Origin of the sequence: Bacillus sp. FJAT-50079 (assembly GCF_018343515.1) — a bacterium.
Taxonomy (GTDB): domain Bacteria; phylum Bacillota; class Bacilli; order Bacillales; family Bacillaceae_C; genus Lederbergia.
Map to the genome: position 1 here is coordinate 204918 of NZ_JAGYPD010000005.1, position 57671 is coordinate 262588.

The 57671-nt window shown below is 38.2% G+C and carries 51 protein-coding genes and 1 riboswitch (1 of these 52 only partly in view); of the genes, 6 read left to right on the plus strand and 45 right to left on the minus strand.

What is annotated here, in order from left to right; genetic code table 11:
• Positions 1-172: 172 nt before the first annotated feature.
• Genes KHA95_RS14705 through KHA95_RS14740 form a run of 8 tightly spaced genes read right to left on the minus strand, consistent with a single transcriptional unit; the run spans position 173 to position 7299 of the window.
• The gene (locus tag KHA95_RS14705; protein WP_213138278.1) at positions 173-1318 is read right to left on the minus strand and encodes an HAD family hydrolase; all 1146 of its coding nucleotides are present in this window, start codon (positions 1316-1318) and stop codon (positions 173-175) included.
• Between the two features lie 53 nt (positions 1319-1371).
• Entirely contained in the window at positions 1372-1602 is a 231-nt protein-coding gene (locus KHA95_RS14710; RefSeq protein WP_213138279.1) for an excisionase family DNA-binding protein, read from the minus strand.
• Positions 1593-2303 (minus strand): ATP-binding cassette domain-containing protein, encoded by a 711-nt coding sequence (locus KHA95_RS14715; RefSeq protein WP_213138280.1) that lies wholly within the window; start codon positions 2301-2303, stop codon positions 1593-1595. Before KHA95_RS14715 ends, KHA95_RS14710 begins: the two co-directional genes overlap by 10 nt.
• On the minus strand, positions 2300-3070 hold the full coding sequence (locus KHA95_RS14720; protein ID WP_213138281.1) for a hypothetical protein: 771 nt from the start codon (positions 3068-3070) through the stop codon (positions 2300-2302). Before KHA95_RS14720 ends, KHA95_RS14715 begins: the two co-directional genes overlap by 4 nt.
• Positions 3063-3614 carry an RNA polymerase sigma factor gene (locus KHA95_RS14725; protein ID WP_213138282.1) on the minus strand — a complete coding sequence of 184 codons (552 nt, stop codon included), beginning with the start codon at positions 3612-3614 and terminating at the stop codon, positions 3063-3065. Before KHA95_RS14725 ends, KHA95_RS14720 begins: the two co-directional genes overlap by 8 nt.
• A gap of 12 nt (positions 3615-3626) precedes the next feature.
• Positions 3627-4316, minus strand: a complete 690-nt coding sequence (locus KHA95_RS14730) for a hypothetical protein (protein WP_213138283.1) — start codon at positions 4314-4316, stop codon at positions 3627-3629.
• A complete protein-coding gene (locus KHA95_RS14735; RefSeq protein WP_213138284.1) occupies positions 4313-6427 on the minus strand; it encodes an ABC transporter permease in 2115 nt (704 codons plus the stop codon). Before KHA95_RS14735 ends, KHA95_RS14730 begins: the two co-directional genes overlap by 4 nt.
• Positions 6424-7299, minus strand: a complete 876-nt coding sequence (locus KHA95_RS14740) for an ABC transporter ATP-binding protein (RefSeq protein ID WP_213138285.1) — start codon at positions 7297-7299, stop codon at positions 6424-6426. The genes KHA95_RS14735 and KHA95_RS14740 overlap by 4 nt, the downstream gene beginning before the upstream one ends.
• 117 nt (positions 7300-7416) lie before the next feature.
• Between KHA95_RS14740 and KHA95_RS14745 the strand changes: the two genes are divergently transcribed.
• The gene (locus KHA95_RS14745) at positions 7417-7641 is read left to right on the plus strand and encodes a hypothetical protein (RefSeq protein ID WP_213138286.1); all 225 of its coding nucleotides are present in this window, start codon (positions 7417-7419) and stop codon (positions 7639-7641) included.
• Positions 7642-7746: 105 nt separating this feature from the next.
• On the opposite strand, the gene KHA95_RS14750 is transcribed toward KHA95_RS14745, so the two are convergent.
• From KHA95_RS14750 to KHA95_RS14775, 6 genes are all read right to left on the minus strand, one after another.
• Entirely contained in the window at positions 7747-8694 is a 948-nt protein-coding gene (locus KHA95_RS14750; RefSeq protein ID WP_213138287.1) for an iron-hydroxamate ABC transporter substrate-binding protein, read from the minus strand.
• A 29-nt stretch (positions 8695-8723) separates the two neighbouring features.
• Positions 8724-9779: an NAD(P)/FAD-dependent oxidoreductase gene (locus tag KHA95_RS14755; RefSeq protein WP_213138288.1), complete on the minus strand. Its 1056-nt coding sequence runs from the start codon at positions 9777-9779 to the stop codon at positions 8724-8726.
• Positions 9780-9810: 31 nt separating this feature from the next.
• On the minus strand, positions 9811-10842 hold the full coding sequence (locus KHA95_RS14760; RefSeq protein ID WP_213138289.1) for a FecCD family ABC transporter permease: 1032 nt from the start codon (positions 10840-10842) through the stop codon (positions 9811-9813).
• On the minus strand, positions 10839-11885 hold the full coding sequence (locus KHA95_RS14765; protein ID WP_213138290.1) for a FecCD family ABC transporter permease: 1047 nt from the start codon (positions 11883-11885) through the stop codon (positions 10839-10841). The genes KHA95_RS14760 and KHA95_RS14765 overlap by 4 nt, the downstream gene beginning before the upstream one ends.
• An 11-nt stretch (positions 11886-11896) precedes the next feature.
• Positions 11897-12718, minus strand: coding sequence for an ABC transporter ATP-binding protein (locus KHA95_RS14770; RefSeq protein WP_213138564.1), 822 nt, complete (start codon positions 12716-12718; stop codon positions 11897-11899).
• A 132-nt stretch (positions 12719-12850) separates the two neighbouring features.
• Complete coding sequence (locus KHA95_RS14775) at positions 12851-13819, minus strand: ABC transporter substrate-binding protein (protein WP_249316940.1); 969 nt, start codon at positions 13817-13819, stop codon at positions 12851-12853.
• 380 nt (positions 13820-14199) lie between these two features.
• Here KHA95_RS14775 and KHA95_RS14780 point away from each other — a divergent pair, with 380 nt between their 5' ends.
• Together KHA95_RS14780 and KHA95_RS14785 are read left to right on the plus strand one after the other, a co-directional pair.
• Positions 14200-14808 (plus strand): nitroreductase family protein, encoded by a 609-nt coding sequence (locus KHA95_RS14780; RefSeq protein ID WP_213138291.1) that lies wholly within the window; start codon positions 14200-14202, stop codon positions 14806-14808.
• 34 nt (positions 14809-14842) lie between these two features.
• Positions 14843-15358: a nitroreductase family protein gene (locus KHA95_RS14785; protein WP_213138292.1), complete on the plus strand. Its 516-nt coding sequence runs from the start codon at positions 14843-14845 to the stop codon at positions 15356-15358.
• A 259-nt stretch (positions 15359-15617) separates the two neighbouring features.
• Here KHA95_RS14785 and KHA95_RS14790 read toward each other — a convergent pair whose 3' ends face one another.
• Positions 15618-17333 (minus strand): ABC transporter ATP-binding protein, encoded by a 1716-nt coding sequence (locus KHA95_RS14790; protein WP_213138293.1) that lies wholly within the window; start codon positions 17331-17333, stop codon positions 15618-15620.
• A gap of 450 nt (positions 17334-17783) precedes the next feature.
• Positions 17784-17828, plus strand: a riboswitch (PreQ1 riboswitch).
• A gap of 6 nt (positions 17829-17834) precedes the next feature.
• On the opposite strand from KHA95_RS14790, the gene KHA95_RS14795 reads away from it, so the two are divergent.
• Positions 17835-18317 (plus strand): QueT transporter family protein, encoded by a 483-nt coding sequence (locus KHA95_RS14795; protein WP_213138294.1) that lies wholly within the window; start codon positions 17835-17837, stop codon positions 18315-18317.
• Between the two features lie 294 nt (positions 18318-18611).
• Here the strand turns inward: KHA95_RS14795 and KHA95_RS14800 are convergent, their stop codons facing one another.
• The 21 genes from KHA95_RS14800 to KHA95_RS14900 all read right to left on the minus strand — a co-directional run bounded on the left by KHA95_RS14800 (position 18612) and on the right by KHA95_RS14900 (position 45332).
• Positions 18612-19175, minus strand: a complete 564-nt coding sequence (locus KHA95_RS14800; protein WP_213138295.1) for a glutathione peroxidase — start codon at positions 19173-19175, stop codon at positions 18612-18614.
• Positions 19176-19297: 122 nt separating this feature from the next.
• The gene (locus KHA95_RS14805; RefSeq protein WP_213138296.1) at positions 19298-19684 is read right to left on the minus strand and encodes a hypothetical protein; all 387 of its coding nucleotides are present in this window, start codon (positions 19682-19684) and stop codon (positions 19298-19300) included.
• Between the two features lie 337 nt (positions 19685-20021).
• Positions 20022-21173 carry a family 8 glycosyl hydrolase gene (locus tag KHA95_RS14810; RefSeq protein ID WP_213138297.1) on the minus strand — a complete coding sequence of 384 codons (1152 nt, stop codon included), beginning with the start codon at positions 21171-21173 and terminating at the stop codon, positions 20022-20024.
• A gap of 5 nt (positions 21174-21178) precedes the next feature.
• The gene (locus KHA95_RS14815) at positions 21179-22171 is read right to left on the minus strand and encodes an endo-1,4-beta-xylanase (RefSeq protein WP_213138298.1); all 993 of its coding nucleotides are present in this window, start codon (positions 22169-22171) and stop codon (positions 21179-21181) included.
• 90 nt (positions 22172-22261) lie between these two features.
• Entirely contained in the window at positions 22262-23107 is an 846-nt protein-coding gene (locus tag KHA95_RS14820; protein WP_213138299.1) for an SDR family oxidoreductase, read from the minus strand.
• Positions 23083-24189 carry a mannonate dehydratase gene (gene uxuA, locus KHA95_RS14825; RefSeq protein ID WP_213138300.1) on the minus strand — a complete coding sequence of 369 codons (1107 nt, stop codon included), beginning with the start codon at positions 24187-24189 and terminating at the stop codon, positions 23083-23085. The genes KHA95_RS14820 and uxuA overlap by 25 nt, the downstream gene beginning before the upstream one ends.
• Before the next feature lie 404 nt (positions 24190-24593).
• On the minus strand, positions 24594-25694 hold the full coding sequence (locus KHA95_RS14830; RefSeq protein ID WP_213138301.1) for a Gfo/Idh/MocA family protein: 1101 nt from the start codon (positions 25692-25694) through the stop codon (positions 24594-24596).
• A 20-nt stretch (positions 25695-25714) separates the two neighbouring features.
• Positions 25715-26869 (minus strand): Gfo/Idh/MocA family protein, encoded by a 1155-nt coding sequence (locus tag KHA95_RS14835; RefSeq protein ID WP_213138302.1) that lies wholly within the window; start codon positions 26867-26869, stop codon positions 25715-25717.
• Between the two features lie 116 nt (positions 26870-26985).
• A complete protein-coding gene (locus KHA95_RS14840) occupies positions 26986-27861 on the minus strand; it encodes an ABC transporter permease (protein ID WP_213138303.1) in 876 nt (291 codons plus the stop codon).
• A gap of 15 nt (positions 27862-27876) precedes the next feature.
• A complete protein-coding gene (locus KHA95_RS14845; protein ID WP_213138304.1) occupies positions 27877-28740 on the minus strand; it encodes an ABC transporter permease in 864 nt (287 codons plus the stop codon).
• A 5-nt stretch (positions 28741-28745) separates the two neighbouring features.
• The gene (locus tag KHA95_RS14850) at positions 28746-29855 is read right to left on the minus strand and encodes an ABC transporter ATP-binding protein (RefSeq protein ID WP_213138305.1); all 1110 of its coding nucleotides are present in this window, start codon (positions 29853-29855) and stop codon (positions 28746-28748) included.
• 90 nt (positions 29856-29945) lie between these two features.
• On the minus strand, positions 29946-31124 hold the full coding sequence (locus KHA95_RS14855; protein ID WP_213138306.1) for an extracellular solute-binding protein: 1179 nt from the start codon (positions 31122-31124) through the stop codon (positions 29946-29948).
• 1157 nt (positions 31125-32281) lie between these two features.
• Complete coding sequence (locus KHA95_RS14860) at positions 32282-32956, minus strand: GntR family transcriptional regulator (protein ID WP_213138307.1); 675 nt, start codon at positions 32954-32956, stop codon at positions 32282-32284.
• Between the two features lie 131 nt (positions 32957-33087).
• Positions 33088-36498: a glycoside hydrolase family 2 TIM barrel-domain containing protein gene (locus KHA95_RS14865; protein ID WP_213138308.1), complete on the minus strand. Its 3411-nt coding sequence runs from the start codon at positions 36496-36498 to the stop codon at positions 33088-33090.
• 42 nt (positions 36499-36540) lie between these two features.
• Positions 36541-37326 carry a Nif3-like dinuclear metal center hexameric protein gene (locus tag KHA95_RS14870; RefSeq protein WP_213138309.1) on the minus strand — a complete coding sequence of 262 codons (786 nt, stop codon included), beginning with the start codon at positions 37324-37326 and terminating at the stop codon, positions 36541-36543.
• A 195-nt stretch (positions 37327-37521) separates the two neighbouring features.
• Positions 37522-39159 (minus strand): ABC transporter substrate-binding protein, encoded by a 1638-nt coding sequence (locus KHA95_RS14875; RefSeq protein WP_213138310.1) that lies wholly within the window; start codon positions 39157-39159, stop codon positions 37522-37524.
• A 105-nt stretch (positions 39160-39264) separates the two neighbouring features.
• Positions 39265-40137 carry a carbohydrate ABC transporter permease gene (locus KHA95_RS14880; RefSeq protein ID WP_213138311.1) on the minus strand — a complete coding sequence of 291 codons (873 nt, stop codon included), beginning with the start codon at positions 40135-40137 and terminating at the stop codon, positions 39265-39267.
• Between the two features lie 15 nt (positions 40138-40152).
• Positions 40153-41118 carry an ABC transporter permease gene (locus tag KHA95_RS14885; RefSeq protein ID WP_349305485.1) on the minus strand — a complete coding sequence of 322 codons (966 nt, stop codon included), beginning with the start codon at positions 41116-41118 and terminating at the stop codon, positions 40153-40155.
• A 24-nt stretch (positions 41119-41142) separates the two neighbouring features.
• Entirely contained in the window at positions 41143-43167 is a 2025-nt protein-coding gene (locus tag KHA95_RS14890; RefSeq protein ID WP_213138312.1) for an alpha-glucuronidase family glycosyl hydrolase, read from the minus strand.
• Between the two features lie 208 nt (positions 43168-43375).
• Entirely contained in the window at positions 43376-43756 is a 381-nt protein-coding gene (locus tag KHA95_RS14895; protein WP_213138313.1) for a VOC family protein, read from the minus strand.
• A 664-nt stretch (positions 43757-44420) separates the two neighbouring features.
• Entirely contained in the window at positions 44421-45332 is a 912-nt protein-coding gene (locus KHA95_RS14900; RefSeq protein ID WP_249316942.1) for a nuclease-related domain-containing protein, read from the minus strand.
• 85 nt (positions 45333-45417) lie between these two features.
• On the opposite strand from KHA95_RS14900, the gene KHA95_RS14905 reads away from it, so the two are divergent.
• Complete coding sequence (locus KHA95_RS14905) at positions 45418-46626, plus strand: RtcB family protein (protein ID WP_213138314.1); 1209 nt, start codon at positions 45418-45420, stop codon at positions 46624-46626.
• A 42-nt stretch (positions 46627-46668) separates the two neighbouring features.
• Here the strand turns inward: KHA95_RS14905 and KHA95_RS14910 are convergent, their stop codons facing one another.
• Positions 46669-47007, minus strand: a complete 339-nt coding sequence (locus tag KHA95_RS14910) for a hypothetical protein (protein ID WP_213138315.1) — start codon at positions 47005-47007, stop codon at positions 46669-46671.
• A 168-nt stretch (positions 47008-47175) separates the two neighbouring features.
• On the opposite strand from KHA95_RS14910, the gene KHA95_RS14915 reads away from it, so the two are divergent.
• On the plus strand, positions 47176-48057 hold the full coding sequence (locus KHA95_RS14915; protein ID WP_213138316.1) for a DMT family transporter: 882 nt from the start codon (positions 47176-47178) through the stop codon (positions 48055-48057).
• A gap of 44 nt (positions 48058-48101) precedes the next feature.
• Here the strand turns inward: KHA95_RS14915 and KHA95_RS14920 are convergent, their stop codons facing one another.
• The 8 genes from KHA95_RS14920 to KHA95_RS14955 form a co-directional block, all read right to left on the minus strand.
• On the minus strand, positions 48102-49496 hold the full coding sequence (locus tag KHA95_RS14920; protein WP_213138317.1) for an MBL fold metallo-hydrolase: 1395 nt from the start codon (positions 49494-49496) through the stop codon (positions 48102-48104).
• Between the two features lie 32 nt (positions 49497-49528).
• Positions 49529-51775 (minus strand): UvrD-helicase domain-containing protein, encoded by a 2247-nt coding sequence (locus KHA95_RS14925; RefSeq protein WP_213138318.1) that lies wholly within the window; start codon positions 51773-51775, stop codon positions 49529-49531.
• 16 nt (positions 51776-51791) lie between these two features.
• Positions 51792-52268 (minus strand): Cys-tRNA(Pro) deacylase, encoded by a 477-nt coding sequence (gene ybaK, locus KHA95_RS14930; RefSeq protein WP_213138319.1) that lies wholly within the window; start codon positions 52266-52268, stop codon positions 51792-51794.
• A gap of 403 nt (positions 52269-52671) precedes the next feature.
• A complete protein-coding gene (locus KHA95_RS14935; RefSeq protein WP_213138320.1) occupies positions 52672-53502 on the minus strand; it encodes a hypothetical protein in 831 nt (276 codons plus the stop codon).
• A 14-nt stretch (positions 53503-53516) separates the two neighbouring features.
• On the minus strand, positions 53517-54632 hold the full coding sequence (locus KHA95_RS14940) for an ABC transporter substrate-binding protein (protein ID WP_213138321.1): 1116 nt from the start codon (positions 54630-54632) through the stop codon (positions 53517-53519).
• 27 nt (positions 54633-54659) lie between these two features.
• Entirely contained in the window at positions 54660-56318 is a 1659-nt protein-coding gene (locus KHA95_RS14945; protein ID WP_213138322.1) for an ABC transporter permease, read from the minus strand.
• Positions 56305-57393 (minus strand): ABC transporter ATP-binding protein, encoded by a 1089-nt coding sequence (locus KHA95_RS14950; protein WP_213138323.1) that lies wholly within the window; start codon positions 57391-57393, stop codon positions 56305-56307. The genes KHA95_RS14945 and KHA95_RS14950 overlap by 14 nt, the downstream gene beginning before the upstream one ends.
• Before the next feature lie 73 nt (positions 57394-57466).
• A protein-coding gene (locus tag KHA95_RS14955) for an ABC transporter substrate-binding protein (protein WP_213138324.1) crosses the window boundary here: on the minus strand, positions 57467-57671 show its 3' portion. The gene runs 839 nt beyond the window's last position; the window shows 205 of its 1044 coding nt (coding positions 840-1044); its start codon lies off the right edge, out of view — the gene reads right to left on this strand; it ends in the stop codon at positions 57467-57469.

Consider the following 57671-nt stretch of genomic DNA (forward strand, 5'->3'; position numbering starts at 1 on the left):
AATTCGATCTATGGCTTAGAAATTCGATCTATGGCTTAGAAATTCGATCTATGGCTTAGAAATTCGATCTATGGCTTAGAAATTCGATCTATGGCTTAGAAATTCGATCTATGGCTTAGAAATTCGAGAAGAAATGCAAGCATTCTTCTCGATTTTCTATCATTTCACCATATTATTTTTCTACAAGTGATAAAACAAATTCTTTAATTGCTGATACATCATCAAAAATGTACTCTGCTTGATACTCTTCAAATTCGGCTCTAGCATCTTTTCCGGATAATCCGGTTAACACAGCGGCAAATACAGCACCCATTTCTCTAGCTGCTAATAAATCGGCAAGGGAATCACCAACGATCAGTAGTTCATTCCCATTTGCAATTGGCAATTTTTCCGCCAAGCATTGCTCAACACTTTTCGTTTTTCCTGATAATCCAAGTATATATGTATACGGATGCGGCTTGGAAAGCGATGGTCCCTCTTTCAACTCAGCCTCCGCCGCTAAAACGTCGTCAGCCGTAACGATATAATTTACATCAAAATGCTCCAACCACCCTAAATGTTTAAACGGTTCAATTGTTTCTAATTTAGGGCGCCCCGTGCCAATGCCAATCGTAATTCCAGCTCGCTTCAACGCTTGAAATAATTCGGAAATTTCCTCTGGAGAACGCAATGTTTTTTCATCAGATAAAAATCCCTTTTTCCCCGACTGTACCGAAGAGCGACCAGTCGATGCGATGACATGCTTGTCCCCTACATACCATTCCTGAGCAATGAGCTCATATGTGGCCCATAGTTCGCCAATTTGTCCAAAAACGGTTGCTTCCACTTCTAGTTTTTCTTTGGCAAGCTGATCAAGATGGGCAAATAAACCAGCTTTCGATTGCTCTGCCTTAGAAAAATCAGTTAAAAATGCTGAAAAATCTAATGTAACATCCTTCGTTGCAAGTACTTCTGCCATTTCCAACAGCACACTGCGATCGATCTCATTCGATACCCATGTAATGATCTTTTCCTTTTCAATGTCTTTCACTTGCTCTAACAAACGAATAAGTTGATACGTCGCTGTGAGATAAATCATATCCCAGTTTGAATTAATCCCACCCGATTTCATTAATTTAAATACTTGATCATTTTGAAAAATTTCAGCGCGGATCGCTGTAATTTCATCATCAGAAAGCACCGTCTTAAATTTTTCAGGGGCTAATCCTACATATTTATCACTATATAAAACTTCCCAAACCGTTAGTGCAGACATATCAAAATATCGTTCTTCACTTAATAAAACACCATCTACATCAAATAATACTGTTTTAATCATGATATCCCCTTCTCCACTCACTTCTTTACTTTAGTGTAACACAGTACGAATGATTAATCTTCATCTTTAATATCAATATCTTCTGGAATTGCTTCCGATAAATATTCTGCATATTGCTTTTTAAGCTTTTCTATTTGCTCCACGTGATGATTGAATTGCTCTTTATTAACTAAATAATCCTTTCCATCATGAAGCGCTCGAATTTTTCCTTGCTGGATCAGTGAGCGGATGAACGAAGCCGGTAACTGTAAATACTCCGCTGCTTCTTCAATCGTTAAATACATGTCGAATCTTCCTCCTGCAATGTTCGCCAAACGAACTCACTTTCGTTCACTCCACCGTGAAACGTCAGCTTTCCTGCGTTTAAGTATAAAACATCTCCCTCATTATACCGAATTTCTTCGATTAAATGGGTGCTAAACAATACAATGCTATGAAAAGATAAACGTTGGAGAACGCGCTGAAAATAAAGCTTTTCCTCAATGTCCAAGCTTTCAAATGGCTCATCTAAAATACAGATGCGCGGCTGATTAATAAGTGCTTGAATGAGGCCAACCTTTTGTAGCTGTCCCCCTGAAAGCTCTTTTAATTTTCTTTTTTGTAATAAAAACAACCCGGTTTCCTGCAACCATTTTTCGACAATTGGTTTGACAAGATGATAAGGAATGCCTTTATGTAAAGCGATATACGTTACATACCTTTTAATTGTCATTTCCTGATGACCAGTGAAATGTTGCGGCATGTATCCAATCATTGTCCTGACTTCCTCCATCCTCAGTTGCTTTCGATACATTTCTTCACGATTCAGCTTTGTAAAAATGATCTCACCTTGAGTCGGCTCGGTAGCCGTTGCGATTAGTTTTAGGAGCGAACTTTTCCCCGCTCCATTTTTACCGACAACATATGTGATTCCTGTTGAAAATGAACAGGTGATATCGTCAAGAACGTTCAAATTGTCTTGCACATTTTTTAGCGTTATTCTCATCTTTGTACCTCACGCTTTTTCAATAAAAGGCTGGTTAATAACAGTACAGAGCAACTAATAATCATGAGATGCATGAATAATGAAGGCACTTGAAGTAAAACCGGTTCTTTAACGAACAGTTGGCTAAACCAAATCGATAATGTGATCAATAGGCCGAGCTTTTCCCCTAACCAAATCGTACTCACAAACCCAATGACGCCGAAGAAGAATAGCGGTGTAAAGGAGCTAGCGATGTATATTACAGAACTCGCTTCGCCAAAGACAAAAAAACTTAATGGCAATGCAATCACTAATTGCAGCGTAATGACGATCAAAAAGCGAGTAAACATTTGTTGAATGAGCGGGTAATAACTTAATGTTTCGATGATTCGATTGCCTTCATTTTTCGCACGGAATGCATAACCAATGACAGCGATCATTAATAAACTAATCCACTTAATCCAAGCATTAAATCCAGTGGCAGCGTCACCGAAATTCCCACTAATTGTAAAAGTTATAATTAATATAACGGCCCCTGTTAATAGCCAGCTCGCTGCTCCATGAAAATTCCATTGGGATAAAAACATGCTCGCCATTTTTTGAAAAACCGTTTGCTGCGCTTGACTTGCCTCTAATTCAGCGCGTAAATCAAGCGGCTTTGCCTCATCCACCGCTTTTATTCGATCAATGAGCTGCAACGTTTGCTCGCGCGTCGGCTCCGGTACTGTGAAACGATCAAAGCGGTTTTTCCACTCATGCTCTACCTGTGATAACTCATTTTCACTCATTGACGCCCGCTCCTTTTCTTTCGTCTTCAGCTAATATTTTCTCCAACTGCTTTAATCCGCGCGCGATTCGCGTTTTCACTGTACCAATCGGAATATCCAACGTCAGTGCAATTTCCTTATATTGCAAATCTTGATAAAAGCGTAAATAAAGGACGGCCCGATAATCGAGCGATAATTGCTTTAATGAATCGACCATCCATTGGCGCTCAAGCTGATGGTCAATTAGATGAAAAATTTGTGCTCCTGTCTCAATCATCTCATCGGTAATCTGCTCACGCTTAGTAGACGCTTTTCTCCAATAATCCTTGCAACGATTCGTTGCAATTTTATACATCCAAGGCTTAAACTGATCGGGAACAAAGCCCTTTTTTCCTTGCTCATAAATCGTAATAAACGTCTCTTGGACAAGATCCTCTGCTAATTTTTCATCTAAAAGTAAACGATATATATAACCAAATAACGGCTTATGATAACGAAAAACGAGAGGATCAAATGCAGCGTCATTGCCATATGACAATTGGCGCATATACTCTTCGTCCTGCACTTTTCCCCCTCCTTATTCCGTCCAATTTTTCCGATTGAATCGTAAGATCGCGGCTGTCATAAAGAAAATTCCAAACCCAAAATAAAACAGGCGATTATAAAGGATCCAAACATTTTCACTCAATGGCAACCCGCCGACCCCAGTCACAAAATGATACACATTTGTGTAGACAAGTAAGATGACATTTAGATCACGCAATAGCGCCCCGCCTAATAAAGAAAAGCTCCAAAAGAAGATCCCGGCTAGTAATCCGCCAAGTGAATGGTTGCCGATCATCGTCCCAAATATGATAAAACCACTCATTGCAATATATACCGGAATCGTAAAAACAAAGCCGTTCCAAAGGACACTGCCTCCAATCGGCATCAACACAACTGTCACAATACTTATAAGCCCTCCGAAAATAAGTAGCGAAAACAGCCATCTTTCTAGAAGAAATTGCGATTTTTTCATCGGATATGTGCACAAAACCCGCACAAACTTCGAGTCAACATCGACCGCAAAACACCATTGAAAAATAAAAATAAGCCAGAGCGGTGCCGCTTTTTCATATATCATACTTGAAAAAGTCTCAATCGTATACACCCCAGAATTGTAAAGAATCATCGCGACAATCGGAATTAGGAGCATGATGATCGGCAAATAAATCGACGTACACCAAAGTTTTGCAAATAGGCGCAGTCTTAGCAAAAATCCGTTCATTTGTTTGACTCCCCTTCATACAATCGTAAAGCCGCATCGATTTGAAATTCCTGCTTATCTTCAAGCTCGCGATATTGTTCATAAAGGAATTTGACGACTTCAGCAAATTCACCTTTTTCCTCATAGCTCTGCAATAATTTCACTTGAGGAGGAACATCATCCTCAATCCAGCGATTCTCCATATACCACTCTTGAAAAGAAACAACTTCCCGAAGCTGATTCGTCAGCAGCCATAACATCGCATCGTAGAAAGCGTTAAAATCTTCATTATACATAGTCATTGGCCGATCATTTGTTAACTCATTCATTAACGCGTAAGCAATCTCTTCATCATCAATCGATCGTAGTTCTCCACTCCCTAGTGCGAAAAAGTCATAATTGATCGTGTGAATGATATTGTAGTAATGCCGATCATTCAAAATATAAATAACAGATGGCTTCATTTGAATTCCTAGCCAACTCTCAATAAAGTTCCAGCCTTTTTCATATTGATGAACCACTTCCTCTGCACCAGCTAGCATTTCAGGCTGCCCAATCACTCTTATTTGATCAACAGTTATTTCCTTTATATTACCGCCTATTAAAGATAGACCGTATTGGGAACTACCTTCATATCGTCCAGCACTCACCTCTGGAATTGATAATGCCATTGGAACTTTCTGATCCTTAGCAATCACTTCAACCGTAAAGTCCGTCGGAAAATCCTCGACCAACCTGCCATTTCTTAGTTCAAATTGAACAAATTGTTTGTCGTGTTCACGGGAAATGACTAATGGACGCTTGCCAACGAGCGGATACCACCCGGATTCTTTCGGCAAGTATACTCGATTTTTTTTAATAAAAGCTTGCTCGATATTTCCATCATTACGATATTGTAAAATATTTCCTTCGTAACGAAGACTTACTTCTATTTCTGCGTTCGGCTCGATCTTTTCATCAAAATGAAGTGTAATCACATCCTTGTCCCGTGAACAGCTTATCGCTTGCTCACTCGCACACTCCTTAATCTGTAATCCATGGTATAACGTAAGAAACAGATCATTCACCGCTATATTACCGTTATTTTTCATCGTTAATTGGCTGTTAACCTGAAGCCGATCATCTGTTAAAAGTTCGACCGTTAAATTTGTTTTTTCCATTGAAAATTCATATGGTTGGTCATCTAAATAATAATCATAATAGGAATTCATCCATTCGTAATATTCCTGCTCATCATCTTCTTCATATGATTTTGTGTACAGATTTCCCGTTTTGATATATTGTTTCAGCGCCTGTTCATATTGTGCGTAACGAATTCCGCTAAAAATAAGCGTTGGAATGATAAAGATGACAAGCAGCGAAAGAACAAGCTCTTTTTCACTTTGCAGTCTGCGAACAGGACGATATAATAGCAATACAGCTAAAAAAATCATTACACTTAACAAGAGCACAGCACTTTGGTGAAGTATTGAGCCTGCAAATACCCGATCAATCCCCCATAAGCCTTCATATGGAGTTTCGATAAACATATAATCGAACGGTGTTAATATATGAAATCTTGGATTATCAAATGAGAGGGCTGTTCCAGAATAATCAAATGGCATCAATAAGCTAAGCAATAAAATAACTGGAATGACTAAATATGCAAACATATTTTTTATGATAATGCTGCTTAAAAAGCCGATTGAAATAATGAAAAACAAAGCACCTCCCATTTGCACAAAAACGTAAATGATATCCGCAAATGAGACCCCACTGCTCGCAAGCCAGCACACTTGAATGATCATTGTTAAGAGCGTCACACACAGTCCGTATATTTGTGTGATCAGCCATTTTCCAGTAAGCCATTCGATATTTTTCACTCTATACGTTGCAGCTAACTGTTCAAACTCGCGATCCTTTCCAGCCATGTAAACAGCAAATAAACCGATGATAAACAGATTGAGCAATAGCATCCAGATGAACCCTTGATAAAAAATGGCCATGCGCGTTCCATAATGAATCGTCTCGATTTCATATGTAATAATGAGATATCCCCAACATAAAAGATTGATAACAAATGGCAGTGAGATAAATTTATTGCGAAACAGGAGCAGCCGTTCATTTCGAATCATCGCTTGGATCATCTTCATGACACCACCCCATGAATGACAGCCATATAACCATCTTCAATCGTTGGCTCCACTGCTCTCGCCCGCTCATCTCCCATTTCCTTTGCTATCACTCGGAAAACAGCTTGCCCATGTTCTTGGCGACTCGAAATCATGACATATTGTTTTTCAACAGCATCATAATCGGAAATCGGAACAAATAACTCCCAAACAACATTAGCTGCCTTTTGCGCCAATGCCTCTGTTGTTCCTTGAAAAAGCACCTGACCATGATTCATAACCGCAACCTGTTCACAACTCGATTCAATATCACTAATGATATGGGTCGATAAAATAATCGAGCGATCTTTACTCAATTTATCTAAAAGATTACGAAAGCGAATTCGCTCCGACGGATCAAGCCCGGCAGTTGGCTCATCGAGAATAATTAGGAGCGGATCTCCGATTAATGCTTGCGCGATGCCAAGTCGTCGCTTCATCCCACCAGAGTAGCCTTTAATTTTTTTATGCGCCTGTGGCAGTAAATTCACCTCTTCCAGCAAACGTTCGACTTGCTCCGTTCTTTCTTGTTGGTTCGTCATCCCTTTTAATGAAGCAACATAATGTAAAAATTCCTTCCCAGTCATCTGTGAAGGAGCATGAAAATGCTGCGGCAAATACCCGAGCAGCTCCCGAACTTTATCCCCCTCTTTTGTAAGATCAAATTGGTAAATCGATACGTCTCCTGCTTGAAATGGTAAAGTCGTACTTAATATGTTCATAAGGGTTGACTTGCCTGCGCCATTCGGTCCGAGCAGCCCGAATAATCCCGTCCCGATTTGCAGATCAATCCCTTTTAATGCTTGGAATTTTCGATAGTTTTTCGTTAATCCGTCTATTTTTACAGTCTGCATTTTATTCTCCCCTTGTACATCACTCTGTTCCTTACACGAGCAAGTATGCTTCTTTGTTTCACTATTACGCATAATTTTCTCATTTGACCTCATCATAAGAAAAAGGAGTTGATCAGGATGCCAGATAGCAAGAGAAATATTGGAAGGAACCCAGACCCGCATTTCGATGGTAAGCGTGAGGCAATGATTAATGATTCGACAGGAACTGGGAGCACACAAATGGGGGTAAGAATTGATTATTCCACACAATCAGAAAATCCTTTCCATGTAATAGATTTAAAAAATAATGATATGAAGGAATTCGAAAAGCTTACACGCGGACGAAAATTTGAAGATAAATAGCGTTATAAGAAAAGAGGCGAACCCTTGAAATAGGGCCGCCTCTGCTTTGTAATTTGTAATCGTTAGACAATCTTATAAATTTTTATAAGCCATTCACCAATTCGCTTATTTACCAGTCAAACTTTCAACGATGAAATCAAGTTGCTTTTCTAATGAAACGGGATCATTAAAGTATGATGCTGCTCTGTCAAGTTCAAAGACATTGCCATTTTTCACGGCAGGGAGATCTTTCCATAAGCTGCTTCCGTACACTTTTTCTGGGTCTGCATCATCCCCGGACCATGGGCATGTAAAAATATAATCTCCTGCAAATTCTGGTAGGTTTTCAAGCGAAAGCTCCGCCCAGCCTTGCCCACTATCAATCGCTGCTTCTTGAATCGGCTCAGGAGCTTTTAAGCCAAATTCACCATAAATGATTTCTCCGCCGCGCGCAAAGCTATGTCCAAAAGCATAGATTCCTTTTGAGAACGGGGTCAAAATCGCAACCGTTTTATCACCAACCGCTTCTTGCACTTTTGGTTTTACTTCATTGATTTTTTCTTCCCAATTTTTCAACCATGCTTCGGCTTCTTTTTCTTTGCCTGTCATTTTACCAAATTCAAGAAGCTGTTCTTTATAATCTTTCTCACCATAATTAATTGCAACTGTTGGTGCAATTTTTGATAACTGCTCATACGTTTCCGGATCGTTAAAGGCAATAATCAAATCTGGATCGAGTTCAAGAATTTTTTCCGTGTTTACGCCCGCGTCTTCACCAATACTTTCAACGCCATCTAATAGCCCTTCAAAAAATGTATTTTGCATCGCGTGTTCTGTTACACCAATAGGCTTAATCCCTAATGCTAGAAAATCACCTACGTAACTATCCGCTACAACAACGACTCTTTGTGGATTTTTTGGAATATCAATATCACCATTTACCGTTGAATACGTAATCGTTTCAACTTCGCCTGCTACTTTTTCCTCAGAATCCTTTCCATCTGATGTTTTCCCGCATGCTGCCAAAATTCCTATCATTAAAATAATAAATATAATGCTTGTTAAGCGTTTCATGGCCTTTGCCTCTTTCCGCTATATCACTTTTATTTTACTGAATATAAATGCTTCTTTAATTCACGGTTCCTCTCTTTAAAGCGATCATTATGTGAGGAAACCATTGCTCTTTCAAACGCATCAGGTGTAATATATTGCTTCGCTTTATTCACTGCATTTGCCGCATCCTGAAAGGCACCCGCAATTAAATATAGTTTTCCTTCATGATTTAAAATATCGCCTGCCGCATAAAGCCCCTCGACAGAAGTCTCACTCATCGGGCTCCCGGCCACACCAAAGGTTTCAGCCATTTCAATATTCAAATCACTATTGGCTGTTAAATCATCATCACGTTCATAGCCGTGATTAATAATCACTTCATCAACAGACAATTGGATCGTGCTTCCATCCTCACTGTTTACTAATACCACTTTTTCAATGCTTTCATGATCATCGCTTGCAATCAGTTTCTCAATCGACGTATTTAATAAGCAATCGACAGTGCTGTCTAGCAGTCTAGATACTTCTGCTTCATGGCCTTTTAACATATCCTTTCGATACGTTAAGTACACTTTTTTTGCAATTGGCTCCAGTTCATTCGCCCAGTCAACCGCTGAATTTCCACCACCTGAAATTAACACAGTCTTTCCTTTAAATCGTTCCAAAGATTTCACTGTATAATGCAGATTGGATACTTCAAATCGTTCAGCACCCTCAATATTTAATTTCATCGGCTTTAAAATTCCGCCGCCAACAGCTAAAATGACCGTTTTCGAAAAATGTGTTTCATTAGAAGCAGTCTGGATAATAAAGTTCCCATTCTCATCCTTATTAATTGAAGTAACCTTCTCATTTAATACAACTTCAGGATCAAACGTCAAACCTTGTTGAACCATTTGTTCAATTAGTTTTTCTCCTGTCACAGGTGTAAGACCGCCGACATCCCAAATCATTTTCTCTGGATAAACGTGGACTTTCCCACCTAGTATTGGTTGATATTCAATGATTTTCGTTTTCATTTCCCTTAAACCACTATAAAAAGCGGAAAACAGTCCAGCTGGGCCACCGCCAATAATCGTTACATCAAACAATTGCTCAGAACTCATTATGAATGCTCCCTTCTAAAAAACACGTTAACTATGCTTTTGACCTTGCAAGTAAGTATAAGAAATATGGCGCTCCAATCACCGCCACGACAATACCTGCTGGAACCTCAGATGGTTCAACGATCCATCTACCAATCGTATCAGCCGTAATTAATAAAAGTGCTCCAACTAAAGCTGTCGCTGGGATTAAATACTGATATCTTGCCCCGACTAATTGACGTGCTAAGTGTGGTGCAATTAAGCCAACGAAGCCGATTCCACCACTGACAGATACACTTGCTCCTGCCAGGCCGACAGCAACGGCAAGTAAAAGCAATCTTTCTTTTTCAATCGCAACACCGAGCCCAGTAGCTGGCATTTCGCCTAGATTCAACGTATTTAATACACGTGATTTTGTATAGGCAATTGGCAAAAGGATGACAATCCATGGCAATAATGCCAAGACAAATTTCCAATTCGATCCCCAAATACTACCAGCGAGCCAGACAGCAACAAATTGATAGTTTTCAGGTGTTAATCTTAATGTCAATACAATCATTGCCGCACTAATACCAGCTGCGATTGCCACCCCTGTGAGCAACAATCTTGTCGGCGAAAGACCTTCATCACGTTTATACGATAAAAGATAAATGATAACGGCTGTCACCCCTGAACCAATAAACGCAAGGAATGGCAGTAAAAAAATTGACCCTCCCGTTGGAGCAGGGAAAAAAGAGATAAACAAGATGACCGCCAATCCTGCGCCAGCATTAATCCCTAAAATTCCCGGGTCTGCTAAGGCGTTCCTTGATACTCCTTGGAAAATGCTACCGGACACAGCGAGCGCCATTCCTACTAAAATAGCAATCACAATTCTTGGTAGCCGGAATTCAAATAAAATTAAACTTTGCTTACTTGTTCCCATTCCAAACAAAGTTTGAATCAGCTCCCATGGCGAAAGTCGAATATACCCCGTGTTCATACTAACGATAAACATGACAATAATAAGAAGTAATATCGTAAAAATGATTAAGATATTTTTTCGATGCTTCCTCTGTTGATAAGTAGATACAGGCTGTTTCATAACTCTTTTCCTCCTTTCCGTGCAAGGTAAAGGAAGAATGGCACACCAATTAGCGCAATTAAAGCACCAATCGGTGTTTCATACGGAGGATTGACCATGCGTGCCGCAAAATCTGCGAGTACAACGAGCAAGCTCCCTAATATAGCGGAACACGGAACGATCCAACGATAGTCACTGCCAACGAGAAAACGGGTGACATGTGGAACGATTAATCCAACAAAGCCAACAGCACCGACGACCGATACAGCTGCACCCGCTAAAATTAATACGACGATTGCACCGAAAAATTTAATCATCCCCGTACGTGTACCAAGTCCAATCGCCACTTCATCACCGAGGCTAAGCAATGTAATCGATTTAGATAAAATGAGGGCACCAACTAAAGCAATAGCGATCCACGGAACCATCATTTGCAAATGCTCCCACTTCGTCCCCGAAACTCCGCCAGCATACCAGAAGGCCATATCTTGACCGATCCGATAATAAATCGCGATTCCTTCACTTAAAGCGACAAGCAAAGCACTGACCGCCGCACCGGCAAGCACTAAACGCATCGGTGTCAGCCCGCCTTTTGCAAGTGAACCAATTCCATATACAAGACCAGCACCTAATGCCGCACCCAAAAAGCAAAATAGAATGATATACATATAAGGCAAGCCTGGGAAAAAAGCGAAACAAATCGCTAACATAAAAACTGCCCCCGCATTTAATCCTAGAATGCCTGAATCCGCTAACGGATTTCGGGTCATCCCTTGCATAATCGAGCCCGACACAGCAAAGCAAGCGCCTACTAATGCGGCGCCAAGCACACGCGGTAGTCTTATTTCTTGAATAATTTGATGAGCCGTCAACTCTGGATTGAAATGAAAAACAGCTTCCCAAACGGTTTTAAATTCAATATCGGCTGCACCGAAGGAGATAGAAAGAGCAACGACCAATAAGAGGCAAATCATCCCACCAATTAAGATAAGGCTTGCCATCAATGGGCGCGATCCTTTATATACTTTTTGTACTTCTTCTAAATCATTCATTGAAGCGGACATCTTCTATCTCCTTACGACTGTTCAGCTGTTTGCAATAAGCATTCTGCTTCTTTGTTTAATTGGTATGAGAGGCAAATCGGATTTTGGCTAAATGGGCAAGCCATTAATGTTGCATGAATTTCGAAAACAGCTTGCAGATTAGCACATGTCATTACTTCATCAGGTGCTCCCTCTGTTACAATTGTTCCGTCTTTCATTGCAATCATGTAATCGGAAAAACGGGAAGCATGATTCAAATCATGAAGGACCATGACAATCGTTTTTCCTTCTTCCTCATTCAATCTTTTTAGTAATAAAAGAATGTCCAATTGATGGGCCAAATCTAAATAAGTCGTTGGCTCATCCAATATGAGAATTTCCGTATCTTGAGCAAGCGCCATCGCAATCCAAACTCGCTGTCTTTGTCCGCCAGATAATGCTTCAACTGGTCGATCCTTTAATTCACTTAATCCCGTCACATCAATTGCCCAATGAATATGCTGCAAGTCTTCTTTTTTTAACGTTCCGAAGCCACGTTGGTGAGGATATCTTCCATATGAAACCAACTCAAAAATGGTCAATCCCGGCGGTGCTTCAGCGGTCTGCGGTAAAATTGCCATCTTTTTAGCAATTTCTTTCGTAGACAATTGATGAATGGCTCGGCCTTCCAATAATACTGTCCCTTTTTGCGTCTTTAATATTCGGGCAATCGCCTTCAGCAACGTTGATTTCCCACATCCATTCGGACCGATGATCGTTGTAATCTTACGTTCAGGGATTTTCACACTTAACCCATCTATAATCATTGCGTTTGCATAACCTACTGCTACTTGATCGACAGTAAGAATTGACATATCAATCATTCCTTCTTCTCACGATAATGAGAATCATTTTCAATTCTTTAATTATAATGTATGATTGCGCTATATTCAATACGTTTTACAGCTGCTAACACTATATTTACTCCTGTCATTACGAGAAGAAGCTTATTTACTACTTTCTATAATCATGTCTACAAATAAATCAATTTGCTCATAGATTGCAATTGGATCATAACGATAATATGTATCGAAATCATTGTAAAATATTAAGTTATTTTTGATCGCATCTAGTCCTTGCCATACAGATGAAGCTTTTAAATTTTTTAATGCCTCTCCTTTATTTTCAGGATCATATGTAGTTAAAAACATATAATCAGCAGCGTATTCTGGTAAGACTTCCATCGATAACTGTAATGTTTGTTCTTCATTTTTGTTTTTATGAGGCATTTTTAGCTTTAAGGCATTATACAATGCCTGGCCTCCACGTCCGGCATTATCTCCAAAAATCCATAAGTCCCCTTTATCCGTTAATTCATATATCCCAAATGTCGCCTCGGGATCGACTATCCCTGAAAGTTGCTTTCTTCCTTCTTCCGCCTTTTGATCAAATTTCCGAATAAACTCCTCAGCCTCTTTATCATTTCCGGTTATATCTCCAAATAGCTTGACCGTTTCATAAATATTCGTCGCTGTCCCGTATGGGATATGAATCGTTGGAGCAATTTCAGAAAGCTGTTCATATTGATCATCGTACATGACCACGATTAAATCCGGATCTAGTTCCAATACTTTCTCAGGATTGATCGGCTGCCCAATATCCGTTGCATCCTTTAATAAATCTTTAATAAAAGGATTATCGAACGCCGTCGGCTCAACACCAACTACATTAGCATCAACCGAAAGCAGCTCACCACCGTAAAAATCTGTTACAATTCGCATTGGCTTTTTCGGAATTTCCACGACACCTTTAACCGTATCAAAATCCCTCGTTCCATCCGCTTGTTGCTCTACTTTTGATCCTTCCTTCTCCTTTTCACCATCTTTTGTTGAAGGCGCTGCTTTGTTACAAGCAATCAACATGAAAGTAAATAGAATTAATATCATCGTTATGATATGTAGTTTCGATTTCCTCATCCCTATGTAACTCCTTTATGTCTATTAAAAAAGACTCGCATACAACATCAATTAATAATGAGAATCATTTTCATTTACATATTACACGGCAAAAAAGAAAAAAACAATGTCTAATTTGTGAATTGCCAATGACAGCGAAAAAAGAAGTTGTGTGAACGAAATTTACCTTCACTCATTGTGAAAACACTTAATAATTTTAACTTTTTATTAGATGGGAAACTTCCCTATTTTCCTAAAACAATGGAGCTACGGGTTTTATGATATTCCAATATTTTCATATTTTAATTGATAACGATTCTCATTATCATGTATGATGATAATTGAATAAGGTATTTCAGCTTATGGATGACTACACTCTATAAGGGAGGCTAGGTGAACAAATGGATACAGTTGAGATGCGATCAAAACCTTCTCAGGATGCATTGGATATGGCCCATTTAATTAGAGAACGGCGGACGATCCGCAAATTTGAATTACGCCCAGTTTCAAATCATTTAGTAACGGAATTACTCCGAGTTTCCATCCAATCGATTGCTCTAGATCAACAATACGATTCATATCGTTTTTTATTCATATCAAGTCAAAAAGCCAAGGAAAAAGTTGCGTCTGCGATCATGAAAGCTTATTTGGATCAAAGGATGAAATGGTTGCCAAATAAACTTAATCAAGCACTCGTCGAACGAACAGCACGTATTCCTGCTTTTTTAATCGCTATTCAAAAAGGGATGGGCAAGGCTGAGGATCGTGAGAGAGATTACGCGGCGATATGTGCCATGCTTCAAAGTTTTTCATTGCTGGGATGGCAAGATGGGTTGGGAATGGTGTGGAATACAGAATCATATATTCACGAAAAGGCGTTTTCAGATGCAATCAAATTACAAGAAGATGAACGTGTAATATGCATCATGTACATCGGCTATTTTAAAAAAATTCCTAGAGCCAAACAACGGACCCCTGCTATTGAAAAGCTAACTTTATTACAAGAATAAACCAAAATGAATAAAACATAAGGAGGTCGCTTTAATGAACATGCTTCCACTTTTTGAAGAAACTCGTCCCATTCAGTATTTTGCAGATAAACCAGTCCCACAATCATTGATCTTAAGCATACTTGAAGAAGCTGTTTGGGCGCCAAACCATAAATTTCGCGAGCCTTGGCGGATGATCCTTGCTAAGGGTGAGAGAAAACAAAAGCTTGCTCTTACGCTAGATCCAGATAAACATGGACAGTTGCAACAAACCATCGCCGCAGCTCCCGTTTGTTTGGTCATTACTGCAAAAAAGAACGAGGACAAATATATTTCAGATGATGACTTCGCCGCCGTCTGTTGCCTCATTCAAAACATCCAACTGCTCGGCTGGGCAAATCAGCTCGGAATGATTTGGCAGTTAGCCGACTATACAGATTGTGTCGATTTCCTTTCCATTCTTGGTATTCAATCGGATGAGCGAATTGTCGGCGTACTATGTCTCGGCTATTTTGATCAACTTCCTGAGAAAACAGCAGCTTTAGGAGCGCATCAAATTACGACATGGTAAAGTACAAAAAAATGAAACCGGATCTGTAAAAAGGATCCGGTTTCTCATGTTATTCTTATAAAATATAAGCCCATAATATGGACCCATTTTTTAAAAATGGACGCGGCAAGTGACATGAAGCTCCTTCTTATTCAACAAGGCGATTCAACTTATCATTACTTCTCTCCCCTTAATTTCCCCCACACGCTTCAACGTTTCCTTAATCTTTCATCCTTTATCAGTACAAAAGACACTGCCCTCTATGACAGTGTCTAATACATTAATAGCCGAATTGTGCTTCATGAAGTCGATGATATGCGCCTCTCATATCTAATAATTCATCATGGTTTCCTTGTTCTGCAATGCCTTCTTCCGTTACAACAATGATTCGATCCGCATTTTTAATTGTTGCTAAACGATGGGCAATGACGAGCGTCGTACGCCCTTTTGCTAAATCTGATAATGCCTCTTGAATCGCAACCTCTGTTTCCGTATCTAATGCGGATGTCGCTTCATCTAATATAAGAATGGACGGGTTTTTCAAGAACATCCGGGCGATAGACAATCGTTGCTTCTGTCCCCCAGATAGCTTCACTCCTCTTTCTCCGATCATCGTGTCCATCCCTTCCGGGAGGCTAACAATAATCTCCTTCAATTGTGCCCTGCTAGCCGCCTCCCAAATTTCCTCCTCAGAAGCATCCAATTTACCATAAGCGATATTTTCCCGAATGGTCCCATCAAATAAAAACACATCTTGTTGCACTATTCCAATCTGTGAACGCAAGGATGCCAATGTCATTTTCCTAATATCCGTTCCATCAATCTTAATGGAACCACTATGAATATCATAAAATCGAGGGATTAAACTGCAAATCGTTGTTTTCCCCGCACCTGATGGACCAACGAGCGCAACGGTTTCGCCTGCACGAATCGATAAATCAATTTGATTTAATACATTCTCCTTGCCTTCATAACCGAATGAAACATGTTGAAGATCAATATTTCCATGTAAATATGAAACATGAATTGCATCCGGAGCATCTTTTACATCAGGTTCAGTCTCAAGCAACTGTACGTAACGTTTAAAGCCAGCGATTCCTTTCGGATACATTTCAATGACCGCATTTATTTGATTAATCGGACCGAGAAAAACATTCGAGAGTAAAATAAACGCAATAAATTCTCCATACGTCATATGGTTTTGAATAACAAACCAAGTACCGCATAATAAAACGAAGATCGATACGATCTTCATCAAAATATGGCTGATCGATGAATTCCATGCCATAATCCGATATGCAATAAGCTTCGTGCTTCGAAAACGTCCGTTATTTTCAGCAAATTGTGCGATTTCATGCTCCTCATTAGCAAAAGCTTGAACGACGCGCATGCCGCTCACATTATTTTCTACTCTCGCATTAAAATCAGCGATATCTGCAAACATTCGATCAAATGCCCGGGACATTTTCCGGCTAAAATAAAGCGATAAATAAATAATAAACGGGATAATGATAAATGTAAGAATGGCTAACTTCCAATTAATCGAAAGCATTAAAGCAAAAGCCCCCGTTAAAGTCATCAATGCGATGAATAAATCTTCTGGACCGTGGTGGGCAATTTCTCCAATGTCCATTAAATCATTCGTCATCCTCGATACTAAATGACCTGTTTTATTATTATCAAAAAAACGGAAGGGCTGCTTTTGAATATGCGTAAACAACTCCTTCCTCATATCTGTTTCAATATTTACTCCAAGCTTATGACCATAATAGGTAACGACATAATGGAGAACCGAACTAATCATATAAATAATAAATAAGCCTGCACAGGCCCATAAAATATATGTCCAATTACCAAGCGGCAATAAATCATCAACAACTCGATTCACCGCCAATGGAAAAGCCAGTTCAAATAGTGCAGCAATAATAGCACAAGAAAAATCTAATACAAATAGCCCTTTGTATGGACGATAATAAGAAAAAAATCTCTTGAACACTGTCTCACACCCCCGTATGACATTCAAAAAAATTGCCCTGTTCATCAAATTCGTCGACAAGCGTTTTTAGCTCATTCATTCTGAGAAATGGGAGATCTCTTCAGAACGAGGCGTATATGAGCTAAAACGAACGAAATGATGAAACAGAGCACAAATGCGCAACTACTAAGTGATAATGATTATCATTATTAATTATAAGAGATACCCTTTTATTTTGCAACTATTAAAATAATATGTTTTTGGGAAATGAAGAACAAAGTGGCTCAAAGCAGAAGAATTATTCGGAGAAGTAGATAAAGTGACGAAGTACTGCTACATTCCAATCAAAACACAGAAGAAAATTTAAATAATACGAGAAATTCATTACTAATTCGGCAACTCTATATGAATATGAAAATTTTACATATATACAAACATGCACTACTATGCTATTCTTGAGGACGTGTTTTGTAAAACGTGGTTCGAAACCATCCCACGATAAAAAACTAAGGAGATAGGAATATGAAAGTAAAATCTATGGTCATAAGTGGTATTATTGCTGCTTTGTATGTCACTGTATCGTTGTTAATTGCGCCACTCGCATTTTCGAGTATCCAATTTCGGTTTTCGGAAATCTTTAACCATCTTATTGTATTCAATAAGAAATACTTTTTTGGAATTGTCATTGGCGTCTTCGTTGCCAATCTATTTTCGCCACTCGGTGTGATTGACCTCGTTTATGGTGTTGGTATGACGGGCCTCGCCCTTGCAGCGACGATTGTTTCAGCAAAGTTTATTAAAGGAATAACCGAGCGGATGTTTTTTAACGTTGTTATGTTTGCGATTTTCTCTTTCTTAATCGCGATTGAGTTGAACATCGTTTACGAAGTGCCATTTTGGATTGGCTGGTTAACCGTTGCGATTGGTGAAGTTGTTGTAATGACAATCGGGGTTCCAATAATGATTTCACTTAATAAACGCTTGAACTTTAAAGAGCTTATTTAACTTTCCAAGAGGCTGGGATAAAAGTTTATTGCCAAATCAAAATACGAACAATAATAACTACTTCGCTTTCCGCGGGTGGCAGGTGAGCCTCGGGCCAACAGGATGTTGGTCACGAAGCCATTGCCACACGATGTGGCGAATGTAGGCTTCGTTCCTTAAACGCGCACTGCCAGGGTCTCACCGAGGCCTTTTTTCCCCTTAGGAGTCTACTGTATATTTCCTACGCTAAGTCATTTTATTATTCGCCTCTAGATTCGTCACTTTAATTATGTCCCGGCCTCTTTCCATAAAGAGTTAAATTAATACCTTTTCAGCCAAACTTTGTTCAATTGCTTCCTCAATGTCCAGTCTTGAATCGGTTGGCTCAAATCGTTTAACAACTTCACCATCTGAAGAAATGAGAAACTTGGTGAAGTTCCACTTTATATTTCTCCCTTGTAAATGCTCCGGATTTTCCGATTTAATTTTCATTAATAATAATTTTTCAGTCATCACAGTTTCATCTAAATTTCTGAATGAAACTTCATGTTTTAAATAAGAGAACAACGGATCAGATCCGACTCCATTTACGTAAACAAGATCAAATACGGGAAAGGTAACCCCGTAATTTCGTTGACAAAAAGTTAAAGAATCTGCTCCGTTTTCAGGGTTTTGATTTCCAAATTGGTCACATGGAAATCCAAGGATGACGAAGTTTCGCTCTTTATATCGATCATACAATTTTTGTAGCTCGTCGAATTGATACGTAAATTGACATTGACTTGCTGTGTTCACAATTAATATCGTTTTTCCACGATATGTTTCCATAGAAAGGATTTCTCCATTTGATTTGCGCACTAGATAGTTATAAATACTCATTCTGCCCAACCTCCACCATGACTTTATTCCTATTTTACAGATTATCTTACTAAAGGAAAATAACTTGCTCATAAGCAAAAAAACTCAGTCAATGAAAACGTTCTTTTTGACTGAGTTCTTTTTTATTTTTTTTCAACAGGTATTTCTTTATTTAATACCTCAAAAAAGTTAAGGATCGTAAAATAGCTCATTCCTAAATCACCAAAACCTTCTTTATACGCAGAAACGAGATCGACAGCACAGCGTAGTGGTTCGACTTGATAGACGGTAATTACGATTTGATTTTTTCTTACCGCTCCTCTTTTCTCGATGAGCATTTCGCCGCGATCCTCATCTACATGTGTAAGGCTCCAACCCTTTAATTTGTTATTGACAATATACGTTATTTTTTCAAGCATATTACGCTTGCTCGTTTTATAATATCGTGTTTTTAATTTCGGATCTTTCGCTCGATCACTTGTCTCGGTGCTGTTTCTCCATAAGCCTGTTATTATTCGAAGCGCTGACATTCTTTCTCCCCCTAATCTTTCTGAACAGTTAATTTTATTATATACTATGCCTGTCCACGATGCTATTTCAATACGTTAATTAAATGGTAGCATTTTCATAGAGTTTAAGCTACCACTATTGGAAAGGGAGTTCATTGTTCCACTTTTTGTATAAATCGGCGTTTGTCCCATAAAATTGTAAATAATGTTAACTTCTTTTTCCTTTCCTTGCTCACCATTTAATCCCCTTTAAAAACAAGAAAAAAGAGGGAATTCAATGATTGAATTCACCTCTGTCTTTTAATTGCTCCACTGCTCATTTTTCTTATATTTTATTATGATTGGTTTTAGACCGTCTCTATCTATTTTCGGGAAACCATATTTTAAATTTTCCACTTAGCGCGAGGATGGCTAACATGTACAAACAATTATCGTAGTACCGTCTTACCCCTGTTCTTACCGGAGTTTGCCAAAACAAATCGACTAGTTGCTTCGCATATGGACCACCATCCGTAGCCAAGGAAGCCATTGCATTCGTAGCAATTAACCCAACTGGATGCAATGATTTCTCTTCGAATGGCTCCCCTTCGATCGTATACCTGCGATAATCATTAGGATCTTTATGAACGAAAAACGCCTGAATGTTATTGGCAATTTTAATTTCCGACTCATGCCCCCTAAACCATTCATGGTCCAAGCCAATATTGCTCGCTACACGATAGGAATCGCTAAAAAAATGACCATATCCCCGTATATGGTTCGGTGTACCGTCATAGAATGCATATTCAGGAGCCAAGCCTGTTTTTGGATGACAGGCGAGCTTTATATAAGCTCTACTTGCCCTCGCAGCTTCCTTCCAAAATGCTCTATCTTCTGGATAGGCCCATAATGCAAATAACTCATAGAAATGCGGTAAATGATACGATGGATTGGAAAATTCAACTTCTGGCACAAATTTTATCAGTTTATTTTCCTTGTTCCACATTGGATAGCCGATTCCATCTTCTCCTTGATGCAGACATGTCCTTAAAATATCCTTTGCTTGAGTACTGTAATCAAATGGTTCGGGACCGTCGCCCCACCGATGAGAGGCAAAAAATAAGGCCAACGCAAAATATTCCTCTCCATCTGGTGCTGGGCCATGAGACCGCTTCGTTCCATCAGGGTTGCATGACCATGCGAAATAGCCTTTATGCAAGCCTTTCGCCATATACATATATTTTTTCGACCAATACCAAAGTCGATCAAACTCCTCCTTTTTATCAAGCTGGACGGCCATCATCATTCCATATGACATTCCTTCCGTCCGAACATCTAAATTCCCTGTATCTAATAAGTATGCGCCCTTTTCTCTATCTGTATAATAGATTCTAGTATTCTCATCACCATAAAAAATATCATCCCAGGTCTGTTCGATCTTTTCTTCGATTGCAGGAAGATCATACCCATATTCGGACAATAGATTTCGATATTCCCTCGTATAAAAAGCACCTTCATTCACGGATTTCAACTCCTTTAAAAATCAACGACTTTATAAAATGAAGCCTTAGGTCGATGATACTCATCAAATAAAAATGGCCAGTTTTTTCTTCCCTTTATTGGAAAATCATCGAGCCACGTATAATCGTCAGCTGTCCCCCAAAACGTAATATTAGTAATGACGGATCGATAGTCTCTAAAAAGGGTAAACATTTCTTCAAAGCGTTTCGCTTGCTGTTCCAGCATTCTTTCAGTAGGAGCGGTAATATTCGTTCTCTTATCATCCCATTCAAAAACAGAGACATCTAATTCGGTAAAATGAATCTCCAATCCTAAGGCAGCATATTTTTCAATCGCCATATGAATGTGCTCGATGCTCGGCTCTGCTATATTCCAATGCCCTTGCAAGCCAATTCCGTGAATAGGAATATTTTTATCGACTAAAGATTTCACAAGTGTATAGATTTTCTCACGCTTCTCAGGGTGAGACTCATTATAATCATTATAAAAGAGCTTTGCATTTGGATCTGCTTGATGTGCGAACTGAAAAGCCTTTTCTACGAAATTTTCACCAATGATCTCAAGCCATGAGGATTCCCGAAGCAACCTCCCTCCCTCATCAGCAATTGACTCATTTACTACATCCCAGCAGCCAATTTTACCTTTATATCTCTCCATCACTGTGAAAATATGTGCCTTCATTCGTGATAAAAGTTCTTCTCTTGATGCTTTTTCCCCTTGCCTGTTCTTAAAAACCCAATCAGGCGTTTGATTATGCCATACGAGTGTATGCCCTCTCATTTGCATATGATGCTCCTTGGCAAACTGCACTAATTGATCGCCACGTTCAAAGGTAAAAACTCCTTCTTCAGGCTGGATATGCTCAAATTTCATTTCATTTTCGGCTGTTAAACTATTAAAATGCTTCTTTAATAAATCTTGATGACGGGTAATGGTCTCGGTACTCACCGCTGACCCAATTGTAAAATAATCCTCATATATCTTTTTTAACGAAGGTATATTTTCCATTCATCATTCACTTCTTTCTTTATTTAACTTAAAAGTTAAACAGACCGTTGCTATACAAATGAAAAATGGGACATAATTGTCCCACTTTTTTTACACGCCCGAATAAGCCATAAACCCGCCGTCAACTGGAACGGTAATACCTGTAACAAATCCACTGGACTGATCATCGGCTAACCAAAGCAGTGTACCAAGCAAATCCTCTGGATTTCCAAGACGCCTCATTGGTGTATGTGCCAAAATCTTTTCTGTTCTTTCTGTATTTGTTCCGTCTGAATTCTTTAACAATGCTTCATTTTGTGAAGTTAAGAAAAATCCTGGCGCGATCGCATTGACTCGGATCCCCACTTCAGCCATATGCACAGCTGCCCATTTCGTAAAATTATCAATTCCCGCCTTCGCTGCACTATAAGCTGGAACCTTTGTCATTGGACTTGGTGCGCTCATAGATGAAATATTAATGATTGTACCGGAGTTACCAACCATTTTTTTCGCAAAAATTTGCGTCGGAATTAACGTGCCAATGATATTCAAGTTAAAGACAAAACCAAATCCGTCCATCGTTAAATCGAAGAATGTTTTGATCTCTTCATTGGCAAGATCCTCTATTTGCAATGTTTCATTCGTTGTCATTCCATCCGGATGGTTTCCACCAGCAGCATTAATAAGAATTTCGCATGGACCAAGCTCCTTCGTAACAAGCTCTTCGGCCTTTTTCACACTTTCAACGTCGATTACATTGCATTCAACCGCAAGGGCTTCCCCGCCCTCATTTATAATTTCGTCGGCTATTTTCCGCCCTTTTTCGTATGTACGATTTAAGATCGCTACCTTTACACCGTGGCGGGCGAGCTCTTTCGCCATATAGCTCCCAAGCACTCCTCCTCCACCTGTTATAACAGCTACTTTTCCTTTTAATTGTTCATTGATTGATAGCATTCTTTTCTTCCTTTCTTGCTATTCTCTAAACTATCCCATAATCCTAGTATGTACATAATTCCAAGTGCCCGGTCGTATAATCCGTATCCTGGCCGGGCCTGTTCTCCCCAGATCATCCGCCCGTGATCCGGTCGAAAATAGCCTGTATATTCATTCTTACAAAGCACTTTTACAATCTCAGGCATATTCAATGACCCATCACGATTTAAATGAGATCTCTCCTCAAAATCACCATTTTCATACATTTTAATATTCCGGATATGGACAAATGGCACACGATCTTTTTTGCAAAAATGGTCTAGTATTTCAGGTATATCATTTTCTGGATTTGCCCCTAAAGAGCCCGTACAGATCGTCAAGCCATTCGCTGGGCTATCGACTAGCTGTATAATTCTTTCTAAATTAGCCTTATTCGTTACAATTCGCGGCAAACCAAACACAGACCACGGTGGATCATCTGGATGGAGCGCCATCTTAATGTCGCATTCTTCAGCAATAGGAATAACCTTTTCAAGAAAATATTGTAAGTTAGCAAATAAAGCCTCTTCGTTCACATTCTTATATTGTTCAAATAATTCCTCGATCAACTTCATCCGTTCCTCTTCCCACCCCGGGAGTGAAAATCCATTCGCTTCACCTTCCATTCTGCCAAACAACACAGATGGATCAAGCGTTTCCACCTTTTCTTTCTCATAGGCAAGGACCGTTGAATCGTCCTCCAACATCTTCGCTAAATCAGAGCGAATCCAGTCAAACACAGGCATAAAATTATAACAAATCACCTTTATTCCGGCACTAGCCAAATGTCGCATTGTTTCGATATAGTTTTGAATATACCGATCACGGCTCGGAAGACCGAGTTTAATATCTTCGTGAATATTAACGCTTTCAATCACTTCAAGTTTTAAACCATAGCTTTCAATCTCCTCCTTCAGCTCCATAATTCGATCTAAAGGCCAGATTTCACCAGCTTGAATGTCTGGAAGCGTCCCTACGATCCCTTCTATTCCAGGTATCTGTTTAATATGAGCCAAGGAAACACTATCATCTGTACTACCGAACCAGCGGAATGAAACTTTCATATGCTTAATCCCTCTCTTAATTAAATAATGAAGTAAAAATTACTATTGTTGTTTTTATCCTCTCCCCATTATCTCGAAGATAGGTAATCCGAGGCTTTAACATAACTAAAACGAACAATGCAATATCTTAGCGTAGAAAATATACGTAGGTAAGGCATCGTTAAAACCTCACATAGGGAGGCTCAGCAGCCCGCGGAAAGCAACAGTTACTAGCTCGCGAATTTTGTTTTTATAAAAGTTTATTGTCCCAGCCTCGAATGTGATTCATAACCGCAAATCAATTCTAAAAATATTTCATGAGAAAGTACAGCAATGGGATAGTTGAAAATCTATCTGAACTCTTAAAACCTAGCTAAATATTACAACGCATAAATACACGTTTATTTATATTGATAAGAGCATAATCATCTATTTATAAGAATTCCTTCCGATGCTTCAATATGAATCGCCTTTTCTTGTGCTTCAATGCAAAGCTCCGCTACTCTAAATGCATGTTCCTGAGTCATAGCATATTCAGTACCATTCAAGCAATCTAATATAAACTCACCAAAGTATGGAAAACCTACCTTTCCTGAAACTTCAAAATGTTGTTCCCCTTTTTGATTGACTAAATATAAATGGTTTGAAGATTGAGAACGGGCAATATCAATATATTTCCTTACTTCTATATATCCTTCTGTTCCTAAAATGATCACACGGCCATCACCCCAAGTGCCGAGGCCGTCTGGAGTAAGCCAGTCGACACGGAAATAAAAAGTCGCTCCATTATCAGCAACGAGTGTCGCATCACCAAAATCTTGAAATTGAGGATACTCCTTCATGCTATAGTTTGCTACCTTACTGTGCAGCACTTGCGCGTCCTTCGCCCCAGAAAAATGTAGAAATTGTTCAATTTGATGACTACCAATATCACATAAAATCCCGCCAAATTGTTTAGGATCAAAAAACCACTCTGGTCTACTGTTCGGATTCGCACGATGCGGACCTGTTCCAATGACTTGAACGACTCGGCCTATCGCACCCTCCTCAATTAATTGACCGGCAAATACAGCACCTTCTACATGGATTCGTTCACTATAGTAGATCCCCCACTTTAAACCTGTTTCAAGTACTTTTTCTCTTGCCTTCTGAACTTGCTCTAATTTCGTAAATGCTGGCTTATCAGCAAAGTAATGTTTTCCATGATCTAATACTTTTAAGCCCAAAGCTCCTCTTTCGGAAGGAATATTTGCAGCGGCAACTAACTTAATACTAGCGTCTTCCAAAATCTCTGCTTCTGAATGTGCAGCTTTAACCCCTGGATAAGTTTCAATAAATTTTTCTACCTTATTTGGATCTGGATCATAGACCGCTACTAGATTTCCACCAGCCTCTATTAATCCATTACACATCCCATAAATATGACCGTGATCAAGGCCTATTGCTGCGAATGGGAAATCCCCGTCTTCAACAACTTTATTTACATTCCCTTTTGGCGCATAATTCATTCCGTCATTTTTGTTCATTATGATCTCTCCTTATTCACTTAAGAATAATTTCCACCCGTCGTAATGGTAGTGTTTGAAAAATTCTCTATTGAATTTTTTTTCTCGTAAAAATGAGTCACATATTTCAGTACCCCATCTCTCGTATAAAAAGGACTCTCATGATTCAATGGGAGTTTTACAGTCTTTCCTAAACTAGCAGATTGGTAAATAGCTGTAATCAATTCAAGTGTTTGCCTTCCTTGGTTTCCATCGACTAGCACTTTCTTTTTCCCTTGAATAGCTTGAAATATGTCATTAATTTGACCTGCATGACCTTCGAATTGTAAATCTGGTTGCTCATCATAAAGTTTTTGTATCTTTTCCTCTAAATCAATATCTTCTTCCGGGAATCCATTTTCCTTAGTCTTAGAAGCTTTTAACTTCCATGGTACGGAAACGCGTGCATTTTCCCCTTGAAAAATGAGTTGCTGTTCTTCCCCATGGTGGATAACAGAGCTCGTAATCTGAACGAGACTTCCGTCATCATAACGCCCAATCGCAACAGATATATCTTCTACTTCTGCATTATCATGTGCGGCATTGCTCATGACAGCCGTTATTTCAGAAGGCATCCCGTTCATCCATTGATAAATATCGATATGGTGAACAGCATGATTCAATGTGCATCCACCGCCTTCCTTTTCCCACGTGCCTCTCCACCATAAGTCGTAATAACTGTAACCTCTCCACCAGTAAGAATCGACTTGAGTATGTACAATTCTTCCCATTAATTTAGAATCAAGAATATGCTTTAATTTCATCATTGGAGAAGTAAATCGATTTTGAGCAACAACCGACAAAATTTTCCCGTTTTTCTCAGCGGCAGCATTCATCGCATCACATTCTTCTAATGAAGAGGCCATCGGTTTTTCAACAAGCACATTCTTTTTCGCATTCAACAAGTCTATCGCTATTTCTGCATGTGTATACGGCGGTGTACAAACAGAAACTAAATCAATATCTGAGCGTTCCAATATTTGCTTATAATCATTGTATATATGAGCATCTAATCCAAACTCATCCACCAATCCTTTCGCCTTTTCCGGATATATATCACAAATCGCTACAATCTTGCATGTTTCAGGAAATGCCAAATAACCTTTTATATGAGAAGGCGCTATCGCTCCAGCGCCAATTATTGCAACATGTATCATCCAAGTTTCTCTCCTTCGTTTTATATCAGAATGCTTAATTTGATCGGCTTCAAGTAACCGCCTTCCACCAAGTGCAAAACATTCCCCGTTGCCGTACACATACGTATCTAATCTACTTATTTCCCTAGTCTCCGCTGTGTATATGCTGAAATCCATAGACTAATAAAGGCAAAGATCAGCAAAGGAAGCATTAATGTTAAAGCTAATGAATTTAGCATTGCCGGCGGCTGAGATCCCGCTCCTTGAAGAACGCTAAATACTAAAACAGGAATCGTTTGTGTCTTCGGTCCGGAAATTAAAAGAATAATTGTAAATGTACTAAACATCCTAATAAAAATATTAATAGCTGATGCCGTTATTCCTGGCACTAATTGTGGAACGATGATTCTTGTGAACATTTTTTGTTTGCTCGCTCCTAGAGATTGCGCTGCCCACTCCAAGCGCGGGTCTAATGATTCCATAAATGGGATCAAAATAAATACCGAGAATGGGATACCAATAATTAAATTGACAATAATTAATCCGGGAATTGTCTCTGCTAAGCCAATTGAGTAAAAAATAGATGCAATTGGAATGGCGTAAACTAACTCCGGCAAAGTAAAGGGCATTTGAAAAAATCCGATCAATGCTTCTTTATACTTAAAATCTCTTCTGGCTAATATATATGCTGTCGGTATACTAAGTACAAGTGAAATAATCGTCGCTGGGATAACAATTTGTAAAGTAACTAAGTAGTAAAAACCAACATCATATGCTACCCAAGCTTTTTTAAACCATTCAAAAGAATAGCCGTTTGGTAGTATCGTTCCATACCACTCTTTTCCAAAAGCACTAAGTAAAACAGCTAATGTCATACCTAAAACAACAATTAAAAATACATTAATAAGTATCCAGTTGAGTGTTGTAAATGTGTATTTCCCAAATCCAACCTTCTTCTTTTGAACAGATTTATTTAGTTCTGTTATTTTGTTTGACGTAGCTTCCGTTTGCACGTTTACTTCCCTCCTTTATTTAAATGTAGATGCCGAACCAACATACCCTCTTTTTCTAATAGCAAAAATAATAAGCAAACAGGCTAATTGAGTGAGAGCCATCACGATCGCTACCGTATTTGCCATGCCATAATTAAAATTGCGCATTGCTTCCTCAAAAGCCACTACTGCAAAAGTCCTTGTGTCTGATGCTGGATTTCCAACAATAATTGCTGAAGTAAAAACTCCTATCTGCATGATTAAATTTAATGCAAAAATTGTTAAGACATTTGAACGAATTAAGGGAAAGAAAACCCTCCGAAAGGTTGTCCACTCATTCGCTCCAAGAGAACGAGCTGCTTGTTCCAAATTTGTATCAATCGAATCCATCATTCCAATAAAATTGGATGCTAGAAATGCGACGCCAAGGATAAATAATGCAATAAATGCACCCCAGTACGTATACACAATTCGAATTGGTTCCTCAATTAATCCAATACTCATCATAAATTGATTAAACCAACCACTTGGACTAAAAAATGCAATGATTCCCATATCAATTATTAACGAGCCTAAAGTAAGTGGAAATATTATCAACCCGGCAATGATTCCTTTACCTTTCATTTTTCCCCTAATAAAATAGGTGATGGCAAATGCTACGATTAATTCTAAAAAAGCCGCTGGAACAACCAAAAGCAATGTTCGTGAGATCGTTTTGTAATATACAGGCTCTGTAAAAAAACGAATGTAATTATTCAGTGTAAAACCACTATCACCATTTTCTTGAAAGGTCAGTAATATTCCTTTTAGAAAGGGATAGACAAAGATGACAACAATGGGTAATAACGCTGGCAGAAGAAGGAGGTAATCACTCTTTCTTGGTATCGATTGCTGATTCATCGCTTTCACTCCTGATCTAAAATTAACAAGGATTCCGGATTTAAAAAGAGAGTTACTTTATGTCCTGGCGAATATGGTACAAGTCCTAATACATTTGCTTTAAATATTTCGCCTACTTCACTTTCAATTTCGTATCCAGTCGTACTTCCAACATAATCACTAACTAAAATCTTTCCATTAATAGTGTTGAGCCTTTGGTTATTATCAGGTTGTATTATCTCAACATTTTCTGGTTTAATTGTTAAGATCACTTCATCCCCTACATGATGTCTCCCGTTTTTTCGTACTAATAGTCGCCCTATTTTTTCCGATTCGAAAACAAAATTCTCACCTTCTTCTTCAACTAATCTACCAGGGATGAAGTTAGAGTATCCTACAAAACTAGCGACAAAGTAGTTTCTCGGATTCACAAATATTTCTTGCGGTGTTCCGATTTGTTGTACGATACCTTTGGACATCACCACTACTTTAGTTGATAAAGAGAGGGCTTCCTCTTGATCATGTGTAACGTAAATAATTGTAATCCCTAATTCATCATGCAGTCTTTTTAGTTGAATGCGCATATCTTTACGTAATTTCGCATCTAAATTACTAAGTGGTTCATCTAATAAAAGAACTTTAGGTCGAATGATTAGCGCTCTTGCTAAAGCTACCCTTTGCTGCTGCCCTCCACTTAATTCCTTAGGGAAACGATCTCCATATTCCCCAAGCTGAACCATTTCTAATGCTTCTTGTACTAATTTTCTTTTTTCTTCTTTTGCAACTTTTCTCATATCAAGTCCAAATGAAACATTTTGAGCTACTGTCATATGAGGGAATAAAGCGTAGTTTTGGAAGACCATCCCTACATCCCTTTTATGCATAGGGATATTGTTTATGATTTCTCCATTAAATGAAATCTCCCCGGCAGTAGATTCAATAATGCCTAGAATCATTGATAGTATCGTTGTTTTTCCACAACCACTAGGACCTAATAAAGATAAAAATTCTCCACTCTCTATATCAATATCTGTGCTATGGACTGCTGTTGTTTCGCCAAACTTTTTTGTTAGATTTCTTATTTGTACACTCGTACTGGATGTATTGACTTTTAACTCTGCAAAAGACTGTGCCATCCTATTTCACCTCTTCTTCAACTATATTAAATACCAATCTCTTCATTTTTAATAAAGAGACTGGCAGTTAATTTTCACAATTAAACGGTTTTATTTTTTAGATTGTATTTTTTCTTCCCATTGTTTATAAAGGGTTGTTGTTTCTTCAAGATTAGGGAATAATGACCAATCTTCTTCCGGCATAATAAGTTCACCATCTTTTTTAAACTCTGGAAGAATCATTTCCACTAACTGGTTATAGCCTTCTTTATATTCTTCATTTAATAAATCAGCTGACGCTTCTTTATTTGCTGGCATAAACGCAACTCCTAATGCCTGTGATTGTGCTTCCTTAGATGTTGCAAATGTAAGAAATTCTAATGCAGCTTTTTTGCGATCTTCTGGCAAATCCTTTAACATGACATAAAAATGAGAGTCAATAATTTGCGGTGAATCCGTCAAAGTAATCCCTTTAATATTTGGTGGAACAACTCCCTGAACTTGGTTGTTCGCAAACCAAAATGGAACATGCGGAATGATATCTACATCTCCATCATAAAGTGCAGTAATCGCATCGGAAGTCTTTGTTGGATAATGTTGAATTTTGTCGCCGATTTCCTCTAAATAGTTCCATGTCTTATCTAATGAATCTGGATTATTAAAGTCCTCACCTAAAGAATTAACAAGTCCTAAGAAAAAGCCGCGGGCAGGACCACTTGATGGAACGGTAGGATATAAAAATCGATTAGGATGTTCGTTAATCCAGTCTTTAAGCTCTGCATATGTTGTCGGCGGATTTTTAACAGCATCTTCGTTATAAACGATGATCGGACCTCCAGATCCTGTTGTTATCGGTGCCCCATAGCCATCGAATTTATCAATGTACGCTTTCGCTATTTCATTCCATTCATCTACATGCACCTCATCGCCATAATTCGGTACAAGCTGTTCCCAAATCCCTTCCTCAATTCCTAGTGGAAGGCCATCTAATCCGGTAATAACGAGATCAATATTTCCATTTTTTCCTTGAGCTTTAATTTTGTTAATTACTTCTTGGGGTGTTCCTCTTCCATATTCAATCTTATATTTTCCACCTGTTTCTTTCTCAAACATTGGTATTAAAATGTCATTATAGTACTCGTCTCCACCAGCCACAGTATAGATTGTAATAGTAGTTGGTTTGTCACCTTTCGATGCTCCACTTTTTCCAGATGTTTGTCCGCTACATCCTGATAGTATGAGAGTGAATATCAGCAGCAAACTGACTATTGAGTATGCATATTTTTTCATTTTTAAATCTCTCCCAAAATTTATTTATATAATCAACTTGATAGCACTTACATTTAAATCCAATTAACTTTAGTTTATTTATACGACTTTTTTGACAGCGTTTGCAAAGAGAGCTAAATAAATATCTTTTCGAAAACAAATCACTCCTACTCTTTTTATTTGAATCCTTTACTAATGTGGTTTCACATTGAAAGCACTTCCATTTAAGATGATTTGTCTTTACTTGAATTTTAGTAAGGTAATCATACTAGTATGGTAGTCGAACATTATTATATTCCAAGTTATCCATCTATTCAAGTTATTTTAAATATTTTTATTTCACAAAAATATTTAAACACGCAAATATCCGTGTTACGAAAGACGATCTCAGACTTAAAAGAAAATTATAAAGTATTACTATTTCTGAAGTATAATCTATTAAAAGTTTCTAAGTTCTTAGACGATAGCAATAACAGCTTGTTTGATTTTTCCGGACAATGTCGGCACAAAATGAGTGTTCAAAAAAATATATGATTCAGTAACACTTTGAAAAGCGTGTTTATAGTAATGCCTTCTATATGTAAAAATCCGCTGTAACATATGACTTTTTCAATCATTCACTGAAGTTTTTTATGGAACTTCTCCACACTCCCATAGACATACAATAAAGTCACGTTTCGGAAAAACATACGCAAATCGTTTAATTTTATTACGCATAGACATTAAGTAAATTTCCTATTAACAGCACCACTCTGGATAATTTTAGTCGTTTCTTCCACTTGAAGCGGCATATCAGATTCTACTGTGTAGCTTACGCTGGATCTGAACGTTAACCGTGATAAACCGCCCAAGTAAGACAAATTTCCCTTATAGTATTTATTTCGGAATTTACATTTGACAATTTATTTGAAAGCTTAGCGCTCGACGAGTACCATACTTTCTTTGATTCAGTAAGCTCAAAAAGCTACTTCCATGCTCGTAGTTCTAGTTATCCCCTCGAAGATAACTACTGAGCCTCTAAATTCTAAACTCACAAGCAACTAATCTTCATTACATTTCGCTTTCTAACAGCAGCTATGGACAGAAATATATTAAGTTTTTTTATGATCATTAATTAAAAAACAGCCTATTTAACCGGAGAACCTCTTCGTATACAGTATTTCTTGTAATTAAAGAAATTAGATAAAATAATACGGGTAGTCTTTAAGCAATTGGTCCTTTTCAATCACAACCATCCGCAAATGTTGTTCCATCACTGTCCTTGCATTTGCTATATCTTTATTAATAATTAATTGATAGATTTCTTTATGTTGGGAAATAATATGATCCCAATTAAAGTCATGGGATAGACGTAATATCCGCAAACGATTGAAATGACTATTTAATAGTTGTAGCATCTCCCATGTCCGTGATTTCCGGCAACCTTGGAATAATATTTTATGATACTCTTCGTCTAGGTCATAAAGCTGATGGTAATTATTTTTTCCAATACATAGTTCTTGCAACGCAATATTTGTTTCTAAACGAAATAAATATTCCTCGGGAAAATGTGCACACGCTAATGTTACAATTTCTCTTTCAAGCTTTTCTCGTATAAAACGTCCTTCCTCTACATGCTCTAAATTAATTCGCGATACAATTGTACCGCTTTGCGGGATGATATCGAGAAGCTCTTCCTGAGCCAACTTCATAAACGCTTCTCGAACTGGCGTTCTACTCACCTTAAGCTCTTCTGCAATTTCATTTTCCGAAATTCTAGTACCTGGTTCTAATTCAAGATTTAAAATTTTCTGTTTTAAAATAAGATACGATTGCTCCCTCGTAGACATTTTTGTTTTCTCTTTGCTAAGCATTGTAACCCTTCTTTCGTAATTAATGTGCTACCGTCCAACAACTTATCTTCATCATATCATCACGGACTTTCTATCACATTAATTACTTTTTATTCTTTTTATAATTTATAGTAGTCTTACTCATCTCCTTGCTATTTCTTAAATTGGAACAAGCCAAAGTCAAAATTGCTACCTGGTAAAAATATAAAGGTTACTTTTTTCATCCCTGTTATTTTATCCAATGTAAATATTCGTTCTTCATACTCTTCAGTTTGTGGGAATTCAATGATTTGGTTGCTTTTTATATCACCGTCGGAAAAATGAATATGAATCGTATTTTTTTCAATTGGTGAGTGGCCAAAAATAGATAGTCTTGTCACTCCTTCACTTGTAAAGTCCATATTTTCATAGACTAATGAAACATTATTTCCAATGCCTTCTACATATTTATCCGCTATATCGAATGCATCTCCATAAATTTGATCACATTCGCTTGCTTGATTTTGTTCAAACGCTCTGTTTATTTTTGTAAAGGAAAAGCCTTTTATATGTACCTTTTGCTGAAGGACAAAGCAAAGAGATGTAATGCCGCGAAGCTTTTTCGACAAACGATATGTCTCTTCCTGGTAAACATTCCACTTTGATTCTTTTTGGTAGATGACATCTGCGAGTAATTGACTGTTATCTTCATCTGGCATCCCTTCCCAAATTTGCAAGGTATACTTCTCTTTTGACAAAGCAAAAATCGGAATCGTTATTAGATCAGATCCATAGGGCCCAAAGTCAATATCGCGAAAGCCTACTTGCGTTTCCCCATCCCGGCTAGTAGCCACCCCCCTGTCATTTCCATTTGTCACTTCTCCTTTCGAATAATCATAAAGTCCAGCGGAAATAAAATCATATGGATTTTTATAAGCAGTACCAATTTCTATTGCCGTAAATTCTAGTTCAGATATAAGCCTCGTTTTGTCTGTTCCATTTTTGCTTGTGCAACGAAGTCGGAATGCTCCATCCCCGATTGCGCTCACCTTTGCCTTTTGTCCTTCAGCTTCAACTTTTGCGATATTTGATTTAATTCCGCTATCATCCACAGCACTCCATTCAATTTCTTGATAAGATGTGTTCACTGGATATAATTTTGCTTGAACCATTATTTCTTTTCTTGTTTGATTTAAGGTTTGCCCCGCATCGCTAATGATTTCAATCTTTCGTAGTGGGATTTCATCTTTATTTCCTATTACACATGGAACATCTAGATTTTTCTCATTTGCAGAAACCCCAATTACTGGCTCATCTACAATTGCCTTAAATTGCACTGACTGTCCAAGCAATCCTGGGGAAGTAACTTCAAGTTGGATAGGTCCCGCTTCTAATGTCGACGCAATGATGGCCATCAGCTTACCGCTAAATAATCTCCTGCTAATCCCTTTATATTGATCGTAATCTGTACTGTCACCATTGTCTAAACCAATTAATCGTCCTGCACCGATAACATTTATGGTAACCCGATTATTTGCATTTTCAACTTTATTTCCATTTTCATCTTCTACGTTGATTTCTACAAAAAGTAAATCTGTACCATTAGCAATCAGGCTTTCCTTATTAGCTATTAAGCTTATCCTTTTCGCATCGCCAAACGATTTACTAACGTCCGTGGCGATGATTTTATCTGTTTCATCATAGGCGATTGCCTTTAGTTCCCCTTGCTCGTAAGGGACCTTCCACCAGCCGACAAGTTCTGTCCCACATTTATGATCGATATGATGGATGCCGATTGTCCGGCCATTTAATTGCAATTCAATTTTTGGAGCATTTGAACATACTCGCACATCTATGAATTGTCCTTCATTAAAATCCCAATAGGGGAAAAGATGCACCATTGGCTTTTTCTTATAATCTGTCCATGCCGCTTGATAAATGTAAAAAGAATCTTTTTCAAATGTGGCCGTATCCAATTGGCCAAAATAGGAATTTTTCGTATGATATGGAGTCGGCTCGCCAATATAATCAAAGCCTGTCCAAAGAAATTGTCCTAAAGAGAAAGGGGTGTCCCTTTCTGCGATAATGCAAGCTTCAGCTGACTTTGCTCCCCAGCTTGTTGAACTATTTCCAAGGGCAGAGCATTGTTCATCATCATCCGCTAAAATCGATTGTTCAAACGGAAAATGATAGATTCCCCTGCTTTGAACGACAGAAGCTGTCTCGCTCCCATAGATCATCCAATCCGGATGTTTTTTATGATGCTGCTCATAATATTTTTCCGAGTAATTATAACCAACCACTTTCAAAAGATCCGCGCATTTTTGCGTATTTTCCCATGGCAAATAATTCGAGCCAAATGTAATGACTGCATTTTCTTTCGGGTCGTATTTTCGCACATAGCTAATAAGCATTTTTGTTAATTCTTGCCCTCGCTCATCTGCATGAGTATCATAAACTTCATTGCCTATACTCCACATCAACAAGCTTGGATGATTGCGATCACGTTTGACCCAGCTTTTCACATCCGCCAACGCCCACTCATTAAAAAATCTTGCGTAATCATAGGTTGTTTTCGATCTTTCCCACATATCAAATGCTTCAGATACAACAAGAAAGCCCATTTCATCCGTTAATTCCATCAGTTCTTTTGCGGGCATATTATGGGCCGTTCGGATGGCGTTCACACCCATTTCCTTTAATATTTCCAATCTCCTTCTTAATGCAGTCTTATTAAAGGCGGCTCCTAATGCTCCGAGGTCATGATGTTCGCACACTCCATTTAATTTCATCTTACGTCCATTTAGTTTAAAACCTACCTGGGGGTGGAGCTCGATACTTCGAAATCCAATGTTTTGGGAAATAGATTCTAGTACTCTCGCTTCATTAGAAAGTATTTTTGTTTCAAGTTCATAAAGATTTGGCTTTTCTGTGCTCCATAATAGAGGCTGTTCAACAAATATTGTTTGCTTATTTTGTTTACGAACATCGCTATTTGCAACAATCATTTTCAAACTTTTCGCAACTTCTTGATCATTTCTTTTAATCGTATGAATGAGTGTGACATCTTCGCTTAGCTTTAAATCTGTATCGATTTCCACGTACCAGCCCTGATCTTTTTGCTTTGTCGTCATATAAATCCCATCTGTGACAATATGAGTTTGATTTCTTGTCTTCAGCCAAACATTCCGATAGATTCCAGCACCTGAATACCATCGACTATTTGGACTTTGATAAACAACTTTCACAATAACCTCATTTTTCCCTTCTACGAGCGCATCAGTGATTTCATGCTCAAAAGCAGAATAACCGTATTTCCATTCTCCAACGAATTGATTGTTTACATATACCGAAGAATCCATATTAACACCATCGAAACTTAAAAGAATCTTTTTATTTTTTTTCTTACATGTAAATCGTTTGCGATACCAGCCAATTCCCGTTTCATATAAACGCAATGTATCGTAGATAAGCCAATCATGTGGAAGGTCGACTGGCTGAAAAGGTAAATGACTACAATCAGTTACTTCAAGATCACTTTTGGCAAATTCCCAACCATCGTTAAAAAGAATTTTTGTATTCATACTACTCCCTCCTCTCAATTTTAAATTGATGAAAGTTACCCATTATACGAATTGAAAAACTGGTTTATCATCAATAAAATGAACTGGTATGTTAGGATAAAGCATTTGGAGCTTTATAGCTATGTATTCCATGCCATGCTTCTCACTTTCTGCGTGACCAAGTACGATTAAAGCCTTGCCTCGACCTTGCTGAACTGCATCTCGCACATATTCAGGAGTTTCCCATTCAGGACCCTCGCCTATAATCATGACGTCAAGTTGATTTTGCTGGAATAACGGAATCGCAAGATCGCCTCCTCCTCTATATCCAACTAATAGCCCTACGCGTTCACACATCATTGACAGATCGCCGACTACACGAACATATGAAAGATTTAGCCTCGCTTTTATATATTGTGTCATTTCATCTAGGGAAATAGCAGGAAGGGAAAGGACAGAAACAATGTCGCAATGCTTCTCTACATAAGCTTTCCAGTTTAATTTATAAAGTAGACCCGCCATTATACCGTCAGGCTTATATAAATGAACATAATCATGAAAACGGAAGATAGCGATATCCGCATTTTTAATCAGACATTTTTTCTCTTCATATACAGGGTCATTAAGCCATTGCTCATGATGGCGATAGTAGATTCCTTCGTGAGTAATAAGTAGGTTTACACCTAAATCGATTGCTTGTTGAATGACATGCTGCGTCGCAATAAATGTTGTCGCCATCCCCTTTATAGGAACTTGTTCATTACCTGCGATTAACCGATCTACTGTTGGTTCTAATTTCTGTGCGGGCTTTATAAGTTGATCCACTACATCCCGAACGAGAATTGTCATTACTATCCCTGCCTTTATGGAAGTTTAAAAACATTACTCTTATTAACTTAAGCTTAATATTTAGATAATCGGATTGAAGGATATAATTAATCTTACAGTAGGAAATTTGCGGGAATGAAGCGGGTTAATATCATTGCCCGCAATAATTTTGTTTCGATTTTATTGCAGGCAATGATTCATCATTCAATTATTTCATCACTTTGATTTCTTATACACTTCATTTGCCAGATCAACATAATCTTGCATTCCCATGTTTTCCAACTCTTTTACATAGTCATCCCATTTAGACAGATCACGATCCCCTAAAATAAATTCATATGTTGCCGTAGCAACAAAATCCTTTAGCGGTGTGCTTAATAAGTTTGCTCGCTCAAGTTCCATTTCGCTATACTTAATTGGCGGGTCCGGCAATACAAGCTCTTTAGTTGCATGCATCGCTTCCTGAAATTCAATCTCTTCTTCTGCAAACATTGAATGAAGTAGATCTGTCGTACCACCGTATGCAAAGTTCCCACCAGAGAAGCCAAAGTCGGCATTTAATGCCTTCGTTCCGTTTGGATTTAGGCCAACATAGTTAACGTCATCTGCTAGGACGCGTTTACCTCCGTCTTTCGTATAGGTAACTCCTTCTACCCCCCATTTAGCGAATTCTTGACCTTCATCGCTATACCATAGCCAATCAACAAATTGCAGTAAGGCTTCAAAATTTGGATCATCCTTTGCTTTAGCAGAAATCATAATTCCGTTCTCTAATTTGGACCCTCCCATTAACTGCCCTGCTGGTCCCCCAGGCTGGATAATTTTCTTAATCGCAAAATTACCTTCACCTAATGTCTCATTCATATCTTTACGGTAGTCAACAACCGTTTGTGAGTTCGTTCCAATGACGAAAGATTCTCCATTAATAAACTTCTTAATCGCTTGATCATCATCTTGCGTTACACTTTCTTTATCAAGTAATCCTTTTTCAACGAGACCATTGAAATAAGTTACTAGTTGTCTGTATCCATCAGATGTTGCTCCGAAAATAAACTTGTCTTCTTGTTCGTCATAATTTAATGCAGATCCTAACCCCCAACCTGCTGATGTTCCAAAACCTACCGCAGCAACATTAAGAGTACTATTTAATTGCCAACGATCAGAGAATGGAGTCGATTCTGGATGGGCTTCTTTCATTGCTACCATGATCTCTTCCAATTCATCCCAAGTATTCGGCATTTCAAAGCCAAGTTCTTCCACAATATCCGTCCGAATAGCTAATGTGTAATCAGGCCACACTTCTTCATGCAGACCAGGCAGCAAGTAATATTTTCCATCATCTTGGCGTAAACCTTCTAGAAAAGGTTCAATATTCCATTTTTCAACTTTGTCTTTGAAGTTTGGCATTAAATCAACATAATCACTAATAGGTAGAATCGTGCCCGAAGCAACAAATGGTGTTTCTTCTCCTGGATATGTCTTTGGTATAATTAATGGGGCATTTCCACTACTAATGAGTAAGCTTCTTTTTTCGCCATAATCACTCATCGGGATAATTGTCATGTCTAAATTCACATTTGTTCTCTTCTTAATCTCTTCTATTAAAAGCCACTCTTTCTTATAAGGATAGTTTGGGTGATCACTAAACGTCATAGAAAAGGTCAATTCTTCTTTTGCTTTAAATTGATCACCAACTCCGTAGCTATCCATTGCATTTTCACTTTCAGGAACATCGACTACTTCTTTTTCATTGTTTCCTTCTGTTTTTTCTGCATTATTACAAGCGACTAATAAAAAACTAAAGATCATTAAGCAGGAAAGTAAATATAGAAACCTCTTAAAACGCTTATTCATTCCATTCTCCCCCTTTTAAAATTGTCATATAAGTAGCACAGCAATAAGAGATGTGATTGATCCGCCTCCTTTCTAGTTACTTATCTAGACTGAGCCAATCATTGATTACCCCTTTACAGAACCAAGCATGACGCCAGAAACGAAATATTTCTGTACGTACGGGTAAACACATAAGATTGGTAGTACAGTTAGAACCATTGTAACCGCTTTAATATTTGCGGATATTTGTGTCAGATTGTCTGCGCTCGTTGCTCCGGCTGATATACTTCCTTCGGCTCCTTTAATTAAGTTTCTTAAATAAATCTGTACTGGGAATAGTTCCTTACTATCCAAATAGATAAACGCCGCAAACCATGAATTCCAATTTCCTACTGCATAGAAGAGAATCATTGTTGCAATCACCGGCAAAGAGAGAGGGATGACAATTTTCAGCAAAATCCCATACGTAGTCGATCCATCCATAATTGCGGCTTCCTCGAGTTCATCCGGAAGATTTTGAAAAAATGTTTTCATAATTAACATATTAAAAACACTCATTGCTCCTGGTATAACAATCGCCCACATCGTATTACCCATGCCTAATTTTTGAACTAATACATAGTTAGGAATAAGACCCCCACCAAAGAACATCGTAAATACAGCAAACATCGTGAAGAATTCTCTTCCTAACAGACGCTTCTTTGATAAAGCATAGGCAAACATCGTCGTTACTATCATTTGAATGACTGTCCCTACAACTGTGTAAACAACTGTATTTTTATAATTAATCCAGAACATTTTATCCTTTACAATCAGTTTGTAAGTATCTATGTTAAATCCTTTTGGCCACAGATTTATTTTTCCAGCATTGATATAAGATTCCGAACTGAACGACTGTGCAACAATATTTATAAAGGGATAAAAGGTTAAAGCAACAATCGTGATTAGTAATGTAACGTTAAATACCCGAAATATTTTGTATTGCACGGATTCTTTCAAAATGCTTCCCTCCTTTTACCACAAACTATTATTAGTTAGCTTTCTAGAAATAAAATTGGCTGAAAAGACGAGTATTAACCCTATTATTCCTTCAAATAGACCGATCGCAGTGGCATAACTAAAGTTACTCGACTCTAGACCGACCCGGTAAACATAAGTAGCAATGACATCAGATGTTTTATAGTTTAGCGGATTATAAATTAGTAATATTTTTTCAAATCCAACTGCCAATAAACTACCAATATTTAAAATTAATAACGTAATAATTGTCGGTAGAATCCCAGGAATCGTAATATGAATCGTTTGCTTCCAACGATTAGCTCCATCAATTTTAGCGGCTTCATATAGCTCTTCACTTATACCCGTAAGTGCAGCTAGATAAAGAATGGCTCCCCAACCTAGACCTTGCCAAATTTCCGAGCCAATATAAATTGTTCTAAACCATTCAGGTTTTTGAATAAAGCTAATTCTTTCTCCTGTGAAAAATTCAACCAAATTATTTATCGATCCATTAACAGCTACGAGTTCTAAGATCATTCCTGAAACAATAACAACGGAAAAAAAATGCGGTAAATAAGAAGCTGTTTGCACAAATCTTTTAAATTTCCTTGATTTGAGCTCATTTAATAAAAGTGCAAAAATAATGGGGGCCGGAAATGTAATTAGTAATGTCAAACTACTAAGGATGAGTGTATTTTTAAAGACTTTTAAAAATGTTGGGTCAGCAATGAACATTTTTACGTAATGCAAACCAACCCAATAGTCGCCAAAAATACTTCCTCCAGGTGAAAACTTTCGAAAAGCAATGATATTCCCAAACATTGGACCATACTTAAAAATAATCAGATAGACAACCGGAATGATTAATAACGAATAAAGTTGCCAATCTTTCTTAATTGATCTGACTGATGTTTGTAATTTTGTCGTTTTTGGCTTATTTAATTTTACGTTTACGTCGGATTTTTCAACCAATTGTTGCACACTCGCCCCTCCTTTATCCTTTTATTAATAGATCTTTCTTCCCTCTTCATCATCGATACCGGATTTTCTGTAAAAATACGTATTGATGATGTCACGCCATTCTTTTGAATGCTCATGCTGTTCACGTAATTTGTCAGCAATTGCTTGATAACGCTGATGATCAACTTCTTCTTCTAAAGACAGCCAGTCATTCAGTAATTCTTCGGCTTCTTCCACACCTTCAAAATGCGTATCATAAATCGATTGGATGACCGTTTTTCCAGATTGTAATTGATGCGTGTAGGGTACATGATGAAAGAAAAGCAATAATTCGTCTGGACATTGGGATAGTGAGTTATACATGCTTGCATTTGGTTCATGATATTGCCCTGAATAGCCCGTTCCTGTTTCCATTGTTCGATCGACACCGACTCCATTTCGATCAGCATAATGATATGTCCCCCATAAGGAATATTCATATCCATCTACATTTGGTCCATAATGATGATTTGGATTTACCATCCAGCCAACACCTAATGGAGCAGTATATTTTTCGTAAATTCTCCAGGAATTCAACAACATTTTTTGCAATGTACGTACTAATTTAGGGCTATTTCCAAATGTTTGTTGGATCCATTCAATCGTAATTGTTTCAGCATCTAAAGTCGGATCCCAGCATAGCCTGCCAAATCCATATAAATTCGCTTGCGCTAAATCATGTCCTGTCCAGTTTTCATCAGATCCTATATTTGAAACCGCAACGATACCACTATATTGATAGTCATTTACCTTGCCAGATGTAATTTTATAAACCTCTGTCCCTTTTCCGTTAGCATATGTATCAAAATCTAGCACTTCTTTCCATTGAGGAACTAAATAGCATAAATGTCTTTGTTGCCCTGTATATTCTTGCGTCACTTGGAGTTCTAATATTTGATTCGTTTTCTGAAGGGCGCCAATCAATGGGGATACTGGTTCTCTTACTTGAAAATCCATCGGCCCATTTTTCACTTGTAAAATAACATTTTCGTCAAACTGACCATCTAATGGCTGGAAATGATCATAGGCAGCCCTTGCACGGTCGGTTTTGCGATCGCGCCAATCTTGAAGGCAGTTATATACGAAGCAACGCCAAATAACGATTCCGCCATATGGTTTTAAAGCATCAGCTAGCATATTCGCTCCATCCGTATGGTCACGGCCATATGTAAACGGTCCAGGTCGATATTCCGAATCCGCTTTTACAACAAAACCACCGAAGTCTGGAATTTGCTTATAGATATGCTCTGCGATACTTTTCCACCAAGCTCGTACATTTTCATCAAGCGGGTCTGCTGTTGATAACCCGCCAATTTCAATTGGGCTTGAAAAATTGATACTTAAAAACAAGGTAATTCCGTATCCCCTAAAAATTGAGGCTACTTTTTCCACCTCTGGCAGTAAATCGGTAATAAGTGTCGTTTCAACTCTATGTACATTCACATTATTGATTGAAAGGGCGTTAATCCCAATCGATGCAAGCAGCCGCGCATAATCTTCAATCCGTTTTTCATCCCCAATAAACTGGTCATCAGTATAGAAAATCGATGTGCCCGCATACCCACGCTCAATGCTGCCATCGATATTATCCCAATGATTCATCATCCTCAGTCGATTCAATGGCTTTTCAACGATCGAGATACCCTCAAGCTTTTCTCCCATCTGTACGAGTCGAAGTAAGTGAAACACTCCATACAAAATCCCTCTATCAGACCCACTACTAATGATCACGCGTTCATTAATTTGTTCGATTTTATATTCATCAATTGGCTGACGATCAGCGGATAATTGGAGAACGATTCCTCTACCTTGATCATTGATTGATCCACATTGAATGCTTGGAGAAATCTCAAACATCTCTTCAATTGCGTGTGACAACTCATTTCTAGCAGACTCAATGATTTTCGTCTCTGCTTCATATGTAATTGTTTCTACATATTTTGAATAATTTTTGGCATCCTTTTCATCTTTAAGCGTATATTGCAGCCATGCTTTATAACTTTTATTGACTTTTGCTTTACTAGTATGCATTTTATAACTCCCCCTTTTTTAAAAATATTCAGGCTTGTATTCTTGAACACTACCATACTAGATTTATTCGTAAGTTATCTTCTTGAACCCTAGTATAGCAATGATAGCGTTTTCATATAAGGGCACAGTCTTTAGATAAAGTTCCACTTTTTTTAGATTTTCTAAAAAAAACGTACAGCTTAAGAAGTTAGCTGCACGTTCTTTTTCATTAACGAATATTTAATTCAATAATATGCCGATCAGGATCCAGACAAAATATTTGGGTAAATCCGCTTCTTGTCGTTGTATTTTCATAATTTGGTACTTGATGTTCGTTTAAATACTGTAAAACATCATTATATTCTGCTTCCACGCTTAATGCGATATGCGTATCAACAGTAATAATTTCACTGCTTTCTCTTAATGACTCTGATTCAGGACAGACAATTAAATGAAGCTGTTTCTCACCCATTTCAAACCATGCTCCAGCAAATTCAAAATTAGGTCGCTTTAACTCTTTTAAACCTAGAATTTCCCCATAAAATTGCTTGCTTTTCTCTAAGTCCGTCACGGCCAGACTAATATGATGAAGCCCTTTTATTTTTATCATTTTAACACCTTCTTTTAATGATTGTCTAAACTATTATCATATCATATTTGTTTTTAACAAAGCTTATCGCCAGGGTAGCAAGTAACACATTGAGCCGTAATGAAATTCCAGTGAAGGAGACTTGTTTTCCCTGATTGGGAGCGATTAGATACGACCTTATAGACTGCTTTGAGCCATTTTTACTTGCAACGGGCGATTAGGCACGACCTTATAGACAGATTTGAGCGATTTTCACTGGCGATGGGCGATTAGACACAACCTTATAGACAGCTTCGATCAATTTTTACTTGCAACGGGCGATTAGACACGACCTTATAGACAGCTTTGAGCCATTTTCACTAGCAACGGGCGATTAGGCGACGGCTTATAGACTGCTTTGAGCGATTTTCACTGGCAATGGGCGATTAGGCGCGACCTTATAGACAGCTTTGAGCCATTTTTACTGGCGATGGGCGATTAGGCGCGACCTTATAGACTGCTTTGAGCAATTTTCACTAGCAATGGGCGATTAGGCACGACCTTATAGACTGCTTTGAGCCATTTTTACTTGCAACGGGCGATTAGACACGACTTTATAGACTGCTTTGAGCGATTTTCACTGGCAATGGGCGATTAGATACGACCTTATAGACAGCTTATGATTCGAATTCACTAGTTCAACGTTTTATTCAAAGTATCTATGCTTTTTAACCCCCATTGATCGGAAATTTTTCATAAGAATCCGATGAATCGACTTTTTAGATTTTATTCCTTTACACCATTCATAAACAATCCGAGTCGTAATTTTTTTCTCTGGAAAAAGAAGTCTTATTTCCTCGGCAATCCGTAGGACTGCTGATTCAAATTGTTCAATGCATCCACATTTCACACAGATCAATTCCCTATCAAGAATCGACATTTCAAAAGAACGACAGCTGTTACAAGTAATTCCTTTTTTCAATTGACTGGCATCGTAGGATGGTAAGCGAGCATATGGTGATTCTTTTTGATGTAGTGAAATTAAGAGGTTGGCTAGCTTTTTATGCTGATCATCTAGTTTTAACGGTAATTCATTTAATTTTTTCATAAAGACATTAAGCTGAGATGGAAAAATGATTGGTGCATGTACGGGGGCTTGATATAAAGTAAATTCGGGGTTTACAAAAGCGACGTAACTTTCAATTTGGAAATGAATCCCATGACTTTTAAGTAGTGAGCGAAGCAATGTTTGACTTCGTTTCAACTGATCTAACGGGTTCATTATTTCTTGATTGGATGGGTGACTTCGAAATTCTCTAGATTCATATACATAGTCACCATCATAATTTTTTACTTCGATTGGAAAAATTGTTTTTTGGGATATGATTAATGTGTCAATTTGGAATAAGGAGTGATTATATTCGAGGCATAAATCATGGAGTATGTAACCTTCACATTCGAGCTTCCTTGTTAATTGGGCAAATTTTACTTCACCCTGATAACCTTTTTCTAGATTCAAATAATACTTTTTCTCTTTCATAGAAAAATTCATTCGAGTGTGCAAGACTCTAAGAATTTCTAACTTCTTGGACGCCACGCAAGGCTTTAATTGGATCATTCACTACATCTCCTTTTTTCTTCATTATACATGATCTATTCATATATAATAGAGTCATGATAACAATTTTTCAGGAGGCAACTTCATGCATATCGTAACGTTCGGGCAACATGATGAGAATACACTACGTCAGTTTCATAACTGTTTAAAGACTGGCGATGTAGTTGGCGGTGTCCTTTGTGCGGATGGGCATTACGGTTATAGCCAGCCAGTAGGTGGAGTCGTTGTTTATGATGGGCAAATCTCTCCATCTGGCGTCGGTTATGACATTGCTTGTGGAAACAAGGCGGTAAAAACGAATATTCAATACAATGAAATTAAGGACGGTATCCCACATATCATGGATGAGATCGCTAAAAAAATCTCGTTTGGAATAGGCCGTAAAAATAAGACTAAAGTAGATCACGAACTTTTCGATGACCCGGACTGGGGCGTGTATCAACAAATTGGCAAGCATGAACATGACCAATTAAAAAAATTAGCAAGCGATCAATTAGGTACGGTCGGTTCGGGCAACCACTTTGTTGATCTTCTTATCGATGAAAAAACAGGAGATGTGTGGATCGCCAACCATTTCGGAAGCCGAGGCTTCGGACATAAAACCGCTAGCGGTTTTCTTAATCTCGCAAATGGGCGTAAATTTTCAGATCGAGCTCCGGGAGAAAGCATGGAGCAGGCACCTACATTAATTGACTTACATAGTGAACTTGGTGACCTGTATTACCGTGCGATGATGTTAGCTGGTAAATACGCCTACGCTGGCAGGGATTATGTGATTGAACAAGTGTTGGCTATTCTTGGTGCCAAGGCCACTTTCGAAGTTCATAATCATCATAACTTCGCTTGGAAAGAGTCTCACCGTGGTAAAGATTATATTGTCGTTCGAAAAGGGGCAACCCCATCAGCGCCTGGTCAGCTCGGCTTTATTGGTGGAAGCATGGGCGATATTTCTGTCATTGTCCAAGGAAAAGACACACGAGAAAATCAGAATGCGTTTTATAGTACGGTTCACGGTGCCGGCCGAATTATGAGTCGTACACAGGCAGCTGGAAAAATGAATTGGAGAAAACGTACGCGAACAGGTGGGCAAATTTCTCAAAAGCAAATGGATGATGCGATAAAAAGCTTCGGTGTAGAATTACGTGGAGGCGGCACAGATGAAAGTCCATTTGTCTATCGAAAATTACAAAATGTACTTGATGCCCATAAAGACACGATTGATATTTTACACGTTCTTAAACCGATTGGAGTATGTATGGCAGGCGCCTACGAATTTGATCCATATAAGGATTAATATGAGAATCCCAAGGCTGAAAAAGTTCAACCTTGGGATATTTTATGTAACTGATGAATACTGTTGTTCGTTATTTCTTTCTTTTACTTTATCAATTTTATCGACAAACATTTGGAACACTTTTTTCTTTTCATCGAGGTCTCTTATTTCTTCTTTTAAGCTTACGAATCTTTCCTCAAACGGTGTATGGTACAGCTCACGAATGCTTTTTATAATTTCATCATTAACGGTTGATTGGATTACCTGTTTTGTAATACTGAATTTATAAGAATATACTTGGAGCTCCCGTTTGACCTCTTCATATTCTTTATCTATTTCAATTAATAAATCACAAATTTCTTCCTTCCACTCTTCCAATGACTTTTTCACATGATCTTCCATGATCAAGTCCCCTTTCTTCATAGCAATAAAGATCCATTGTCCATTTTAGCAGTTGAACGTTTCAGGACGATTACTCATAGATTACAACTTGTTTAACTAAAAGAATTACCCACAACCACGATTCATCAACTATAATAGTTCTATTGATCGAATTTGGTGGTGATTCTTGTGCGAAAATACTTAGGTGAGATAGGACTTGTCATTACAGCAATCATCTGGGGAAGTGGATTTGTTGGCAGCGCAATGGCGTTGGAGCATTACACGCCTTATCAAATTTTGGCAGGTAGATTTTTAATCGGTTCAGTGATTTTATGCATTGTATTTAATAAAAAATTGACGAACATAAAGAGAAGTACACTTGTAAAAGGCATGATTTTAGGGCTCTTTTTATACGTAGCCTTCGTGCTCCAAACAGTTGGACTCATTCATACGACACCTTCCAAAAATGCTTTTTTAACAGCGGTAAATGTTGTGATTGTTCCATTTATCGGATTTTTTCTGTATAAACGAAAGTTAAATACGTTTGAATTAGTTGGTGCGATTACAGCTTTGGCAGGTGTTGCCGTCCTTTCACTTCAATTATCTTTTGAAGTTAATATTGGGGATCTGCTGACACTTTGCTGTGCAGTTGGATTTGCCTTCCATATTTTTTATACGGCGAAATTTGTAAAAAATGAGGACGGTATACTGCTGACGATTGTGCAAATGGTAACAGCTGCCGTTATCAGCTGGATTACCGTCCTGTTTAAAGGTGAAACATCCTTCACATTCGAGTCAGAAGGGTTGCTCCCCCTCCTTTATTTAGGGCTTTTCTCAACGACGATCGCGTATTTACTGCAAACGGTTGGACAGAAATTCATTACCGAAACGAAAGCGGCGATTATTCTATCAACGGAATCATTTTGGGGCATGGCTTTTTCGGTCGTAATATTAAAAGAAATGATAACCGCGAAAATGATTATCGGGGCAATTCTCATCCTAGGGGCGATTATTATTTCCGAGACAAAGATTCAAGTTGTAAAAAGGAAAAGATTCGGCGAAACGGTTTAAGCAAAAAAATTCGAGAATCCATTTTCTCGAATTTTTTTGTATACTCATTTAATTACGATGGTGTACTGCTTTTTATTCTTGCCATTTGGGGATACGACCTGAATAACGATCTCCATATTTTTATGAACGCCCATTTTGGCATATTCATTTTGATTGGCGGCAACACCATTAATTTCAACGTTTTGCGCCCTTGTTGATGTTGCTAGTACTAATATCTCAACTTCAGCGCTATCTTGATCTAATCTAAGCGTATAGTTTTCAGTTTTTGGATCAAATGCAGGCTCCATTGAACCACCTTTTATGAAAACTGCACTTAGTGTATCAATATTTTCAGAAGTATAGTTATCTGAATAAATATGTTCAATATTAATTCCAACCCAATCCAAATCCGTCATATAATTTCCGATCAAGCTAATTTTGCTTGAACCCATGCATTCCTTAGCTGGTCTAAGCGTTGGTGACAATGCCTCTTCGCCAAAATCAATGGCTTGCTGTACCGCTTTTTCAAGATTTTCGAGGTAATTTTCATTTAAAACATGATCATTATGTCCGAAAAAGATTTTGTTAATCTTGCCTCTCGTAGCATGTCTAAAATTTTGTAAAACAGCTAAGAATCGATCCATCGTACTTTCTTCTCCACCAGCTAGATGAAGAAATGCCGTATCCATTAACGTATTACGGTTATTTCCAAATGCATCTGAAGCAAAAAGCAGGCCATTTTTTTCATCTAATAAAATGATATGCCCTTTCGTATGTCCGGGTATTTTATATGCTTTTAATTGACAATCTCCTAAGTCAAAAATATGACCTTCGTTAAAGTCAACAAAGCCAGTTAACGTTCCTCCAAATTGATCTAACGTTGCTTTTTCTTCCGAATTAAGATAAACGGTAATCCCTTGATCGATCAATGATTGTGCTTGTGCATCGTGGTCAGGATGTGCGTGAGTAATCACTGCCTCATACGGCAGTCCATCTGCTAGCATATCCAAAAAGCCTTTCAGGTCATTTTCCTTATTTAAACCTGCATCGATCAAGATCGCTCTTTCACTTCCAATGACAAAGTACATCTTCACCTGATATTCGTCCTCGATTCGAATAATCGCCGGAGAACCAGCTTCTTTTTCTTGAAGAATCGTATAGAAATATTCGTCATTAGGCAACGCTCGTATTGAAAAATGAAATGCAGCGACATCACTGGAAGATCCTTCTTTGATCGCAATCGCCTTAAGGTAAAAGTCTTTTTGAGCTTCTCCTTCATCTAATTGCAATGTTAATAGACCATCAGCTATATTGAATGTCGCACTTTCTTGATTAGGATCACTGCCATCGAGCGTATAATAAATGTGAGCGTCTTTCGTAAAACTCATCATATTCACATGGACTTTATTTGTACTATATGTTCCCGGCTTCGGAAAAACGGTTGGCTTTACAACTTTCATCGACCACATTCCCCTTTTATTTCATTGAAGTTTTAAATACTCTTCTCCCCTTTTTCCATCGGCGCAGAACAAAGCGGGCATTGTTTGCTAGGCAGGATCGCTTCTTCATGTGAAATGATTCGCTGCCAAGCTATGCAGCTGTTGGATGTGCATATCCATGCATATACTTTTTCTGCACTTTCCCCGTGGTGCTTCGATGTGTTTGCTTTCTCTTTATCTATAAACACATCTTGAATAAAACGCGATACCTCTACTTTTTTCCCGCGATAAAAAGCTGGCGAACTAATAAATAGTTCTTCTTTCGCCCTTGTTATCGCCACGTAAGCAAGCCTTCTTTCTTCTTCAATTGCCTTGAGCTGCTCTGCCTGAACTTTCGCCTTAAGCTTCACATCTTCATATTTTTTCATTTCGATCGCTGTAATATGTGGAACAATTCCTTCAGATGCACCAATGAAAAACACAATTGGAAATTCGAGTCCTTTTGCCTTATGGATTGTCATCACTTTTACTACATCTGCTGCTGAATCATTTCCAGCCGATTTCATTTGTTCGTAGCGCTTTTTCATATCTTTAATAAACGAAAGCATGTCTTCTAGACGATCAAAACGGCTGGCTGATGTTTCAAGTTCGTCAAGCTGCTCCTTTATCGCTTCTTTTTGTGTCGTAACCGTTTGCCAATCATTCGCTTCGATATACTTATCATAAAATTGCTGCCGGATTCGTTTGATCGCATCTTTCGGTTTTAATGTCGGAAGTTGAATAAGCAGCTGTCTTTTCTGCTCAATTGATTTGAGCTGATATGCTTTTAATCCAGGGTACACAAGCATATGATCGATCAACTGCTGTTTCGGTTGGCGGATTTGCTCTGCATGGACTTGCTGCATCCCTGCATCCCTTCGGATATACATCGTAGGCAGAATTTGTTCAAATGCATGCCAGTCAAGCGGATTGGTCGCTAATTGCATATAAGCAAGCACAACACTTACGTTGCTTTGCTCATAGAAAAAATAATGCCCTAATCCATAATCAAAAAAAGGAATTTCTTCAAGTGCTAATTGCTCAAAAATTGCCCGGCTATTGCTTGCTGTTCGATGTAAAATCGCAATATCCTTATATGTACAGTTACCTTCCTTTACTTTTCTTTGAATTTCTTCCGTAATCCATTCAGCCTCTTCATCTGTTGACCATGGACGCAAATAAGCTGGAACTTGATTGCTTTTACATATTGATTGCAGCTGCTTCTCTTTACGAATTTTATTTTGCCGAATGACCGCATTTCCAAGCCCAACAATTGGAGAAGTGGAACGGTAATTCGTCGTTAGCAATACCGTTTTTGTTTGTGGATACTGCTTATCAAAATCTAAAATAATCTCATTCCGTGCTCCTTGAAAAGCATAAATCGTTTGATCGTCATCCCCTACAACACATAAATGATTTTGCGGCGAAGCGATCAGTTTAATTAATTCATATTGAAGTGGATTACTATCTTGAAATTCGTCGACCATTACATATTGAAATCGTTGCTGCAATGTCCGCAAAAGTCTTTCATCACGCTGAAGCAAGGCGTAGGCTTCCGTTAACACATCATCAAAATCAAGTTTCTGATGATCTCTTTTCCATTGCTCATAATACGACGCAAGCTGTTTGATTTCTTTGTCTGCTTGCGTCTTTTCTGGCATCTGCTCCATTGTTTTTCCGCTCATTTTGTACAGCGATAAGACGGACAAAATCGACTCTGGCTGTAATTCATCTTCCAGGCCAAGCTCTTTCATTTTTTTCTTCAGTAAAATTTGTTTAAATGAATCACTCGTTAACATCTCTTGACGATATCCGGCATGTCTTAATATGTGAAGGAAAAAAGAATGATACGTTCGGACTTCTACTTGTTTTGCTTGCCAATCTCTAATGCCAGGCAATGCCGCAATCCTCTCCTTCATTTCATCAGCAGCTTTTTTCGTAAATGTCATCAATAAAATATGTTGGGCTGCCACTTGCTTTACCTGAAGCAAATAGCCTGTTCGACTGACGAGCGCGGACGTTTTTCCAGTACCAGCACCTGCCAATACTAATAACGGTCCATCCGTGCTTCTCACTGCATCTAACTGTGCTCGATTTAATTGAATTCCTTGCTCTTCCAGCGCTCGAAAATAAAACGCGTCATTTTCTATAGACTGTACAATGTCCACGCTCGTTGCCGTCTCAGCGATCTGGGCAAACGGAATTTGATGTGATTGTGCGCCCAAAGGCAGCTTAAAAAAGCGTGTTTTTGTTGATTTCATCGTTGTGTACTCCCTATTATTTCGTTAATTGGGCAATTTTCGCTTTTGTTATTGCCGCTAAATTCTCAACCGTTAGCTCCATTTGGACACCAATTTTTCCAGCGCTCACGATGATCGTTTCAAGAGCTTCTGCACTCGCATCAATAAAGGTTGGGAATAACTTTTTCATCCCGACCGGCGAACATCCTCCTCGCACATATCCAGTAACTTTAGTAATATCTTTGACTGGGATCATTTCGATCTTTTTTTCACCTGCAACCTTTGCCGCTTTTTTTAATTCAAGTTCAGCTGCTACTGGGATGACATACACATAAAAGGCTCCACTTGCCCCTTTTGAAATCAATGTTTTAAACACCTGCTGTGCCTCTTTCCCTATTTTGTCAGCAACGGAAACTCCATCGACTTTTCCATCTTCTAGTTGATAAGTTATCATTAAATAATCGATTTTTGCTCGGTCTAATATGCGCATCGCATTCGTTTTGTCTTTTTTCATACAATCGTCCCTCATATCATATTGGATACTATTTTATCAAATTCCGACGAAAAACTCCCACCTTAAGGAATGGGAGGGCATTGCCCAATGAGTAGCTGGGAGATGAATGGCGGTTGGCCATTTTTTCTCTTCCTTCAGACGTGACACCTAACTTCCATTGTTCTGTACATCAATCAGGCGGGAATATACGTTCTCACCACATGCGTATAATGAGAAAAGTAGGTGAATAGTGGAAACGAAAAAACAATATGCACCCGTCGGATGAAGGAAGGGGCTATTTAGAAGTTCTTCATATGATGAAAAAATTAGAGCCCCGCTACATGTATATCGTAGTAAGGCTCTGAAGGTTATTTTATTTTTATCCGTTTAACTATATTTGCATACCAGTCTCTTCTAGTGATTGTCAGATTTCAAACTTAATATATGTACGATCATCAAAAGATAATTGCCCTTTTTGAAGCCCTTTCGTCGATTTAAATTGTCGAAAGCAAAGCGGATCTGCTTGGAGCAGCTGCTGCAAAGTGTTTTCCGTTTCAGCCAATGTTGACTTGATTGTCGGATAGCCGTCCGAAGTGAGAATAATTGTCCTTGCGTCTTTAGGGACTTTTATCCTTTTTACCCTTGAAAAATCGACCTCAAAACCATTGATCACTTCAAAGCCAAACTGATTGTTCTCATCATTTTGCAAATAATATTGTAATTGAACTAATGTTTGAATATACTCCCAGCCTGTATCATGCTCAAGCAATTCTTCAATTGTTTTACCTGATTTTATTTCAGCTTCTAAAAATAAGGCTCTTGCATTCGCGGTAATCTCATCAATTTGTTTTTCGTTTGTATAGAGTTGCCCATCGATTAAACATTGGCAATCGCCAATTTGCCAAATTTCTCGATAATAATGGCTGTAACAAATGAAACACGCAGTAGGCGCCATCCATGCATGTTCCTCAATCGCATGCAATAGATCGTATTTTTCATATAGTTGAAGTAAATTAGAATTCATTTCTGCTACTAATTCTTCGAGTGTACAGTCAGCATTAGCATTCATAATTGAATGTTGAACGACCTCAGCAGCGAATCTACCAGGTGCCTTTCCTTGAATCAACTGACCTGTAATATTTGTCGCACCATCGATCACAGCTACAAAGCGATCGTTCGTCACATATAAATCCTCACATTTTTCTGGGACTCCGATTTTTCCTTCATTTAATATCTCTTTGATCGTAATGGTCATCGTCCTCTCCCACCCTATTCTTTATTTTCATTTGCCTCTACGATTGAATTCCAATGTTCACCATCTTCTTTTTGTAAAAGTTTTCCTTTCATTTGTAAACTTTTCGATAATACTGCTTGATAGCCCGGAAAATGACGGTAAACGTCTAAAAAATCCGGTTCGTTTATTAATTTTGCATGAGCTGGAATCATTGATGCATGGATGGCGAAATTCCGTAATTGCTCCTCCGTTTGAACATAACTTAAAAATTGTTCCATGTCATCAGATAATCGTTCTCCTTTTCTAAAAATCACAAGACCGTTCCCATTTGGGATAACTTTTTCGCTTGCAATCGGAAAAGGGGCAATACTCCATTTAAACTTACTTCCTATTAATTTTTCGATCAGTTGCATTTTTCCAGAAGAGCTAAGAAGAATTCCGCCTTCTCCATTCACAAACTGCGTCAATGCCATATGGTTCATATGAAAGAGATATTCTGGATCATGCTCAAGGTAATCAGCACTTTTTTCGTTTGTATCTTCATTCAAATTCATTACATACCATGGGTACATATTATCGGCATTGATTCCCCATATTGCTGTTGTGTCCGTAAGCTCTTTTCCTATTTGAAGCAAATGATCTAGACTGTCTAAGTCATCAGCAGAGTGCATCACTTTCGATAGATATGCCTCATTTACATATAATAAAGGGATTTCATAACTAATTGGAATGGCCCATAATGTATCATATAATTGAAAACGTTTCGCTATTGCTTTTGGCATTTCCTCCCTATATTCTTCCGTTAAAAAATCCTCAACAGGCAAAAGCGCATTTGATTCGATGAGTGGATAAGCACCATACCAGGACGGCATCTCAGCAATATCTGGCGGACTTCCTGCTGACTGCGCTGCGTAGAGTTCCTCTAATAAAATAGGAGAATTTTTCAAAAGCTTGACGACTACCCTCACATTCGGATGCTCTCTTTCAAATTGCTCAGCGATCTCTAGCCAGCTTGGGGAATAGACCCAAAATACAATTTGTCTTTTATTTTTCATTTGTTGCTCATTCGCTTTTTCTGGCTTTAAAGAGTATAGAAAAAATAGACAGAGGAAAAGAATGATAGCACTTATAAAAGCAAAATACTTTTTCATTATCTTCCTCCTTCTGTCGCCTAAATTTTAAAGCGACACTCCTTTTTTCCCAGAAATAATCGTTACGATAATAAGTGAAATAATGGTACTTAAAGATAATATTGAAGCTAAAGCTGCGGCGGTACCAAAATTGGCTGTGAATACTTCACTATATATCGCAACAGTGATCGTTGCAGTTGATCCCGCATATAAAACGATCGTCGAACTTAATTCATTAATCGTTGTCACCCAACTTAAAATCGCTCCTGATAAAACCCCCGGAATCATTAAAACAGCGGTCGTCTTGAAAAAGGTTTTCATTGGCGGGACACCGAGACTAATGGATGCCTCTTCGACACTTTTATCAATTTGATACAAAATTGCTGTGCTCGACCGCATCGTATATGGCAATTTTCTAATAAAATAGGCCATCACTAAAATGATCCATGTTCCCGTTAGTTCAAGCGGTGGCTTATTAAACGCAATAATTAAACTGATCCCAAGCACCGTGCCAGGTATAACATAAGGAATCATAATCAATGCATCTAAAAGCGAGCTTAATTTCGAACTTCTTCTTACGACAATATAAGATAATAATAAGCCGGCAATTAACATAAACGCAATCGACACACTCGCATAAGTGAACGTATGAACGATCGCTTTGGGAACTCGGTACAACACTTCACGATAACTGTCTAAACTAAATTGTGAAGTAAATACTGGTCCATTTGTTTTTAGAAAAGAGGTTGTGATCACCGTTGCTTGCGGGATGATAGATACACCAACTACGATAAAAACATAGGTAAGGGCAAAAAACTTTTGAATGGGCTTCAATTTAATCACTGTTGGAGGTCGCAGCGCACTCATTGTAAATGTTTTCCGTGATACTAAATATCGTTGTAAAAATAAGATACTTGTACTTACAGCTAATAATATCATGCTTAGTGTACTTGCCATTGCGGGATTTGCACCCATTTCATTAATAAATTGCTCATAAGCTAAAATGGGTAATACTTTAATTCCTTGTCCCATCAACATTGGTGTTCCAAAATCAGCAAAGGACGCCATAAATACCATTAATGCTCCAGTAGATAATGTAGGAAAGATCAATGGGATTGTTACATTTTTTAATTTTCCCCAACGCGCACTTCCCAAGCTTTCCGCCGCTTCCTCTAATGATGAATCAATCGTTCTTAATGCCCCTGATACGTATAAATAAATATGCGGATAAAACTGAATCGTAAATACCCAAACCATTCCGTGCAATCCGTAAATTGACTTCGTATTCAAGCCAAGATCATGAAAGAATCTCGTTAGAAAACCGTTGTTTCCAAGCATTAATATCCATGAATACGCACCGATAAACGGAGGGGAGAGCAAGGTTAATATAATTAAAATATGGATCGTTTTCTTAAACGGAATATCAAATCTAGCCATAATATAAGCCATTGGCAGCCCTAAACAAATCGCAAAAATCGTCGCTAATGAACAGACTATTAAACTATTTGTTAGCGAGCTATAATAATATTTTAATGTAAAAAAGTCCTTATACGTCTCTAATGTGAATTTGCCCTCTTGAACAAAACTATTAACAAATATATTAAATAAAGGATAAACTAATAATAAGAGCACGAGCAAAAAGGCAGCTAGCGTGACAAAATTCCAAAAATCCCAGCGAAATAACTTTTTCGTTTTATGAGGTGCCATGAAGGTTCAAAGCCTCCTCTCCACTTTCTGAATAAATAATTGCTTCTTCAGGATTTAAATACAATTCAATTGTTTCTCCCTCATTCATTAAATCTCGATAACTTACCGCATGTTCATGAATATGAATGGATGTCCCTGAAGCTAGTTCAACCTTATATTCCACCTTCTCGCCAAGAAACGTCGTCTCTTTAATGATCCCTTTCACAAGTGGGCCAATTTGTTCCGAATTCGTCTTCTTTAGTCGAATTTGTTCCGGTCTCACACTATAAATTACTTTTCCTTCATAAGATAAATCAATAGAAATGGGGAATTCCACACCTTCTAGCTTAATCGTTTGTTGAAACAATTCACCTTCAAGAAAATTCGTTGATCCAATAAAGTTGGCTACAAACTTATTTACCGGACGCAAATAGATTTCATGCGGCTTACCGATTTGCTGAATTTCTCCTTGATTCAACACCGCAATTCGGTCAGATACGGCCAATGCTTCTTCTTGATCATGTGTCACATAGACGGTGGTAATATGAAGTCGCTTTTGCAGCTCCCGAATATCCGAGCGCATTTTTAAACGAAGCTTCGCATCTAAATTTGATAGCGGCTCATCCATTAATAACAGACCTGGATGAATGACAATTGCACGAGCAAGGGCAATTCGTTGCTGTTGTCCCCCGCTCATTTGTGATGGCTGACGATCTTTTAAATGGGCAAGCTCCACCATTTCTAGCGCTTCCATTACCCGCGTTTGAATTTCTGGCTTTTTTACTTTCCGCGCCTTCAGCCCATAGGCGACATTATCAAACACCGACATATGTGGAAAAATTGCATAGCTTTGAAAAACCATTCCTATATTACGTTCATGTGCTGGCACATCATTCACACATTGATCCCCAAAGTAAATATTTCCCTCGTCTTGCCGATAAAATCCAGCTAACGCGCGTAATAAGGTTGTTTTTCCACATCCGCTCGGTCCTAATAATGTAAAAAACTCCCCCTCCTTAATATGAATATCCGCTTGATTGATTGCTTTCATCTCACCAAAATACTTTGTAACCTGATCAATCCGAACATCTGTCATCGTTGCCTTCCCCCTCAATCTATCCAAATAGATTGAGAAGAATCGTACGAATATACGATTCTTCTCAATTCTTTTATTTTCCAATAATTAAATCTTGAAATTTCTTCATTACTTCATCTTGATTCTCAGATGCCCAATTAAAGTCATAATCTACTAACGGAATATCCTTAGAATCAATTAATCCTTCTGGAGCCGCAATCCCATCAAGAATGGAGCGTCTATTAAACTCTTTTACAATGATTTCTTGAACATCTTTACTTGCTAAAAAGTCTAAAAAC

Coding starts and splice junctions, on each gene's coding strand:
- KHA95_RS14705 (WP_213138278.1), bottom strand. CDS start 1,318: ATGATTAAAACAGTATTATTTGATGTAGATGGTGTTTTATTAAGTGAA.
- KHA95_RS14710 (WP_213138279.1), bottom strand. CDS start 1,602: ATGTATTTAACGATTGAAGAAGCAGCGGAGTATTTACAGTTACCGGCT.
- KHA95_RS14715 (WP_213138280.1), bottom strand. CDS start 2,303: ATGAGAATAACGCTAAAAAATGTGCAAGACAATTTGAACGTTCTTGAC.
- KHA95_RS14720 (WP_213138281.1), bottom strand. CDS start 3,070: ATGAGTGAAAATGAGTTATCACAGGTAGAGCATGAGTGGAAAAACCGC.
- KHA95_RS14730 (WP_213138283.1), bottom strand. CDS start 4,316: ATGAACGGATTTTTGCTAAGACTGCGCCTATTTGCAAAACTTTGGTGT.
- KHA95_RS14735 (WP_213138284.1), bottom strand. CDS start 6,427: ATGAAGATGATCCAAGCGATGATTCGAAATGAACGGCTGCTCCTGTTT.
- KHA95_RS14740 (WP_213138285.1), bottom strand. CDS start 7,299: ATGCAGACTGTAAAAATAGACGGATTAACGAAAAACTATCGAAAATTC.
- KHA95_RS14745 (WP_213138286.1), top strand. CDS start 7,417: ATGCCAGATAGCAAGAGAAATATTGGAAGGAACCCAGACCCGCATTTC.
- KHA95_RS14750 (WP_213138287.1), bottom strand. CDS start 8,694: ATGAAACGCTTAACAAGCATTATATTTATTATTTTAATGATAGGAATT.
- KHA95_RS14755 (WP_213138288.1), bottom strand. CDS start 9,779: ATGAGTTCTGAGCAATTGTTTGATGTAACGATTATTGGCGGTGGCCCA.
- KHA95_RS14760 (WP_213138289.1), bottom strand. CDS start 10,842: ATGAAACAGCCTGTATCTACTTATCAACAGAGGAAGCATCGAAAAAAT.
- KHA95_RS14765 (WP_213138290.1), bottom strand. CDS start 11,885: ATGTCCGCTTCAATGAATGATTTAGAAGAAGTACAAAAAGTATATAAA.
- KHA95_RS14770 (WP_213138564.1), bottom strand. CDS start 12,718: ATGTCAATTCTTACTGTCGATCAAGTAGCAGTAGGTTATGCAAACGCA.
- KHA95_RS14775 (WP_249316940.1), bottom strand. CDS start 13,819: ATGAGGAAATCGAAACTACATATCATAACGATGATATTAATTCTATTT.
- KHA95_RS14780 (WP_213138291.1), top strand. CDS start 14,200: ATGGATACAGTTGAGATGCGATCAAAACCTTCTCAGGATGCATTGGAT.
- KHA95_RS14785 (WP_213138292.1), top strand. CDS start 14,843: ATGAACATGCTTCCACTTTTTGAAGAAACTCGTCCCATTCAGTATTTT.
- KHA95_RS14795 (WP_213138294.1), top strand. CDS start 17,835: ATGAAAGTAAAATCTATGGTCATAAGTGGTATTATTGCTGCTTTGTAT.
- KHA95_RS14800 (WP_213138295.1), bottom strand. CDS start 19,175: ATGAGTATTTATAACTATCTAGTGCGCAAATCAAATGGAGAAATCCTT.
- KHA95_RS14805 (WP_213138296.1), bottom strand. CDS start 19,684: ATGTCAGCGCTTCGAATAATAACAGGCTTATGGAGAAACAGCACCGAG.
- KHA95_RS14815 (WP_213138298.1), bottom strand. CDS start 22,171: ATGGAAAATATACCTTCGTTAAAAAAGATATATGAGGATTATTTTACA.
- KHA95_RS14820 (WP_213138299.1), bottom strand. CDS start 23,107: ATGCTATCAATCAATGAACAATTAAAAGGAAAAGTAGCTGTTATAACA.
- uxuA (WP_213138300.1), bottom strand. CDS start 24,189: ATGAAAGTTTCATTCCGCTGGTTCGGTAGTACAGATGATAGTGTTTCC.
- KHA95_RS14830 (WP_213138301.1), bottom strand. CDS start 25,694: ATGAACAAAAATGACGGAATGAATTATGCGCCAAAAGGGAATGTAAAT.
- KHA95_RS14835 (WP_213138302.1), bottom strand. CDS start 26,869: ATGATACATGTTGCAATAATTGGCGCTGGAGCGATAGCGCCTTCTCAT.
- KHA95_RS14845 (WP_213138304.1), bottom strand. CDS start 28,740: ATGAATCAGCAATCGATACCAAGAAAGAGTGATTACCTCCTTCTTCTG.
- KHA95_RS14850 (WP_213138305.1), bottom strand. CDS start 29,855: ATGGCACAGTCTTTTGCAGAGTTAAAAGTCAATACATCCAGTACGAGT.
- KHA95_RS14855 (WP_213138306.1), bottom strand. CDS start 31,124: ATGAAAAAATATGCATACTCAATAGTCAGTTTGCTGCTGATATTCACT.
- KHA95_RS14860 (WP_213138307.1), bottom strand. CDS start 32,956: ATGCTTAGCAAAGAGAAAACAAAAATGTCTACGAGGGAGCAATCGTAT.
- KHA95_RS14865 (WP_213138308.1), bottom strand. CDS start 36,498: ATGAATACAAAAATTCTTTTTAACGATGGTTGGGAATTTGCCAAAAGT.
- KHA95_RS14870 (WP_213138309.1), bottom strand. CDS start 37,326: ATGACAATTCTCGTTCGGGATGTAGTGGATCAACTTATAAAGCCCGCA.
- KHA95_RS14875 (WP_213138310.1), bottom strand. CDS start 39,159: ATGAATAAGCGTTTTAAGAGGTTTCTATATTTACTTTCCTGCTTAATG.
- KHA95_RS14890 (WP_213138312.1), bottom strand. CDS start 43,167: ATGCATACTAGTAAAGCAAAAGTCAATAAAAGTTATAAAGCATGGCTG.
- KHA95_RS14895 (WP_213138313.1), bottom strand. CDS start 43,756: ATGATAAAAATAAAAGGGCTTCATCATATTAGTCTGGCCGTGACGGAC.
- KHA95_RS14900 (WP_249316942.1), bottom strand. CDS start 45,332: ATGATCCAATTAAAGCCTTGCGTGGCGTCCAAGAAGTTAGAAATTCTT.
- KHA95_RS14905 (WP_213138314.1), top strand. CDS start 45,418: ATGCATATCGTAACGTTCGGGCAACATGATGAGAATACACTACGTCAG.
- KHA95_RS14910 (WP_213138315.1), bottom strand. CDS start 47,007: ATGGAAGATCATGTGAAAAAGTCATTGGAAGAGTGGAAGGAAGAAATT.
- KHA95_RS14920 (WP_213138317.1), bottom strand. CDS start 49,496: ATGAAAGTTGTAAAGCCAACCGTTTTTCCGAAGCCGGGAACATATAGT.
- KHA95_RS14925 (WP_213138318.1), bottom strand. CDS start 51,775: ATGAAATCAACAAAAACACGCTTTTTTAAGCTGCCTTTGGGCGCACAA.
- ybaK (WP_213138319.1), bottom strand. CDS start 52,268: ATGAAAAAAGACAAAACGAATGCGATGCGCATATTAGACCGAGCAAAA.
- KHA95_RS14935 (WP_213138320.1), bottom strand. CDS start 53,502: ATGACCATTACGATCAAAGAGATATTAAATGAAGGAAAAATCGGAGTC.
- KHA95_RS14940 (WP_213138321.1), bottom strand. CDS start 54,632: ATGAAAAAGTATTTTGCTTTTATAAGTGCTATCATTCTTTTCCTCTGT.
- KHA95_RS14945 (WP_213138322.1), bottom strand. CDS start 56,318: ATGGCACCTCATAAAACGAAAAAGTTATTTCGCTGGGATTTTTGGAAT.
- KHA95_RS14950 (WP_213138323.1), bottom strand. CDS start 57,393: ATGACAGATGTTCGGATTGATCAGGTTACAAAGTATTTTGGTGAGATG.